The following is a 57,671-nucleotide window of genomic DNA, read 5'->3' on the forward strand; positions in this document are numbered from 1 at the left end:
ATGGTGGCGCCGAGCTTGATAGCAGCTTCTTCGCTGGCGAGCACCACAGCGACGCCGCAACCGCCCATGCCGGAGGCATTGGCAGCCGTGACGAGACCGCCCGTGTCAGGCAGCGCCCGCAAGCCGGCCACCTTTTCGAGAGTGGTGGCGCGCGGACCCTCGTCTTCGGTGACAAGACCGACACCCGGCACGAGGAAGGGAGCGATCTCGAGCGCCATACGTTCGCGACCGGCGAGCGCCCGCTCATGCGACAGAACTGCAAGCGCATCAGCGTCGCCCCGTTTGATGCCGCAAAGATTGGACACCGTCTGAGCAGTCTTGGCCATGCCGGCACGTCGCGGATCGATAGCGTTCAGCGAAGTAGCAAGACCGCTCTCGCCGTAGGCGCCGAAGACCAGACCGGGACCGTAGTGCTTGCCGAAGCCGAACATCGTCAGCCATTTGCCCCACGGTTTTGTCGTCACATTGCGCAGCCTGCGATTGAAGCCTGAATTGCGCACTGAACTCGGCACCAGATAGGATGTGTCGGCCATGCTCTCGGCACCGGCAGCGATACCGATCTCGATGTATCCCTCGTTAATCTGTCTGAAGATTTCACGAGAAGCATCCATGCTCGACGAGCACTGGCGGTTGATGGTCAGACAGTGGGTACTGTCTTTCAGACCACCGGCTTCTGCCGCGTGCTTGGCGAAGTTGCTCGTGAACGCATCCTGAGCCACCTGCCCAGCCGCCAGAGCGCCAATTTTGCTGACATCAATGATGCCCGCTTCGGCGATGGCCGCCCGCACAGCCTCGCCCACCAGATCTTTGGCCGAAACCTGCCGCGCCATGCTCAGGCTGGGAGTGCGCTTGCAGGCGATGACGACAACGCGCCGCCTTTTGAACTGCTTCTTTGATTCTGACATTTCGGTCCTCCAAGTTCGATTAGCGATGACGACACGCCACCGCATGTGGTTCGGCAGGGGATTGACTCCCTTGCCGAACCTGAGCGAGCACCACCGCACTGCGGCGTGCATATGTACTATGCGGGGGCGAATCAACGCCTCCGCACAGCTCGTTCAACCGTCCTGACCGGGACAATGACGTCAGTCGCGAATAATGTCGACCAGCCCCTTCGGACCATAGTCTTTCGCTTGCTGAGCCGACAACCAGGTGTCCTTCTCCATATCCTTACGAACTTCGTCGTACGGCTTGCCCGAATGGAGCGAGATGATCTCAGCCAGAGTGTGGGTACCGTGCTCCAGCTCGGCGTCGAGAATCCTCGAGTCCTCGCGCGTTAAGACGTTGCCGCCACCGCCATTGATGCGCGTCTGGTGGATCATCACCCGTCCGTGACGGTTGATGCTCCGCATGCCATCAGTGCCGCAGCACAGGAGAATCGAACCCATGCTGGCCGCCATGCCATTGCAAGTGGTGGCAACCGGGAAGGACTTTTTCTCCTGTTGGATGCGGTCGTATATCGCCAGCCCATCAAGAACCACGCCGCCGGGAGTGTTGAGAAACAGGTGGCGGGGCTTCTTGAAATCGATGTGCCGTAGATATGCGAATTGCGCCGACACGGCTTTGTATGTCTCGCCGTCGATCGGACCGGTCAGATCGATCAGTCCCTCCTGTAGGAGCCAGGCGTAGGCGTCCATGGCTCGCTCACCACCGAGCGGGCCCTTGACGATGACCATGGGAGCGGAAGCCTTCTGGGGTTCGTCCCAGAAAGGATATTGGAAGCGGAGAGCAGAGTTAACAGGCATGACATTCCCTTTTCTAGACTGTCGCGTGTTGAAGCACAGTCCCGTTGGAGTTTGCAGAAGTTTGAGCGGCGGCAGGGTGATATGTCTTCGTTCGTGCAGACGTTTAGATCGTGCACGCTGAGACCAGAGCACCCCGCCACCACTCGATTCAGAGGAGTCAGTCCTTGCGGAACTTGACGGTCGATCCTTCCAGATAAGCCGTCACGTTGTCGCCACGAACGAACTCATTGTCGAACACCCTTTCGGCAAGCGGCACGGTAAGATTATTCATTACCATGCGCTTGAGCTGACGGGCACCCAACTCTGAGCTGTAACCGCCCTTGGCCAGGAAGTCGATGACCGGTTTCTCAATCGTGAGATTGATGCCCCGCCCCTCGGCATCCGAGAGTTCCTTGACCAGAGGCGCCAGCTGCTTCTCGGTGATTCCGACAATATCAGTCGGAGTGAGCGGATGGAAGACGAGAATATCGTCAAGCCGATTGAGGAATTCCGGCGAGAAAGTCCGCCGGGCCGCAGAACGCACGCGTTCTTCAGCTGCTTCCCTGGTCTCGGATTCCGACTTCTCCGCCGTCACCGAATCGAACAACATCGCCTTTTCACTGACTTCAAGTGCGCCGACGTTCGAAGTCATGATCAGGAGAACGTTGCGGTAGTCGATCGGACGACCGTGTCCGTCTTTCAGCCTGCCATAATCCATGACCTGGAGAAGCAAGCTATAAAGATCCTGGTGAGCCTTCTCGATTTCGTCGAGCAGGAGCACCAGATAGGGACGACGGCGCACGGGCTCGGTGAGCGTGCCTTCCTGATCGTTGCCGACGTAAATCGGCACACCACCAGTCAGCTTGCCGATCGAGCTGGAGTTCTGGTATTCAGACATATCCAGACGCTCGAGTGTGATACCCAGAGCCTCAGCGATCTTCTGGGACCACCAGGTCTTCCCGGCGCCGGTCGGACCGAGAATCAAGATGCTGACAAGCGGCTGCTCGACCTTGAAAAGATCGCGCGCTTTCAGCAACCCTGAAACGACTTTGGTGGCGTCCTGCCGGCCAACAACAGTCTCGTTGACCTTGGTGGGTAGGCTGAGCAAAATCTCTTGCGGCTGCTGGACCGGAATATCCCTTGATTCCGTCAGTTCCCGCTCGATTTCGTTCTTGTCGACGATGACCACTTCATCGTCTTGTTTCGGCGCTGCCTTTCCTTCAGTGCCGGCTGTCGCCGCAGCCTTCGCCTTCTGGATGAGTTCTTCCAGCTCAGCAACTCGCTCCTTGAATTGTGCGAGCTGAGCGACTTTCTGCGCAGAGTCCTTCTCCCGTTCCCACCAGAGAATTTCGAACTTCAGAGTGTTCAGCTCAGCTTGAGCCTCTTGCGCTTCCTCAGAACCGCCATCTTTCTTGAGCCGCTGCGTTGAAGACGCGCCGTCGATCAGTGTCAACGCCGCATCGATTACGCTGTATCCAAGCGGCTTCAGATAGCGGATGGCCAGATACACGGCTGCCGAAATCGCCGCATTGGTGATCTGCACACGATGGTGCTTCTCGAATCCAGCTCGCCGTCCGACCATGAAACGACGCAACTCCAGGTTGGTCGGCTCCGGCAGCTGAAGGTCCTGGAAGCGACGCTTCAGAGCCTTGTCAGACTCGATGTGCTTCAGGTATTCACTGTTCGTGGTGGCGCCAATCAGCGAAATCTCGCCATTTGCAAGGGCCGGCTTGAGAATGTTCGATGCATCCATCGCACCGTCTCTGGTGCCGCCGGCGCCCATGACCATGTGGAATTCGTCGATGAAGAGGATGATGCGCGGGTCTGACTTGAGCTCCTCGACCACCTTCTTCATACGCTCTTCGAATTCACCGCGGTATTTCGTGCCCGCCACCACATCGGCGATGTTGAGGTTGACGACAATTTTGTCCTTCATGTCGTCAGGAACCCTGCCATCGGCGATGGCCTGGGCGAGAGCCTCGACGAGCACCGACTTGCCCACACCGCCCTCGCCGAGCAAGCAAGCATTTCGCTTCACCTTTCGACGCAAGATGGAAATCAGCCGAGCGACTTGCTTCTCACGGCCGATCACCGGTTCGAGTTTACCCTGCGCCGCCTTGAGAGTGAGATCGACACCGGGAATTTCAGAAGTCAGAAATACCGAATTTGACCTCAAGCGAGTCTTCATTGTCTGCTCCTTTCTGGGCACGAGACTTTTACCCTCCTGGCCGCCCGGAATCGGGATGCCTTCATTGGTCACACGACCGGCATTTTTCGCGTCGATTTCATCGAGCGCGTCTTTGGCTTTCTGGATGCGCAGCAGTTGGTCCTTCACGCCCTGCGTCCAGTGGATGTTGTAATCCTCGGTGAACATCCGCGCGACGTGCGACTCTTGCACCTGCATCATGCCCATGAGCAGATGAATCGGACGCACAAGCTGATCCTTGCCCGCCTCGAAGGCCGCCAGATCCAGTGCCGTGATCACGTTTCCTTCGCACGGCACATAAGCCTCGCCGACATCAAAACCATCCGGCGGGGAAGGTGTCTCGTCGATCGTTTGCATGTCGACAGGTGTGTTGAAGATAAGCCATTCGCGCACGGCCGTATTCTGCTCTTTTGCCATGACCACGAACAGCATACCGAGCGAGATCGGCCTCTTGAAGTGAACTGCATATGCCGCAGCTTTCCTCATCAGCCGAGCCATTTCGGGATGATATTCCATCGCATACTCCATTTCAGTTGCTCCCACCGTTTCCGGCGAGAGTGGTGATATTGGTTTTGACCGATATGTTCGCTAGTTTCAGTCGTACATAGCGGCGATTCGAGCTGCCTCCATTCTTTTCGAGAGCTTTGCGCTGATCTCGGTTTTGCCGGAAAGCAGACGGTTTTCGATCGACGGAGTGATTGGCACAATCGCAAACTTGCGAATGCGCTTCCACTGCCCTTTAAGACCAATTCTCTCGTTGGCTCGATCGATTTCTGCTTGCACTTCAGACCTGATGATTGCGCTCTCAGTCAGGTCTTTCAACGAAAATTTCGCCGCATCTTCTCCTTTCTCGCAAACAAGCGCGCGCGCATTCGCTTCGTTGATGTAAACCAGCGCAGTCACGAAGGGACGCCCGATGAACGCCGGCACGATAAACTGAATCAGCCGACTTCCTTCGAACTCCTCGACGATTTCCTTGCTGGAAACTTTTTCAGCGTTGAACGTCTTGCCGTCTTCGCCAACTCGACCTTCGACGACCAGGCAGCCTTCTTCAAGGTGCCCGACGTCGCCTGTGTGGAAGGCACCATTGATGAATGACTGCGCAGTCAGAGCAGGGTCATTCCAATAGCCCGGTGACACCGTCGGACCGCCTATGACGATTTCGGTGCCATCGTCATCTTCGAGCGGCTTGAATGCGATCGTCACGCCTTCGAGCGGATCACCCGATGACCCGGGAACTTCCTTATGGACGTAGCCCACAGTGGAAGCACCCGTCGTCTCGGAAAGTCCATAGCCGGGGATGACCTTTTGCCGCAACACCTCGAGCTTGCGTGACAACTCCCGAGGGAATGCCGAACCACCCGTGATGCGCATGCGCAGACGCCCACCCAGCCCTCTATTGAGAGCCTTAGCAACAATGAAGTTGCAGACGCCATCGAGTGCGCTCCCGTCCGGTGCCAATGCTCGCCTCACAACTGCCGCCTTAACCCTGGCCAGCAGTTTGTTCGCAAGCGGTGCCTGCAACTCGTCCATGAGCATCGACCAGAGTTTGGTGACGCCCAGAAGCACCGTCGGACGCACACTGCGAATGTGCTTCTTCAGGTCGAGCGGATGGCACAGAAACATCGTCACTCCGCACCAGAGCGCCGGTCCCTGCCCATTCCAGGCGAAGATGTGATTGGCCGGCAGCAGCCCGAAGTAGATGTCGTCGGAGCTAAGCGCAAAACGCTTCGGCACCGCGGCCGACATATGCGCCAGATTGCCGTGAGTGATCATGACAATCTTCGGATTGCCGGAGCTGCCTGACGTGGCAACGAGCATGGCGACCCGATCGTGCACCAGATGTTCATAAGAACGACCCGATGTGTTGTGCAGATTGTTGAGCGCCTTAGCGACAGCTTCGCTCAACTGCACAACTCGCACACCCGATCTGCCAAACTGATCGAGCTGAACCTTTCCGGACTGCTCATGGTCTTCACAGAAAACAACCTTGAGCGTGCTGCCGGAAAGCTCGGCGGGAGCATTGTCCGCCTGGTTGAGGATGTAGGATGTGCTCTCCGCCGTCAGGCGTGGATCGACACCAATGACGATACCACCGGCCGACCATGTAGCCAGAGCCAGCCACATCCATTCAGCCCTGTTCCACGAGACAATGCCGACTCTGTCGTTTGGCTTGACGCCATAGTCTCGCTCGAGCACGTAGGTCAGAGCCGCGACGATACGCGCAGTCTGTTCCCAGGTCACCCGTTCGTACGAGAACCGCTCCCTGCCGACAATCGGATGCCGCCAGGTGCTTTTTCTTCCCTCCGAATGCGGCACGATGAAGCCGACACCGTCAGGATTCTCCGTTGCGTGCAGCCAGAGGCGATGCAGCAGCGTTTCGTTCGGACCCGGCCCCGTCAACTGGCTTGCAAAGCCAGCGGAGCCAGGACCGGTAGCGCGTTTTGTGCCCACGTACACTACTCCTTAGTTAGACGTGGAAGAAAGCGCCCGGATTCTTCAACCCGAACGCAGCTGGTTCACTTACCCCAGTTCGCACCATGGGGAATGGCATTGCCCCAGACGTCCATTTCTCCATCGACCATCTTGAGGGCCTTTTTGACCATGGACTCGCAGGCCTCGATCTTCTGCTCAGCAAAAGCGAGAACGGCAATGCGACTCGCAGACGGCATACTGGCTGCCGACGCATTGAACTCGAAGATGCCCCAGGTATAATCGAACGACGCGTCCAAATTCGTCATAGCTTCGCTCACATGAGCCGTCATCAAGCTGACCAGCTCGAAGATCTCCTGGGAGACAGCCATGTGAGAGGGAAGCTCAAGTAGCTTTGCGTCGATACGCGCAGCCGCCTCTTGTGCACATTTTGCTCGAGTCGTGAGTGTGACCAGAGCTCGGTCAATCACATCACGTTGCGCCATTGCGTTCATCCACATTTGTCCTTCAGGTTTGAGTGATCGAGGAACAGCGAATCGACGCCGGTTGAAACCGAATCGATACCGCTAGCGGTGGCTCAATCCCTTTCGAGCTCGATACCACTGATAGTGACTCGACCCGGTTGGAACCGAATCGAGTCTCTGATGCGAAAAGACTAGTTGTCGCCAGCCGAAGCCAGAGCCAACTCCGCCTGCATGCGATCCATGGCCTCGCTGAAGTAATCGAAACCGAGCTGAATAGCCTCGGGTCTCGACATATCAATACCCGCCTCACGCAAAGCGTCTAGCGGGAATTTCGACTTGCCGGAGCGCAGGAAGCCAAAGTAAGCTTCGACGGCTGCCTGTCCATTGATGATCATATTGCGAGCCAGTCCAATTGCCGCCGACATGCCGGTGGCGTACGCATAGACGTAGAATGGTGCCACCACGAAGTGAGGCACACGCAGCCATTCATATTTGATCAGCTCGTCGATGACCACAGTGGGACCGTAGTAGTCGGTGACAATCTCGAGATAGAGATCGCAGAGCAGTTCGAGCGTCAGCGGAGTCTTGTTACAGCCCTCACCTTCAGCCAACTTGAACACCCGCCGCTCGAATTCAGCAAACATCGCCTGCCTGATCACAGCACCACGGAAATTCTCCAGGTCCTGATTGAGCAGATGCATGCGCATTTGCGAACTGTCTGCTGTCTGAAGCAGATGGTTAGTGATCAACTGCTCGTTGACGATCGACGCGATTTCAGCGCAGAACGTCGGATAGTCGCGATACACGAACGGTTGCGTGCCATTCGCCTCTTCTGAATGCGAATAATGCCCGCCCTCATGACCGAGCGTGAAGACATCACGCAACAATCCCTTGAAGTTCAGCAGGAGGTAACCAGGATACCCCCATTGACTGGCACTGAAAGCTCCGTTTTCCTTCCCTTCGTTGGGCAGAACATCAACGCGCTTCGCTTCGAACAGCGCTCCAAGCCGAGCCACATAAGACGGTCCCAGAAGACTGAGCGCCTCCAAAACCGTCTGCTTTGACTGTTCGTAGGTGAAAGCCTGCTCGAAGCCCGGGATGAGGGGCACATCGAGGTCATACATGTGGAGCTTGTCGACGCCCAACAAGTTTCGACGCAGCTCGAGATAGCGCTGCAGTTCGCCGCGATTGGCTCGCGCCGTCGTGATCAACGCATCATAGACATCGACAGGCAGCCTTGGATCAGACAGCTTCATCTCGAGCACGCTTTTGAAATTGCGCGCCCGTGCGGTGAAGATCTGGCTTTCAACGCTGGCGATATAATTCGCAGCCAACGTCGGCGCGAATTTCGCATAAGTTGCTAACACACCTTCGAAAGCTTGCTTACGAGTTTGACGTTCGCGACTCTGTAATAAAACACGCAGAAAGCCCTCGTCGAGGTCTGCCCATTCCGTTTCCTTGCCATCTTCGAACTTGATGGCGACGCGCGGCATGAAGCGGGGCATAACAACCTGCGTGGTTGTCTTGAACATAATCGACGGACCCGAAAGCAGCACCGCTGACTGCGCCAACAAACGCTCGATCGGTTCTTCGCGGATGTGCTCCCGATCGAGAGCCAGATTCGCAAAGAAGTGTCGATACACACCAAGTGCAGGCTGTGCATCGATAAACGCCTCCAGCTGGGCCGAATCGATGTTCGACAATTCAGCATTGGCGAATGCACACGCGTCCGCGACCCGCGACCCAAGTTTTTCTGCGGTCGTGGCAAGAGCTGAGGCGTGAGCATTGCTCGCGTCCTGAGACCGCAGCAAATACGTATAGAGCGCAAGTTTTTCGAACTTGTGCTCTACATCTTCGCTGAATCGCAGGTAGGCGAGTAGCGACTCTGCCGAGTCTGCGATATGCCCATTGAACGGAGCAAACGCGGGCAGTTGAGCCTCGATTTCAGCAAAAGCTGCCGACACGGCCGCATCGTCCTTGAACAGCTGCGTCAAGTCCCACTTTTTAGCCGGGTCGACTTCCGACCGGGGCAATTTCCCGGATTGACCTGCATTAGAAACCATTGCACTAATCCTTCTTGGTTTGAGTCCTACAGAAGCCCCTGCGCGAACGCGCCGAAGAGCGCTGCCTGTCCCATGACGTCAGTGGTGGTGCTGAACTCGCGCAGCGAGATCCACCTGGCGCCCCTGGGAATTACGATGTCGACGTCTGTGACGTTAGCGACTCCGAAACGCAGATCGCCGCGGATGCGCGCCGAATTGCAAAGTTTGACGCCCTCCACCCAGAGCACCTGTTCCGTGACAGGAAGAGCAGGATTGCTGTTAGCGGCGCTCCATCGCGAAGCCTCGACAAGGCCTTCCGCGCTCCAGCCATCGCCGGCGCGCCGATTGCTGATCACCAGCACTTCCCATCCCAGCTCACTGTCAGGCGCCTTTCGAACGATCGGCACAACGCGCCCGGCGATTCCGGAATCGTCGGTTGCTTCCACAATCAGCGCCTGCACATAAGGACCGGAGCGATCGAGGATCACCCGGAAAAATTTACTTTCGATAACGACGGCAGCCGGATCGGCCGCATCGTAGTGCACGCCCCAGCCGGTGCCTTCAATTTGTGTCGCCATTGAACCTTCTCCTGATAGTGTTGCGGTATCAGTTTTTTCTGGCTGAGCGCGGCAAATTCTCGCCGCGCTCGTTTCGTTCAAAGAGCGAGTTCGAGCGGACCGTGGGGTCCGACGGCTAGATCCCGCTGCCGTCGTTTCGCACGTTCGATGCGATCCGCCGTGGACGGATGCGAATCGAACAGCAGCACCTTCCACCATGACCGGTGCATCTCTGCGTTGTTCAGTCTGACGAGCTTCGTAAACGTGCTGCAAAACGCAGCCGTGTTGCCCGTGCAGTGAAGCGCGAACTCATCGGCCTCGAATTCGAAGCGGCGAAAAATGAAGTTCTGCACCGGCTGAGCGATTGCCGACATAGTCGACATCGCAAGCAGGAACAGAGCCAGGGTGCTCGGGGCGCTGACGCTGGCGTGACCCAACGGCGTTGCCACCGCATTCAGCACCACATTCACGACCAGGAAGCCGAGCAGCGTGACGATCGCATTGCAAAGCAACATCTTGAGCAGATGAGCATGCTTGTAGTGTCCGAGCTCGTGCCCGAGCACGACTTCGAGTTCTTCCGGCGTAAAGCCGTCCAGAAGCGTGTCAGTGATAAACACGCGTTTGGACTTGCCCATGCCGACCATGCAGGCGTTTGCCGTGACCGTCTCATTGCTGACCACGATTCGACAGACTTCAGAGATGTCGAGTGTAGTGAAGGATGCAATGCGTTGGAAACGTTCCAGCAGCACAGTGTCTTTCACCGGCTCGACTTCATAGAACATGGGCGCCAGAACAACCGGCACGAGCATGCCGATTCCGCCGCTGATAACAGTCATCATCACCGCCGCGGCAAGCCACCACCAGGTCGGCATTGCCCAGATCAGCGCATAGACGCCGCTGAGCAGCAACGGACCGAAGATCAGCATCAGGATGCTCATCTTCGCCCACTTGAGCATAAAGTGCCCAAACGACTGCCTGCTCAGGTCGAAGCGATGCTCGACCACGTAGCTTGTCTGGTAGTGCACGGGGAATGAGACGATGGCGCTCGTGAGTTGCAGCGCCACTCCCAACCAGCCACTGACTTCCACCCGCCAGGGGCTTGATCAACTGGTCGAGTGCAAGCCCGCCCCACAAGCCCATGACGATGAGAAAACCGGCGCTGACGATCATGTTGACCAGCTTGAGCCGAAACTTCTGTTGGTTGTAAGCCGAAACCCTGCGGTTCGGAACTTCTAGAGTATCGGGCGGATACATCATCTTTTGACTCCTCTTTCAGTTGGATGATCTTTCTCAGGCGAAAGCGGTGCACTGCCAGTAGTGGCATCACACCGCTCTGCCAGAGTATTCGACGGCTAATAATTACGTCGCCCCTTGTCCGTCGCACCATCCGAATCGCCATCGCGATCGCTTTTGCCTGTCGCACGAACCGCGATGGACAGTTGTTGAACGAAGCGCAAGGAGTTGCGAGCCGCTACTCCAAGCACAGGACCGATCACTGCCCAGATTCGCGGTCCAACCATCACAATCGTAACGGTCATCAGCGCCAGGATGACACCACGAATGCCGCCAAGCGCCATTGCCGGTTGCATCGACATGATCACGTCGTTGACCGTGGACATGCCAGGATGTGCAGACCAGTTGACGAGCCCGTTGAAGGAGTTGATGCAACCTTGCAGAATGCTGTAGACAATCACTCCGACAATGATGCGAAAGAGGTTCTGCGGCGAAGTCAGCTCCCACGGTTCGTCAACCGGCTCGTGATGCTGCTTGCGTTCCTGTTCTAATTTGAGTTGGTCGTCGTCTGTCACGCTTTGCTCCTTATTAAAAGACGGCTGTCGGCGCGTGCGCCAACAGCCTGATTGCCTGAGCGATCAGGAATGACAGAGTTCCTGCAGCCGACTGGAGACCCTCTCCACGTCGGCGTGAGTCGCTCCGAAAGCGGCTTCCAGAATACTGTGTGCCTCCGTCAAAGTGATGTCAGCCTGGCGCATTTTGCCCTGGTAGATCCGGATCAAACCCAGGTCTTCCAGACAGAGAGCATAGGTCGGCGAAGCTTTGCCCACCAGTTTTTCGGCGACAGCAGCCGCCTCGAGGCAGAGTTGCTCGGCCTCGAGGTAGTTTCTCTGGCTTGCCAGCGCTCGAGCCTGAGCGATGGTGTCGCGAACATCCGTCGTGAACTGAAGGTCGGATGTTGACATGAGAACGCAATCAGAGGTAGCGTCTTCGGCGGCGAAAGCCAGAATTTTCTCGAAAGCAGTCATGGTGCGGTCCTCTTTGTTCGTATACCGGCAGGAGGTCTCTTTGTTACTCCAAACCGGTTAGCTTCGAATGGAAAACGCTTTACTTTTCGAGCAGCATTTTCAGCCGCGATTCTTGCTCATCGACAATCTTCTGCAGGTCCTTGACTTTGTCCTGATTCGATTTGAGCGCAGCCGCTCGCACCGCTTCCGTGACCAGACCGAAGAACACTGCGAAGATACTCCAGCCGCCGAGCATGATAATCATGCCAACCCAGCGGCCGTGCATCGTATGTGGTGCGCTGTCATTCAGATTAGTTTTAGTAATCGTCGTGATTGCGTACCAGCAGGCATCCTGGAAGGTTGGGAAGGTCTGCGGTTCAACATAGACGAGCAGAGCACTGCACGACGTCACCAGCACGGTCGTCGCCACACCTGTGACGATGACCGGATGAGACGAGAAGCGCTGAGCCGTGAACCTGACTATCTTCCAGGCGTGTGCAGCTGTGCCGGTGAACTGAAGCGCATCCAGCGGCACAACCTTAGTTAGACTGAGCAAAGCTGCGAAGTCATCCAGCTTACCCAGCTGCGACAGAGGCACCCAACAGACGCATACAACAAGCTCCGCCAGATGGAGCCAGATGTATCTGATTGGATGCCCGCCGAGAATCGCATAAGTCACCGTGCTGCCGACGAAGGACAGCCAGATGACAATGCGAGTCCCGACTTGGAAATTTGACCAGGAAACCGAAAGAATCGGTACCTGCCAATCTCCGGTGACGAACTGGCTCCCCACCACGAGAGCCATTGCCATAATCGACATGCAACTGAGCAAGAACTCAACTGTTGGTTCCGCCTTTCTGACAGTGTCGATTGATGGTCTGGTGAACATACTCCAGCCCATGCGTTTTCCTCGATCTCCCAACCTCAGTTGGGCTTGCCCGGTTTGACCTCGATCAGTTCGACCTCGACAAATATCGGTGTCTCAATACCAAGGCCAGGTGACGGTGAAATTGTAAACACCCGCTTTCCGCCGACTCTCATGCCATTCACGCCCGCGCTACCGATCTCGACTTCGGAGGTGCGACCCAACCTGTGTGAGCTCTCGATAATACTGCCATCGTGTTTCCGCATAGTGCAGTGCACGACGGCAATCTGACCAGAACGCGCTTTGGCGCCCAGCCCGAGTTGTTCCTCGTGATACGAGTAGCCGAACGGTGGCTTAACTTCGCGCGACGGCGTGCCCAGGAAGTAGTCGGGAACGAGTTCCTCGCCCGGCACACTGGCGAACTTCTCGAGGTCGTGAACGCCAGCAAGATGCATCACCTCTTCGTCGGTGACGAAGTTGCCAGAATACTCGACTGCCTGTGACAGAATCCACACCGCCGCCTGAGCAACGATTTCTGTCGTTCGCGACCCCTTGACCATCGGCTTATCGAGCATCTGCTCGAGCATGCGAATCGCCGCCGTATCGATGGCAGTTGCCGGCCATAGACAGTTGACGCCGACCAATCCCTTGAACGTCTTGGCCAGACCGAGCGTGATCATGGACATGTTGTATTTCGAGATCGTGTAGGGCAGATGGTCCCTGAACCAGTAGGGATCCAGGTTGAGGGGCGGCGACATGGTCAGAATCCGCCCGCCTGACTTGACGAGATGCGGCAGCGCGAACTTGCACGCCCACAGTGTGCCGAAGTAATTGACTTCGGTGATCAGCCGCACCTGCTTGGGTGTGATCTGATCAATCGGCAGCGGCGCAAGAGCGCTGGCGTTGTTGATCAAGAAGTCAATGCGACCGAAACGTTCGACCGCAGCAGCGACGGCTTGCTCCACCTGTTTCTCATCGCGGACGTCACAGCGGAAAGCCATCGCTTCGCCGCCGAGAGCCTCGATTCTGGCAACGGTTTCGTCGATCGAACCTTCGAGCTTTTTGCCGCCGCCCGTCTTGCCCCACATGGCGAAGGTGATGAGCGGATGGCGAAGCATCTTGATCGCCTTGCGATAACGGCGGCTAACGCCAGCCCAGAAGCCGGTCGACTCCTGCACCGTCTTGCCGAGCGCAACGATTTTGACGCCCTGACGCGCCAGGTCTTCGGCAATGGCAAGACCAATGCCGCGGCTGGCGCCGGTGATTACCGCCACTTTTCCTTTGAGATCTTTCGTCATGACTTTCTCACTTTTTGAGTTCGTTATCGAGAATCAACCTGACCGAGCAGGCACTCTCTGTCACCGCATATGGTGCAGATGATCCCCACACATGCGGTGATTGATTAGCACCGCACTATTTGTTTTGCGGTCTATGGTGCAGTCGTGCGCCGACGAAGTGTCAGCTATCCCAGCCGAAAAAGTTCTGGATCTTCCAGAGCCACAGCGGCTTGATGATGAATTCGGCTTCGATTTCCACGGCGATGCCGAAGGGAAGCGATGCCATGCTGACAGCGCTGCGAGTGCCGATGCCGTTTTCCGGACCGAAGACCTCGAGCATCAGCTGCGAAAAGCCATCGATGACGGCCGGCTGATCTGCGAAATCAGGCGTTGAATTTACCATGCCCAGAGCCTTGACTATGCCAATCAACCGCTCGATTCCGACTTCATGATCGATGGTTGACAGAATGCCGATTCCAACGAGCCGTGCTGCGTCCTGTCCCTGAATTATGGACAGATCTTTGCCAAGCTTCCCTTTGATTGCTGTGGCTGGATCGCTCCAGGGTCCATGCCCGGAGACTAAGAGCCGACTGGAAAACAGTCCCTCGACGATCCTGGTTCCCGCATAGAGCCCGACGGCCCTTTTCGGAGCATTCAAAAGAATGCCCTTTTGTGCCAACTGCTGCCTATTCATGACCTTATTCCTTCGCTGGAGTTCTAAATGTGCCGACCAGTGCACAAACTGAACACGACTGAAGCCTGACGAGTTACTTTGGCTTCAGCCTGACACTCAGAAGCTTGACCTACTTGCGCTTATGCTTGGCGCGCATGGTCTTGACCTCCTTGCGCTTCAATTTGTGCGAGCGGCGCACCTGGCGCAGCCCTCTGTATTCGGGGCGATGGCGCTTTTTCATATCAACCTCAGCTTTTCTCATTGCACACTGCCGGTGGTATCAGACCCGCCTTGCTCTCGCAACGATCTGATCTACCCCGGCAGTGCGATGTTTTTGGACAAGCGCACGCGTAGCCGTCGCGGCACTGTAGTTCACTCATACTCAGGACGCTGCGACTACCCCTATCCCATGCGGGAAAGCAGGAACGCAAAGTTGAACGCCGCGTCTGCGATCTTGTCGAAGCGACCGGAACTGCCGCCATGGCCGCCCGCATCGAGTTTGATCTTGAAGAGAACTGGCTTGTCATCGGTGCGTATCGCCCGTATTTTCTGCACCCACTTGGCCGGTTCCCAATATCCAACACGCGGATCCGCCAGCGACGAGGTGACCAGCATCGTCGCAGAATAATCGCGTGGCGCGAGATTGTCATAAGGCGAGTAAGCCAACATCGTTCGGAAATCTTCCTCGACGTTGGGGTTGCCCCACTCGCCATACTCGCCGGTCGTGAGCGGCAGGCTGGCATCGAGCATGGTGTTCATCATGTCGAGGAACGGCACCTCGAGAATCATCACCTTGAACAACGTCGGCGCGAGATTGTTCACCGCCCCCATGAGCAGACCGCCGGCGCTGCCACCTTGCGCCGATATACGATCGTCTGACGTGTAGCCCTCGGCGATCAGGTGTCGAGCGCAGCTGATGAAGTCGGTGAAAGTGTTCATCTTCTTCTTCAGCTTGCCGTCGAGCCACCACTGTTCGCCCAATTCGCTACCGCCCCGAATATGGGCAATAGCAAAGACCACGCCCCGGTCGAGAAGTGCAAGACGAGCGAAACTGAAGTTCGCCGTTTCGGCAAGTCCGTACGAGCCGTAGCCATAGAGATGCAGCGGTCGACTGCCGTCAAGGACGAGATCGCCCTTGTAGACCAGAGAAATCGGCACGCGAGCACCATCGGAGGCAGTGGCAAAGATGCGCCTGGTAGTGTATTTGGTGCTGTCATAGTTGAGCACCGGTTTCGTTTTCAGCACAGTGCACGACAGTGTGGTCAGATCGCACTCCACGGTCGTCGGCGGAGTAACCATCGACTCATAGCTGAAGCGATACGTGTCCGCATCGAACTCGGCATTGTCGTCCGGCTCGATTTCGAAAGCCTCGTCATGGAAGAGTTGCCCCGGGAAATCGAGCGTTCTGCTCACTCCCGTTCGATGATCCACAACGATGATTTTTGGCTGAGCCATCTCGCTGACGTGAACGACGAGATGATTGGCCAGAACAATGTGTTTGACCACTTTCAGCCCGGCGTGATAAGCCATCACAACCTGCCAGGCAGTCGGTTGATCGCACGGCGCCTTCACGATTTTGAAGTCGACCGCGCCATCCGCGTTGGTGCGAATGTAGAAAAACTCGCCGCCGTCGTCTTCGATCTCGTAATGCACGTTCGGCGCTCGCGGCAAGATTTCCTTGAACACCATAGCCGGTGCATTGGCGCGAATGTAGCTGGAAGTGACGCTCGTGTGGCTGGTGGTGTCCAGATAGATGAAGGCGCCACTGAACGAACGACGAACCGCCAACTGCACTTCTTCGTTCGGCTCCTCCTTCACGAAGACATGCTCACCGGTCAAAGTGTCATGCCTGTAGAGCCGATTGGACCGCTTGGAAGTTTCATCCTCCGTTGTGTAGAAGAGGGTGACGCTATCGTTGGCCCAGGCAGCCGATGTGACATTCTTCACTCGCGTACGCGTCAACATGCCGTTGCGCAGATCCTTGACGACGAGAGTGAACTGCTCGTAGCCCAGCCCATCGAAGGTGTATGCGAGCATGTTGCCGTCGGGACTGATGGCATGAAAACCGAGGTTAAAGAACTTCTTCCCGGCCCCCAGTTCATTCGGATTCAAAATGATCCGAGCCACACCGCCTTCCTTGTTGGGCCGACGCCAGTGCACCGGGTACTGCTTGTCTTTCTCGGTGCGCTCGAAGTAGAGCCAGGCGCCCTGGCGGAAGGGCACCGTCTCGTCCGCCTCTTGCACATGCCCGCGGATCTCATGATAGAGACGATCCTGAAGCTCCGCCGATGGTGCCATCATGGCGGCGGCATAGGCATTTTCAGCCTCGAGCAGGGGCATCAGATCGGGATCGTTACGGTCACGAATCCAGGCATACTGGTCGTCGAGCTTTGCACCAAACATCTCGACGAAATGCGGAACTTTCTTCGCCACCGGTGGCAGTATCGCGTTCAACGCGGCTGCGCTGGCACCGGGGAGATTGGAACTTCCCATAGTCACGTCCTTCCATTATCTGACTGTTGACCACAGGCGGCACTTTTTGCACCGCCTGCGATACTTATTGATACGTCGTCTCTTGCCGAAGACTGCGTGAACCTTAAGCGAATGAGTTGCGTGGACTAACGCGCTCGTCGCTCTGAACACTCAATCGACTGCCTCACTCGATCCACGAAGCGCGATCGGTTGAGTAGCCTCAATGAGCCAGTCACGGTCAGCCCCTTCGAGCAAGGGCTCGATATTGCGGCGAACCATGGCGTGGTAGCCGTTCAGCCAAACAATTTCTTGTTTGCTCAGCAGCCGCTCGTCGATGAGGGTGCAGTCGAACGGAATCATCGTCAGCACCTCGAAGCTGTGCATCTTGCGCATGCCACCTTCGATATCCGACGCCTTGCCGACCACAAGTAGATTCTCCAGACGAATGCCATGGTCCCCAAAATCATAGGAACCGGGCTCGTCCGAAAGAATCATTCCTTCATCCAGAGGACAGTCGCCGAGCTTGTAGCCGATTCGCTGCGGACCTTCATGCACCGAGAGGAACACGCCGACACCATGCCCGGTGCCATGGTCAAAATTCAGACCCGCGTTCCAGAGCGGCATGCGAGCCACGGTGTCCAGCCGCGCCCCGCTGCACCCCACCGGAAAACGTTGACTGGCGAGGGCAATGTTTCCCTTGAGCACAAGAGTATAGTTGCGACGAATCTCGCCGCTCGCAAAACCAACCACCTTGACTCGCGTCGAATCGGTGGTGCCATCGAGATACTGGGCGCCGGTGTCCATGAGAACACAGTCACCCAAACCGATAGCCCGATCACTCTCCTCGGTCGGAAAGTAGTGGATGTCACGACTGTTCGGGCCCGATGCGACGATTGTGGTGAAAGACTCCGAGTAATAGTTCTTGTCTTTCAGGCGCTCCTCAATCAAGCGTCGCACCACATCCATCTCAGTCAGCGTCCCTTTGCCGGCTTCACGATCGAACCATGCCAGCATGCGACAAATCGCCGCGCCGTCACGAATGTGAGCAGCACGCGTACACTTCAGCTCATACTCAGTTTTCCGAGCTCGGGGAAGAGCGCACGGGTCATCTCCGAGTTCAACCGTTGCGCCGCTCTTTTCGAGCACCGCGAAGACCGCGCTGTTCGATGTGCCGGGGTCCAGCAGCACATGTCTTTTGGACTCGCCCAGCGCCTCCAGATAGCGAGGAAACTGTTCCAGATCCTCGATGCGGCCGCCATCCAGATGCATATGAAGCATTATCGTGACGTTGCGAGGGTCAACAAAGAGCACTGAACGTCCGCTGTCATAGACTATTGCCCGACTGAGAGGCAGCGGCGTGCATGCAACATCGTTGCCGCGAATGTTGAAGAGCCAGGCGACCGAAGCGGGATCGGTGATTACCGCCGCTCCGAGCTTGTTCTCCTTGAGACTCTCGGCGACATCCCTGACCTTCTCGAACCAGCGATGACCAGCCACTTCATACAGTGAACCGGTAACCATAGAAATCGGTCGTGCCGGTTGATTCTCCCAGACCAGATCGACCAGATTCTCAGAGCACGCCACCAGCTCACCACCAGCAGCGGTGACAGCTGTTTGATAGATTTGGAGGCGATTGAGATTGATGAGCTGCGGGTCGTAGCCAACTCTGTCGCCGGGCTTGATGTTCGAGACCAGCCACTGCACGGCTGTATCCGTAACTCGGTCCGAAATGAGCACTTCGAACAAGCTCGGGTCGATCAGCTTCGCCGCTTTCACTTTGTAACGACCATCGCTGACGAAAAGCGCCTTCTCGGAGAGGACGACCGACATTCCAGCCGAACCGTTGAAGTTGGTGAGCCACTCCAGACGCCCGGCGTAGGCTGGCGTATATTCCAGCATGAATTCGTCGTCGTGCGGCACCAGAAACGCCGCCAGACCGCGCTGAGACAGCTCACTGCGCAGAAGTTCGAGACGAGCAGAGACAGGCAACGCTTCGGGCTTGGCCAGAAGCTCGCGCTGATGACTGACAGCCTCGAGAACTGCATCTATCTCCGCATCGGTGACTTTCGTACCGAGCAGCAACGCTACAGCAGGACGCTGCAATCTGAAGGGTGGTGCAGCGGCAAGGCCGGCTGCCAATGCGGCATGATACTCCGACAGAGCTTGTGCCATGATTCGATATCCTTCTGTTAAGACTTGACTTGGCGACTGGGCGGACTGCTCCGAATCAGTCAGGTGAACCTCACCCACGAACCTTTGCGCGACGAACCTTTGCGCGAAGAGCCCTTGCGCGCCTCGCCTTTGCGTTCGCGCTCGCTTTTGTGCAGATCTTGCCGCCAGGGTTGAGCCAGTTGACGCATATGACGCCACTGCTGCATCCAGAACCAGAGCGACGCGAACTCAGACGGCAACTGTTTCGCCGACTCGTACCACCGCGGAATGCGCACGGTGAAAAGTTCCTTCCAGAAGTCCATTGTGCGCATCGTCGGCAAATAGTGCCAGGTGTAAGCAAGCACAAGCAGATTCTCGGTGACGAAAACGACGGGCGCCGTCAGCACCATGCCGAGAGACTGCGCCGACACAAGAGCGACGACGAAGCAGATGAGCGCGATAGCCAGAGTGCAGACCAGTCGCTTGGAAAAGCCGACAGTCGGAGCGAGAAGCGAGAGCGCCTGAAGCTTGAACCAGACAGGCACTACCGCGAGAGCGCCAGCAGTGAGGGCGAACCATAGATTTGAATCGTTCATCACATTTTCTCCAGTGGCGGGTGTAGACGCGCCGAAAACTGCGACCTTATGGAAGCAGTGCCGACACGTCCTACTGCGCCGTTATCGATGAGTGCGCGTCACTCATTCGTAGATGCGTTTGGAAGTAGGCAGAGATTGTCTCTGCCCCTGGGACATTTCGGCGCGCAGCTTTTCCTCAGTCGAGAAATCGCGCTGAGTTCGCAGTCTCTCCAGATAGGTTCTGCCATCAAGATGGTCGCACTCGTGTTGGATGACGCGAGCCGCAAAGCCCTCGAAATCTTGCACGCGCTCTTCACCATCTACGGTGTCGTATCGGCACCTGATTCTCTGCGCCCGCGGAACAAGCCCCGCATAACCAGGAACACTGAAGCAGGTTTCCCAGGCGTCGCCAGTGTCATCGGACTTGCCGATGATATCGGGATTGATCATGACGATAGGACGCGTCTGTGACGAAGCACCACCAGCGATGCGATTCTGAACAACCAACACTCGCTTCGCTACGCCGATCTGATTAGCCGCCAGACCCGCACCGTTGATTTCGAGAACCAAGGCGACGAGCTTTTCGCACAGCGATCTGGTTTCCTTGAAATCGGTAACGCGCTCGGTCGGTCTGTGCAGAATCGCCATTCCGATTGTTGTCAGCTCAGGGTGCACCGCCGCCTTCATATGCGGTGGCGGTGTTTTAGTCCAGCGTTCGGCAGGCTTTTGGGAAGTCAACTGACGCTTGGAGCGATCTTTCCGACTCATGAAAGCAGTCCTTTCACTGGTCACTCGAGGGCGAGAAGGGCCAGACCGCCCGCACGAGCCAGACGCACGTGTCGCTGAACAGAATGACGATGAAGACATAGCCGAACAGAGCGATCGTCAGAGTCCACATGACGTCTTCGTTAAAGAGGAGCGTGCCAAACGCACACAAAATGCCCCAGCCAAGCGCGTTGAGAAAGGCGTGCGGAAGAGCCGACTTGAGAGGCGACTCCGCCGACAACGTCCAGACCTTCAGGCGAGTGATGTATTCGTAACCCGCCAGCCCGTAGAGGAAGAACATCAGAGGGCGCGGCAGATGATATTGAGCGCCCAACCCGATGTAAGTGAGAACGACGATAGATCCAACCGCTGCGCCGACAATCTTCGCGATCGTGGTCAGCGACGGCAGCGTGATCGAAGTCTTCGCGCCACGAGCGATGACGATCTTGTTTTCCAGCCAGGCGGCAAGTTTCACGTTGTTCATGTGTTTCATCCTCAGTTGATTGATCTGTTGCGAATACGGTGCGCACAGAGCGCGCGCACCGTTTACTCGTAGACTCAGATGAACTCGGCAAGCTGCTCCCTGCCCGATCGATTGCTCCTCTGTTTTGGCGAGTTTCCGAAGAGAGCGAAGGCTCTCTTGGATGAATGTGCTCCGCCATGCGCATTCACTCAGGAGAGCCCTCCTGCCGGTCACGAATTCGATTTGAATTTTCGGACCGGCAGTGAGATCAGCCTGACAGCGCTGCGCCAACAATTGCATATGAAGGCTTCCAACCAGTCGGCGATATCGTCGTAAAGCTCCTTCTGATAAGGAGGCAGAACGACCTGAGCCGGCTGCGACCTGAACAGTGCACTGAATCGCAAGGTCGTTGCGAAGAGCGCTCCGAACAGGAAACCGCCGATGTGTGCTGTGATAGCAACACCACGCGGACCATCGGAGAAGTAGTACGCGGTGAACTGCAGCCCGGCATAATCGAGCAGCATCACCAGCGCGTTCGATGTCATCACTTTGACACCCATAAGCGAAGTGATTCTCGCTTTAGGCCAGAAGACAAGAAACGCACCGACCACCGCCGCCATCGCACCACTCGCACCGATGAGCCCGTTGCCGAGCGACTCGATCTGAGCAAAGAAGAGCGCCGCACAGATTCCAGATGCCAGATAGAAGCAGAGGAATTTGACCTTCCCCAGACGCGCTTCGATAGCAGGACCGAGCGCAAACAAGAAAGGCATGTTCGTGAGCAGGTGAATGACATTCCCATGCAGGAACATATACACGAACACGCCTGCCACCGCGTGGAAGAGGAGATCGGGATATCCCGTTGCAAGAGCAATCTCACCCTTGCCCACGGTGAAAGTCCAGTGGGTGATCGTATAGCCGAGAATGCCGGAATCGCGTAGCGCCATCTCACCGATGAAAGCTGCGATATTCAGCATAATCAGCGTATACGTCACCCACGGGAATTGCTTGAACTGCAAGTTCGTGAAGAGCGGTAGCATCAGCTTCCTCCCTGTCGGCACCATATGCAGTGCCCGCGGCGAAGACCGCAAGCGCACAGAGGCTCTGACTGCTCCTGACGCTGCCGCGACCATGACACTCGTCCAGCCCAGATCAAGATGAGCATCATCGCGGCGAGGAAAAGCGACATGAACAGATTCGCACTCTGACGTCTGACACTGTCACTGATTTCGCGCAGCGCTGAACTGAACGTCTGCATGCGAGAGTTCGACGCAGTTGGCGCAGGCGTACCGCCGTCCAATTCCTGCGGCTCAGGTTTGAACATTTGAGCATGCGCGACACTGCTCAATTCCAGCCCGAAGTCAACCGTTCGAACCCCGGGCAGGAGTAAAGCTACTGCAACAACGGCAGCAGCTAGTCTTATGTGTCTCATAGCTTCATCCTTTCACAGACTCCGCGGTTTCGGCACAATTTTGCACAGGTGAGCAACCAGCTCTTCATGTCGTGATTGCGGGATCGTCTCACCCCTGTAGATCGCCGCGTGAAGAATCGACAATGCAGAGATTACATCCACAGCGATCGGCACCTCTTTCAAGTTGTTCTCAACAATGGAGCTCTCGAACGTCGACAGTCCATATCGAGCCTGCAGGAAAGTCTTCAACGCAGAACTGATCAGCTCGTAGTGCCTCTGCGTGAAGCCCATCTTGTTGCCGGAAACAATCGTCTCATCGAGCGCCAGCCAGGTCGACTGATCGATTGAAAGCAAGTGACGTGGACGCAGCCGATTGATGGTACGCACCAGAAACAACAGCGCCGCCAGTCCGAGGCTAAGGAACCCCAACACCAGGCTCGGCACATAAGCCCATGAGATGCGCATCTGTGCAAGCGCGTGGTCAGTCATGAACAGGTCAGACTTCGTACCCGGCGGCACAGTATCGTGATGCAGCAGAACCAGGTCGGTCGTGACCAGATCCTGCCAGATCGGAGTGCCTTCCTCAGAAACAAGAGTAGCGTAACGCAGAGTCAGGCTGACAGGAAGATATTGTTTTCCTGTTTCGAAGCTCTGGACAGTTAGTTGGAACGTCACTTTCGTGCCGACCTCGACCTGGTCAACCCGAGCTTGCGGCTCACCGACCAGCTCATAACCGCTGCTATTGTCATTCAGATCGACGCTGCGCAGATCCACAACCGCTCCTGGTGCAAGCACGACCTCGAGAGTGACCGGAATCTTTTCACCTGTGTAGTGACTGACCTGAGTCGGTGCCATGACATGAATGAGCACTTTGCCCCGACCGCACTTCATCTCGATATTGGGTGCAATCGGAAGCGGCGCCTTTTCGACGACAGCTGGCTTCGGCGCATCGGGAGCCGGCGCAGCCGCGGGCGGTTCGCCATTAGGAGACGGCGATTTCCACTCGATAGGTGCGGACGGATCACGCTGCTTAACAGGAACAGTCTCCACCTTTTCAAACGCGCAGCCATCTTCAGGTGGCAAGAGTAGTTCCGGCGCCGCAGTCTCCCTTTGTACATCTGCACGCACATCTTGAGCGCGAGCCGTTAATGTCAGAGCGAGCAAAATGCTCGCTACTAAAATCGTAGTTCGCATCGTGTTCTCCTCTAAGTTACGATGCACCAGCCAGCAACATAGCCAGCGCTTCAGCCGGATCATCACCAGTTCTGAATGTCCAAACAGTACAACCGCACGAATCGGTCAACTGCTTGAGCACCTGGTCTTTGTGGCGACGATATTCTTCCCGCCACCTTTTTCGTCCTTGCTCAGTCAAGCTGACGACGCTCGTGGCGCCAGTCCGCAAGTCACGCAACTGCCGCACACCGCTGCCGGAAGGCAGTTCTTCCTCGCGGCGGTCTTCCAACATTACGCAACACACGTCATGCATGCTGGCAGTGTGAAGGAGCGCATCCATGTCGCCCTGACTGAGATTGGCAAAGTCAGAGAGAACAAAGACAAGCGCTCTGCCGTTACTGGGAACGTTCGCCAGCGCCAGCATCAGACCCGATTCCGCCACTGGTGTCGCCGACGATGGCGGAGCCGAAGTGGAGAGATACAGCCAGAGACCTTCCTGCAGACTTTCCATGCTGGCAGGTTGTGTCAGCATTCTCCACTCCAGGCGAGCGTCGCTGTAGACCATCGAGCCGATATTGTCGCCTCTCTGTTCTGCCGCGACGAAGATCCCAGTCTGGATCTCAGCAGACAGAATCGATTTACTGGTGCGTTCTGTGCCGAATGCCAGAGTCGGCGAAGCATCGGCGATGACGATGATATCCAGCGGCGTCTGGTCCTGATAAACCGTGGTGAGTAGTTCGGTCCATCCCGTAGCCGCAGAGGCGATATCGTCGACTCTTTCACCCGGGCTCCACTGTGCCACATGCTGGATATCGAAGCCGGCGTCAACAGTGCGATTACTGTCACGCCAACCGAAGCTTTGCGCCAGATGATGCGTGCGCCAGTCTACATTGAGCATCGCCGGCACAACATGATCGAGTATCGACGCAATGATCTCATCGATACTTTCTCTTCTGCGTTCCATGCGTTTCTCCTCGCGATCAACAGCGTACCTTGCCGCGCGCTGCCGATCAGGTTTCAGAAACAGTAGCCAGGATCTGCTCGATAAAGCTTTCCGGCGTCTCTCTGTTCTTGCCGAATGACGCCTTCGGACTCATCTTGAAGTGCGGACGGGCAGCATCAGGGAAGACAAAGCGAACGTGATGCGGTTCGATACAGGGGCTGCCCGTAAACACAGCAACTGCGGCAGCAGCACGCAACAGATAATGATTGAGTCTGTCGCAGCCACCCCAGCTCACCAGATCGGCGAAATTCCCGCCATCCCTGCGCTTCACCTGATGAAATTGGTCGTAGTCAGGGTCGACCGACGCCGCCAGTCGGACAACGTAGTCGAGAATTGCTGCCGAAGGTTTGCGAAGCATCGCCCTGGTTTCGCTTCGCATCGTCGCCATGTCGGCCAGAGTCAGAGCCGGATTAATTACGTCTTCGGGATGCTCCCGTTGCAGGTTCTCATTGGCGTTCACAGCCTGGAGTTGACGGACCGTTAGAATTGGCCAGTCGATTAAGAACATGAATCGATCCGAAGTAGCGTTGTTGAGCGCGACGGTTCCCCGAGACTCAGTGCCGTTGATCACAGCCATGAGCTGAAAGATTTCTTCCAGCCGAGTTGTAACACCATCTACAGTGTATTGCGCCTCGGCCATACCTTCAAGAAATGCGCTCTGTGTTTGTACACTGGCTCGGTTGAACTCATCGACAAGGAGCAAGTTGAGCCCAAGAAGCGGGCTTGGTCTGAACACCTTGCCGTGTGCAGTCTCAACGGTGTACCCGGTGATTGATGCCGGTTTGAGGTCGGCGGTCATCTGGAGACGACCGATTTTAGCCCCGCCGATGGCTTGAGAGCTGGCCTTCATCAGCAAAGACTTAGCTTTGCCTGGCTTAGCCATAACGAGAACATGCCCGCGCGCCGCGAAAGCACACATGAGCATAAATCGGGGTCGTTCCAGCCCGACGATGACCTTGTTTGTCTCCTCCATGTATTTCAGGACAGGAGGGTAAGTGAGTTGAATACCAGGGGCGATCTGCATCGCTTCTCTCCCAGTTTCGCGTTGAGGGATAACGAAAAGCTCCGGCTCTAGCCGGACTAATTCGTCTACACACGGCGCGTTCTCAACCTACCAGTGCGTGAAACGCACTGGCGGTCTCTTGAACACATTGCGGATGATCCTTCGCAACCAAAGCACCGCCAGCAGTATCATTGCCAGCAGCAGTGGACGGTCATGAAGGGTATGATTCTGATAAACCACACGTTCACCAGTCAGTGCAGCCGGCCACGAAATGCCCAGTGACTGACCGGGCGTGACCGGAATATAAGTGCCGCCGGCACGCTTCGCGAGTTTTTTCAAGAATTCATCATCGCGTCCGATTGTAACGACCTTTCCATCAGACTTGAACTGCCCGATTGATGCGCCGTTTTCGTCATAGAGCGGAATCGGGGAACGCGCAGGATTGCCGATGCCCAGCACAATCAGTCGGCGATGCTTGTCACGCATCGCATTCAACTGCGCAGTCAATGCCGAGTCGCGTCCATCGAAACCGCCATCTGTAGCGAGAATGATGATATCTTCCACGCCCTGTCCGGCTTCTGTTTTATCGAGAATTTTCTGGGCCGCTTTCAACCCTTCCTCGATGTGCGAAGTGTATCCGAGCCCCGCATCCACGCGTATCCAGTCCAGTGTGGTGAGCATGTCACGCACCGGGCTGAAGTCGTAGTTGAGATATGACTGGATCTTTCCTCGCTGCGCGAAAGTGACAAGACCGAGCGCATTGCCGTCAATGGCAGGCATGATCTGTTGGAGCAGAATGTCCTTTGCTACGTCGATGCGAGACCCGCAAGGACCGACGACAAGAGAGCACTCCCGCCCGCCGAACATGACGTTGCTCAGGCGCAGGTCTTCTACCGCGGCACTGCGTGACGCATCGAAAACCATAACCAGTCGCACGCTGCCCGCAGGAATAGTGACCGGCGCAACTGCCTCGTAAGGTCCGGCAGCTGCGACCACCAGACAGAGCGATAGCAGATTGAGCATTGTCAGAGACAACAGCCGATCGAAACGAGTCGGCGTTTCGCTGAACGCCTCAATCAATGCCGGCTCACCATACTCTTGCACGGTCCGCGCGCTCAAGTGCACGCTGAAGAACCAGAGCAAGGTTACGGCCGCTGCAGCAGGCATGGACAACCAGAGCCAGTCCGGATGCTCGAACAGTGGCATACTCACCAGAGCCGCGATCGACTCGGTGAATGCGCCAATAGCAGAATTAAACATCGGCAGACTCCTTCAGTAGCCATCCTGTGTGGCAGCCGTGTTGCCCTTTCCGCCCGGAGCAAGCGCCGGAACGGGCTTGGGCTTGTCCAGCCTCGGTTTGCCCTTCTTGCGACCGGAGCCCTCCTTCGAAGCATCACCAAGCTGCGGGCGCTGCTTGAGAAGCTCGTAGTTGAAAACAACGGTCATAGCGGTCTCACGCATTCGCAACAAGCGGCAGACGTCGTCCGGTCCTTCCATCAGGGGTTGACCGTTTGGTCTGATCGGCGATTCCGGCATGTTTGCGCAGGCACGTGCGGCGTAGCCTTCATTCGCGATGAGCGGAGTTCCCGCCAACCATTCAGCACCGCTATTGATGGCAAGCGACTGCCTGTAGTGCTGCAGCGCCGCCTGAACTTGTTTGCCCTGGTAAGCCATATAACCCAGATGCGAATAAGCCAGGGCTGCCAGTTCAGGATCAGGGCGAGGCAGGAAGAATCGTTCCAACCACGTCAACTGCTCGGCTTCCAGATAGACAGCAGCAGACGCTTTGAAAGCTTGCGCCGCCTTTTCCGGTAAGCGTTTATTGGCATACAAGATGCCTTGATTGTAGAGCTTGACCTGACGATCTTCATGATCGCCGAGCCATAGCCCCAGTGCAAGGAACGGCACCGCGACCGCTACCAGCACTACATACGGTATCAACCGTACAATGGTCGGTTTGCGCACTTTGGCACCTACAGTCCTTCCCGCACCAGTATGGTGCTCGTTGCCCAGAGCAGAAAGAAGGCTGCCGCCGCGGCTATCCACGGCAGATACATCTCTTTATGCTCAGAGCGGTTTGCTTGATAGAGACTTGATTCAGCCAGTGCATCGATCTTCGCAACAGCAGCATCGAATCCGGCTTTGTCGGCGACAGGCACAACTGTTCCATCGACCGCCTTGACGAAATCTTTGAGTTGCTGCAAATCTTTTGCCTGGCCTTCATACCAATCTTCTCCGACACCGAAGACGAAGAGATTGATATGCAGCTTCTTGTACCAGTCGACCAGTTCGCGAAACCGCTCTGGAGCAATCGGAGCACTGCCGTCAGTCGACATAATGTGCACCCTGGTGACACCCGAGTCGAGCCGCCTGAAAACGTCGATGACGCTTTGCAGCGCACCGGGTTCACGATTGCGGGCGAAAGGACCATCGAAGTTGGTGCCGTGCCCCTCCGGCACTTCAGCTTCCATGTAATCGGCCAGCTCTGGCAAGCTGTCGATCAGCGTCTGGTAGTTGGTCGTGGGAGGATAAGCAAGGAAAGAGCCGTTGTCGAAAGCCATGAGCCCAACCGGGTTTCCATGCGTGTGCTGCAGGAACAGCCTGAGCGCTCCAAACGACACGTCGATGCGACGTGCGAAAGTCGGGTCGTCTTTGCGCCTGAACTGGTCCGTGATGTATGCCCCCGGGGGTTCAGACGCCGATCGTGCCGCGAATTCCGGACCAGCCAGCGCCAGTTCGACAGGCAGTATCGCACCGAATGCCTCCGAGTCGGAGAGATCTTGCTGCAAGAGCACGATCGCCCCGTGTCTCGTCTCGACCGTGTAGTTGACGACGAGAGGCACCGCCAGCGCCACTACAAGACAGCACCACATGGCCGCCAGACTGAAGCGCGCCACGTATCCCGGCCACGGCATCCACCAGGAAGTCTTGTGGATACCCAGCTGTGGATGCCCGAAGACGTGTGATTTGTGCCTGGTTGCCCAGAGAAAAATCACAGCCAGCAAGCAAAACCACAGGAATTGCGGGTGAACGAAGTTCATGGATTTTCCCTCCCTGCTAATCGCACGGCGGATTCGCCAGCGCCCCTTGAATCCGCTTGCCGAATGAATCTGCGGCGAAGAGATCGGCCAGGTCAAAGAGCGTGTCGATCTGAGCCTGAGTGAAGCTATGACCCTCTTGAATGACAGGCTGCCCATAGTCGGTCAACCTTATCCAACCGTCATCATCGAGGAGTTGCGGTCCGTTATCGGCACCACATATTTTTGTCGCCAGCGAATCATGCTGCCAGCTGCCGCTTTGGAAGTAGGCGCCGCCCGGAGATACCCAACCTGCCAGAACTTTCGTGCTGCGAATCATATGCGGACGCAAGTCGGACAGCGAAGTTGGTTGAATCTTGGATTGGATTCTGGACTGGATTCCGGATTGAATCATCAATCGTGCTCCGAATTATTTATGTTGCACCATATATGGTGAAGAACCGTGCCGGGAGAGTCTGAGCTGTGATGCCTCAGACCCCCAGCGGCCAGGTGGGGTCGAAATCAAACTCCTCCTTCATGGCTTGCAGACGAAAGGCAAGAAGTTCGTCTGTCTGACGCCCTTCCTCCGATTGATAGGAGGCAAAACAGAGCTTAGCGACAGACTCGCAGAATGACTCCATTGCCCATTTGTTAATAAGTCGAGCGCGTCTGGCAACGATACCAGGGTCGTCCGACTCAGGCAGGAGATTGAACGCATCGAACTGCCTTTGCGCGTAGGCTGTAACTTCGACAAACTCGTCGCCGCCTGCACGAAATTTCTCGACAAGCGCCAACATCTTTTGAATGTACGCCGCTCGCGCTGGTTCCGGTTGCACAGCCCAGAAGAGATGAGAACACTCATGGGCCAGATGCGCCAGGCAAAGCCTCGTCGAATCGAGGCTGGCCACGCTCATCTCAAGATGTGGCGAAATCTTCGAGTGAGGGCGCTCCCAGTCACCATACACAGCTGAGGCATGACCGGAACTAGTGCGTTGCTCTTTCGTCGTGCTCACAGTCAGACCGAGATAGAGCGCGACCTCACGCAGCTTGAGCGGCAAAGCGAGAAAATCTTCCCCAATCATCTGTCGATGATAACCAGGCGTCAGCTCAGCGAAAAAGAGTCCACTCGACTGATCGAGTTCGAAGCGACCGCAGAACATCTGAAATTCGCGGTTCAACCACGCTCGTTCATTCCTTGTGATAGTTCTTACGGTTGGGATTGACATGGAATCCTCCACTCCTGGCCGTAGCGCATTCCTGCGGAGAGATATTTTGCCTGAACCATTGCGTTCCATGGCACTCGGGACGAGTGCGTTCCATGGCACTCGGACGAGTGCGTTCTGTGGCACCAGGATCATCCTGTGGACACTTGAGTTTGGGGTGTTCACAGGGTGATCCTGAAGATAAACGGGGATGCGCAAGACAACTCAGATCTCGCGCATCCCTATCTTGAACCGACGCAGCCAGAGACCGCGTCGGTCATTCTTAAGAGCTCAGGCAGCTCGTCTTACTTGCGGAAGTCGAGCGCGAAGAACAGCAAGTTCCAGCGCCCACCGAAGGGAAGACGAACGAAGGCATAGCCGCCGAACAGCCCGGGTTGAATCTGACGAATCTCATCACGGATGAAAAACGCCAGCCAGGACGTTTCTTTGTAGTCGATGATGATCGACTGCTTGCCGTCGAACCAGCTCGGACCATAGTTGACCTTGGCCCGAATCAGGTGCATGCCGAGGATCTTGTTCAACAGGAAGCAGGGCAGTTCGCCCGTCTTGTTGTCGAAGACCTTGCCTCTCCAGATCAGATTCGAGATCAAAGAGAGGAACCAACCCAGCAGAGTGCCGGGCAGGACAACGGCCTTGCCGAGTGACTCGCCGTCGCGGATCACGCCGGCGGGGCTTTCAGCATAGACCTGAGCCAGGTCGTCCGCCTTCATCGACTGCAACTGGTACAGCTCTGACGGTCGACCGATCGGGCTCGGGTCACAGTCGCCCCGGCGGTGCTCGCGCAGCAGATCGGCCCAGGCAGAGCCGTCATAGACGCGAAGCATTTCGGCGTGGCTGATCGCCGGCACCAGGGAGTGAATCTCCACCACCACTCTGTCAGCGAACAGCGGCAAGAGCTGGTCGATGCGGCGCTTGAAGGCGAACCTGCCGATCAAGCGGGTGATGAAGTTGCCGCGGCCTTCTTCAGCGTCGCGGATGTGGTTGCCTTCGCCCATGCGTTCGAAGTCGTATCCCGTGAAATAGTTGCGACCAGGCGAGTAGAGATCGCCTTGATGCGCAAATTCCCCGAGATCGATTTCACCGGGCGCAAGACCCTTGTCGTTGCCAGGACGCGCGTAGACTCGGGTCGCCGAATCGTTGAGCGCCTGCGAGATGTTGGGCAGATAGATGGTCGGGTCGAAGAAGAACCCGATGCCGTTATCCCACTTCTGCCTCCACGACATGCCGCGCTGCGTCTTCTTGCCGAAGCTGAGCAGCGAGAGAATCGTGGTGCCGAGCGCCGTCCACCAGGGCAGACCGCTATCTTGCAACACCTGCATGCAGGAGCTGAAGGTGGCGACCGGATGCTTGTTGTTTCCGCGAAGCAGCCAGTAACGCTTCTCGATGTCGGTATCGCCTTCGAGTGTCGACGCGTCGGTCTTCGGCTGACCTTCGCGCATGCGATTGCGCAGGGCGATTTTGAGAAGCTGCGCATCATCAGCGAATTTCTTCGACAAAGTGCGCGTCGAGAAACCGCTCAGACCGGCAAGACCAAGAAGGATTGCCGCTCCCAGATGCTGACCGTGCACTCCCCAGGCAAGGAAGCCAAAGCCCAGCAGCACCGCCCACCCCTGCAGAGAGCCGAGGAAGGCAGCGCGGTTGATCCACCTCTCACCCTTGTAGAGGGTGCCGAAGAAGAAGCCGCGCTTGTCGGTGTAGCAGATGCGCCAGCACAGCTGCATGAACCGCATGGCGAGCATGCGCTTCACTTCCAGCCCGCCGCCCGAGAGGACGAGAGCAAGAAGAATCACACCGACGACCTGCGGAGTGACGACACCGATAACAGGCACAGACGCACCCAGCCAGGCTGTGAAGCCGAGAGCTGCAAGCGCCAGCCAGAACGTACGCAGATCCGACTTGAAGATCTTGAAGGTGTCTGCGTGCGTCTTCTCGAGCAAGCGCTCGGGAAAACGTTCGATATCTTTCCAGGGGGCGTAAGGACGAATCACGCCTTCCATATATTTCTCGAGACCCGGCAGATGGCGCGCCATCATGGCGAGCGGTCCGCCGCCGTGCTCGATCCAGTCCATACCTTCGCCGAGGAACGCATAATTCCACAGCTCGGTAAAGAACCGGTTGTTGGTGCCACGACGCGGCGCATCCTTCTCGAACTCGAAGAACTGCGTGATGCCGAGCGCCGAGCCTGGCGGTTTGGTCTCGCCGAGCATACCGACATTACCTTCCACTCTGTCGATATTGCCGCCGAAGACAATTGCCATCAGCGCACCGAGCGACTCATTGCCGCCGGCAGCCTCGACAAACGACCGCAGCCGATGTTGACCCAGACTGGCGCGCACGTCATTCCAGTCGCCCGTGCCGTCTGTGCGCTCACGGTAAACATCGCGTTCTGCCAGGTCGGTCTTAGCGCCGTCCTGGAAGTTGTTGAACTCCGTAAAGGCGATCGGGAAGTTCTGCAAGGTCGGCGCGCCGCACGGAGTCGTCACCATCGTCCAGGCGATGTTCTCGTAGCCGAGAAACTGCACCTTGTCGCGAGTCTTCTCGTGCACGATATCCAGCAAACCGAAGCGAGCCAGATGCCTGTCGCTGCCTGCCTCATGGAAGTCGATGAAGTCCGGCCACATCGTGTGCAGAACCCGATACGCGAGCCTGAACGCGCTCGGCGTCTGGTGTGGACCATCATGATGCTCCCACTTGCCACCGAACATACCCCAGAGCACGAAGCAGTGCCGCACGGGCGTAAGCAGCTTGCCCACCCAGGGATGACGGTAGATAAACCGCATCAAGAAAAGCTTCTTGCGCGGTCCGAGCAGCCCCCACCAGTCAGCATCCATAGCTGCACCGAGCACAGGATGTTGCAGCAGATCGCCTGTCCAGTAGGGCGTGTGGAACAACGCGTTTTCGCCGATGTTGATCAAGCGGGCCTGCTGGAACAGCTCTTCGTCAGTCCATTCCGGATGGAAACGCTTGAGGTAATCGGCGATGGCGTTGTGCTCTTTCACAGCCAGCCAGTGAAGCAAGCTGAGAAAGACATGGTAGTTGTTGTTGAAGCCGGTCAGATCGGCGCCCAGACGCGTCGGATCTTCAGGCAACAAGCCATCTTCGCCGAGCAGCATCTTGCCGTCAACGTATGAACGCAGACGAGCGAGTTCGGCTTCGTTGGTGCCGTAAGTCTCGGCCATGATCCAGGCAGTGACCCGCTGGTTGATCATGGTCGGGCGCCCGTCATACCCATCACGCGTCGGGTCGACAGGAGTACGGTCGATCAGAGCCACATTTCCAGGCCAACCCTCCTTCGGATCGCGCTCGATGCAAACCGGATCGTGGTCGAGCGTGTAGCGCATCGTCAAGCCGCCGAAACCATGAATCTGCTTGTTGATGTGCGCAGCTCCCCAGAGGCTCATGGTCTGGGCTTTGATTTCGATCGGCTCTCCCGTCTCCGGATCGATGCGACGCCAGAGAAGCTTCCTGCCCACGAAACGAGCCGTCGGCTGAATTTTCTCCGGGTCGGGACGCACCAACATGGGCGGTCGGTTCGACCCCATGCGTGTGAGCGCCGCCGCCATATCAGGTCGACCGTCATCGGTGACCCAGGTGCCGTCGAGTGCCACCGATCCCCGTGCCGATTCCGGCTGCCCGTCGGGATAGCTCTTCGTGTCGGTCGCCTTGTACGCATACGCGTCAGTCAGCGGACCGCAACGAATGAAGTCGAGCTTCGCGATCAGGAAGAGCAGACCGGGAACGGTTCTCCACTTCGGAACTTCACCCGGCCATTCCTGGAACTCGGCAAAGTCCTGCTCGCGCATGAACCACCAGGGCCATGACTCCTTGATGGAGGGATGCGGTGCCAACCAGGGTGCCAGTGCATGGTTGACCCACTGGGCGGCGAAGTGTGCCGAATAAGACGTCACATACTTCAGTGGACCGACGCCCTGTCGTCGGGAGATCGGTCTCCAGACCCCGCCGTCACCGGGCTGAGGACCCACCGTGCCGGCGAATGGACAGCCATAGCCGCGGTGCGCGGGCGGGCTGCCACCACCATTGGTGTCGTTCGTTTCATCAGTCATTTTTACAACCTTGGTTCTCGTTGGAGAAGGACGCATTCCTGCGCCCGTTGCTCTGCCTCTGCGGATACGCAGAGTAGTTTGTTTGTTGCTGCCAAAGAGAGCGCTGTCTTAGACGACAGACAGGCAACAATGCGTTGAACTGATGCGGCGGATCGCGGCACCTGCTCCGAGTTCTTTTCAGACACAAAGGCCAAGTCCTTTCAGCCTCATGATTTACGAATCATGATTTCCGAATCAGTACGGAAAGCATGCGTTGACGCGGCGTCTGGCGCAGACGCGATGCCGATCGTAGACCCGCTCAAGATATGTCTCCACATCTTCAAGCGAGATTCCCCAATCTTCGACCGCCACCACATAAGTGGTGCCGGCGCTGAAAGCAAGCGACGCATCAGTCGCTCGCTCTTCTTTGTGCAGACCGACGATGTGACCCAGGCGCGTGCACTGGTAGTAGCGATGCAGCACGAAAACCCAGGGATTTTTGTCGATCACCCACTCGCCACTGATGCGCCTGATCGCAAGCTCGACCAACTCTCTGTCTGATATGGTCAGACCAAGCGAATCGATGCGATTCAGCACATCGGAAGTGATCAGACTCTTGCTTCCGGACAGCAAGTCGAAGTTGCGCCTCAAGCACTCCACTATTCGAGGCGCCAACTCTCGCTCGCTTTCTTGAATCTGCCGCAGTTCGGTGACTGCGTCGTAACGAATCGCCCGATAGCGACAATACGCCACCACGAGCAGTGCCGCCGCGATAGCGACATACAGTGATTGCAGCAAAACCGACCCCTCTGTTGGTTATGTGTTCTGTTCGTTACGCGATTACTAGAAGCGATTCAGCCAGCCTCTTGTTGCATCACCGGCGCGGGGATGACGAGGCAAATGCTCTGACGCTGCCAACTTGATGATGCTCAAGATTGTCAGCGCTACTCCCGGCAGTATCATCACCGCCAGCAGTATCAAAAGGTAGTGCAGGGCAGCCGAGGCTTTCTTTCCACTGACGCGCACTTCGAGCCAGATGAGGAGCTCAAGCACCGCATCACGCCATCTGCCGATGCGCCGAAGCTCTCCATGCCTGACCGCCCAGGCATGATAGACAGCGGGGCTGCACCTCTCGAACTGCCCGTCGTAGAAGGCTCGTCGCCAGCGCAAGAGCCAGAACGCAAACGGAAGGAAGAGAAGTGCGAGGGCAAGAATTGACATTCCTGCCTGCACACTCAAATCAGCCGCTGCGCTACCGACCCCGAGCGGGTAGAACGTGTCGACGGCATTGCCGACAGCCGTGCCGACGAACAGAAAGTAGCAGTAATTCAGCTCCATGGCAGCGATGATAGCGCCAAGCCATGAACAGAATCGTCTCACTCCTTTCACTGCTTCTGTTTCGGTCCAACTTGTTCCGACCGCATAGATATTGAAGATTGCCGTCGCCATCAAGGTCGCCGAGAGCAATCTCAGTAAATCACTCATCGCCGTTCTCCCAAGTTTTCTTTGTTTAGGACTACTTCACGGTGAAGTCTTCCAGAGGCACGAAGCTGATGTCTTCGTCAACAAAGCCGACGACTCCAGCTCTCTTGCCGGTTTCTGAGAACTGCCAGACGGAAATTTTTCCGAATGGCGGCGGAGGCGGCGGCACCTCCAAACGCGAGCGAAACTTGGCGTACCACAACAAGCGACCGTTTTGAGCCAGACGAGCGTCACTGCCGAGACAATGAACGATCATCGATTCATCGGCATAGAGTATGCAAGGCACTCCAAGCCGCTTCTCCACCTCTTCCAGGCAGGCAACAACCATATCTGCGGCCTTTTTGGGCGAGATGCCCTTGAACTGATGCTCGTCTTCCACGTCAAGGGCAGGAAACAAGTCACCCGGTGCAAGAGAACCGACCACGTCGACAAAGTGAGCCGCTTGCAAGACCGGCGACACGTCGGCGCTGAAGTAGTGGTAAGGACCACTGGGAATTCCAGCGGTCCTGGCTGCCTGCCGGTTCGACGCGAACTTGTTGTCAACGAAGCTCACGCCTTCAGAAGCCTTCAGGAAAATGAAGTTACAACCGCCAGCCTTCAAGCGCTTGAAGTCGACTTCTCCCTGATGGTGCGAGATGTCCAGTCCGTCTATTGTGCTCATGTCACGAACCCTTTCAACTCTATGTCACTGGGATTCGCGTCACGCTGCGGACTTGAACTTCTCAGGACGGTAGCCGATCTCGGCCATTCCAGAGACAACTTTCTGACCATGTTGATTGGTCACAATCGTCTCCAATTCCATAACCCCGCCTTCGAGACTGGTGATGGTGGCAGTGGCTGTAATCGTATCACCGGCCCTCACAGGCAGATGAAACTGCACGAACTGCGCTCGATAAATGGCTCCCGGTCCGGGAATCTGCGTGCCGATGACGGCAGAGATAAGCCCGACAGAGAGGACGCCGTGAGCGATGCAACCCTTGAAGATCGTGCCCGCAGCATAGTCCGGATCGAGATGGACAGGGTTGTTATCGAGGGTAATCTCGGCAAAACCCGCGATGTCCTTTTCCGTTACTGTTTTGGATAACTGGGCGCTGTCGCCCACCTTCCACACGTTCATTTTCGCCTCCTCTTAAGGCATTTGAATTGAGTTCACACTCTGTGTAAGCCGAGACTGAACAGGCGAAGCCGAGCTTCGTCTGTTCAGGTCGCTACACGAACTTCGTCTGCTCAGGCGTGACCGAGCTTGCGCTGCTCATCTGCCCAGAGTTCACGAGCCTGTTTCTGCAGTTTGCGCCGAGCCTGACTTTTCGAGTCATACGAAAAGCAGGGATGACGCAAATATTGAGTGTCGGCAATCTCACGCCAAACATAGTTGTCGAGGTGCTGAAGTTCCAGGTAGCGCACAGTACGGTGCCCATTTTTGAAGCTGCGGGCACTCACAACAATGCGATATCCATTTTCTTCCCATAAGGGGCGTGGTTCTCGGGGCTGGCGCGGAAGCCGAGCCAGTCCGACCGAAGCAAGAATCTTGTCGAGGAGCATCATTCTCTCCAGGTAATCTGTTGGAATTTAGAGTAACGGTGTCACCACAAGTGGTGACACCGTCTGCTGTTGACTACTTACTGATACCGCGCACAAGCACCAGCAGTTCGTCGACTACCGTCTCCATGTCAGGCTCGCACCGGGCGCGCATGGCGATGTTGAGGTGCTGCCGATCGACTATCTGAGAAACGAGAACTTCGCTTCCTGTAAGCTTTTCGGCGTGCAGCGAGAGGAACTCCTGCACAGCCTGCGCATCCTCGGGTCGATCGAGATCGCCGAGTCCGTTCAGACCACGCAGCAACAGACTGATCGTAAGTTTGTCAGCCAACTCAGCGAAGCGCTCCCTGAACATCGCCCAGACCCGATACCGAACCCTGGAATTGGCGAACAGGAAGCCAATCACGGAGCCTGCCATCTGCTGATCAATCCTGTCGTTGAGAATTTCTGACAGGGTGTTTTCAGCCAGCGCCGGCTCGCTGAGAAGAGTCAGCGCAGTCAGAACCATCGTGATCTGCTGTGGTGTAAGCACCTTCACTGCAGGGTTCAGAAGCCCGAACAATTCCGCATAGGTGCCAGCATCGCCCTCGGTGGCAACCGAAAATATAGCGGCGTTGAGAACATCGCCGTCGACATCTTCGCCAGCCAACCACGGCAGATAGGCATTCTTGCGGGCCAACCGTTCGAAGCCCGGCAGTCTCTGCCGACTAATGATGGCGAGAATGCGCCCACGCAGCTCGGTAGTCTGGGGCGACTCGCCTTGACTGCGTTTCCATCCCAGCTCAGTGTAGAGCGGAGCGGTCAGTTCCTCGACAACGGCGCGCACCGTCTCCCTACACTTCTCGCTGCCATAGGAACCGAGCCGACCCAGGCTCATCGAGATGATGCGCCAGACATTCGGGTCGCGGTCATATTTGAACGTGAGCAGCAGCTTCATATAGATGCTGGCACTCAAGCGACCAGTCTGCAACGCAGCCCAGGCGTCATTGAGCAGAATGAATCGCTCAACGCCGGTCAGTTTCTCCTGAGCATTGGCAGCGAGTTGCTCGAACAGTTCGTCATCGTAACTGGTGTGATAGAAACCATGCCCACCAGCGTTAACAACGAGCCACTGGAAGTCGGCGCCCAGGTCGAAGACCTGCTCGCGTTCATCCAGGTGCAAGAGCGTTTCGAATGCCTTCCCGTCCTCGCCGTAGGCGCGAACGAAGAGCGGCACCTGCCAGAGCTGTTCGCTTTCCACATCGCCCGGCTCCAGCGTGAATCGCGCCTGTCTGACGGTAATGGACGACTTGCCGGCCCGCTTCACCGAGATATTCGGGAATCCGGACTGCTTGGTCCAGCCCTCCATGAAACCGCGCACGTCCAAGCCGGTGACTTCGCCGATCGAGTCCCAGAGCTGTTCGGTCGTAGCGTTGCCCCAGTCGTACCGCGGGTCGTTGTTGAACGCCTGCATGCCGCTCTGGAAGCCATCTTTAACCAGAGCGTCAAGGCAGGTCTGCATCATCCTGAGAACAGCCGAGCCTTTGTTGTAGGTGATCACGTCGAACTGCGCCTCGCACTCCTTGATGGTTCGGACGGGCGAGACCACCGAACGGGTGCTCTTGAGCGAGTCAACGTCCATCGCTGCCGCGCGACCCTGCGCGAAGTTATCCCAGACCTTGAATTCCGGGAAGAGTTTGTCGGCGATGAGATAGCTCATGAAGGTGGCGCGCAGCTCGTTGAGCGAGAGCTGAGACCAGTCTTCCATGGTGTGACGATTGCCGTCCCAGGTGTGATCGAGTTCGTGCAGGACGATGATAGCCACCTGCAGCAGTTGCGCAACCGTCGCCTTGAGGCGGTCGATGAGCACGTATTCCATGCGAAAAGTGAACATGCCGTCGTTTTCCATGGCTCCCGCGGAGAAGCCAGGAACGGCGATCAGGTCGAGCTTGCGGTTGGGATATTTCTGCCCGTGAAATTCCTCCAGCAGAGGCAGACCGCGACTGACCACCTCGAGCGCAAAATCCATCAGGTGTTTGTTGCCGGGCGGCGCCCAGACTCGCACTTCGACGCTGCCGACCCACTTCGGATCACTCGACTCGAGATCACCGACCACCTGCGCGATGACATAAGTCGGCAGACGATTCGAGGTCTCGAAATAGACGACCTTGTTGCCCGAAGGAAGATACTCCACGCGCAGATCGTCACCGTTGGAACGCACCGCCTGGTCGGCAGGCACTTCAGCCACCACCGAGAATTTGCACTTGTAGTCGACAGGCCCCGGCTGATCGAAGCTCGGCACCCAGCGCCTGAAATCGGCGGGTTCAGACTGCGTGCAACCGACCGTGTAGGTTTCGCCGTTGGCTCCTTTCACAGAGGAAAGATAGAAGCCCTTCAGCTTCTTGTTGAACGCGGCGCGATAGTTGCCGACCGAGAGCAAGCCGCGGCCGACCGGCAACTTCTCATCGAAGTGGAACCAGAATTGCTCCTTTTCGGCGTCTTCACGAATGCTGGCAGTATGCACGACACCATTGCAGTCCTCGAACGTCACGTCGGAGATTTGCATTTCGACTGCATTGATCGGGAACGCGTCGACCGGATTTCTCACATCGACGGCGATAGTCACTGAGCCGCTGAAATGCGGGTCAGCACCCTTGATGATCGAGTGAATGCGGAGCCGATACTCCGGCTCGTCGCCAGGGAGAGTGGCCGGAACCACATCCTGAGGCAGAAAGTAAGCCGGCAGCGCCGACTTCAAGTGCAGCTTCCTGCAATGAGCGCAGAACTGTTTCATGTTCGAGTCCTTTCGATTTACTTTTTCAAGAAGCTTTTTGAGTTTCGCTGAGACACCAGATCAGCAGCGCCAAGACGAGCATGACCGTCCACAGCCCGAGCAGGCTGTAAAAAGCGCCCATGCTACCGAGCTGGATGTTTGCACCCACGGTGAATGCAAAACCGAACACCGTGCCAACCTGGAAACCATGGTTGACACATTGATCGTCGGTAAACCCGAACAGCTTCGTACCGAGCTGCTGGGCGAACACACCCGTGCACACCCCGGTTACGACCACGCCTGCAACGAGGAGCAGAATCAGCCCGAGCGTGCCACCAATTGCAGTGCCGACGCCGATGCCCACTTCCTGGAAGGCGTGGAAAACGGTCATTGTATGTTGTACAGGTGCTTCGTGCATTTGACAATCCTCACTTTTTCTTGATGGTGGAATCAGCGCAGGCAGAAACGACACAGTTGGTCGATCAGCCTCGGGACGATTCCGTTTGCTGCCGGAGCTGGTCCGCCGCGCTCATACTCTTCGAGCACTTCGCAGAAGACACCGGCTCTTTTGATATTGGACAGCCAGCTCGTGATGCCGTTGAACTGCTGAACGAACATGGTCATTGAGCTGACCGATTTGCTGAAGGCGAGACTTGCCGTTGTCACAGCTCCAATCTCCATCGGCGTCGCGCCGTTGAAGAGATGCTGGAAGAAGAGCGGCGCCATCACCACCATTCCGAGTATCTCCGTCCACTTGTTGAACGGATAGGTGACAGCCGAGACGTTGCGATTAACGCTCAGCATGCGGTTGCGAACTTCCATGACGGCAGAGAGCGACACGAGAACCTTCTCACGCTCATCGTCCGCCTCGGACGGATCGACCTCGTTGGCATTGGTGATCGCTGTGCGCAGGGCACCATCGAGTTCACCTTTGTCATTACTGAGCTTGATCAGCGACTTGCCGACATAGGTGACGACAACAGTGCCGAGAATCGACCAGGCGATCGCTTCGATCATGAGATTCTTGTTGATCTCGAAGAGCTGGATACTACCCATGACCAGGTCGAACAGATAAGACACCGCCGCCATACTGAGCCCGACCAGACCGTTGAAGAAATCTTCAAAAGCCTGTGTCATGGCCGCCTCCGGACTTTTCAGACGGTGATTCAGCCTGGCTTTATCGAAAATGCCAGGCTGATACCAGCGCCTGACTATATTTTCGACGGTAACCTGGAACCCGTCGTTAGCCAGCTTGGTGCGAAGATACTCGTAAGCAACTGTCGACACCATATAAGCCAGCAGGATTGCCACCCAGAGCTGAATAGCAACTTTCCACTTGTCGTAGTCCTGGCGCTGCATCAGCGTCATCGCCTCGCCTGCGATTTTTCCGGCGAAGTACATGATCGTCGCCGAGCCGAACATCAGAGCCGTGGCAGCCAGGGTGCAAACGATAATTTCTCGCTTGCGCTGGTGCCAGTATGGCCCACAGATAAGACGCACTCGCTGCCAGGCGAGATGCGTCTCCATGTCTTCTTTTGTGCCGTTCATAGCACTCTCCATTGTTGTCGCAAAACTGCCGCACTACATTCAGTGGCGCAGCAACTTTCCGTTCATTTGAAGCTGGAGCTGTTTCAGGAGATTCCAAACCATTCCCTGAGACCCCAAGACCAATTGGCATAGTGGTGCCAGGGAATGGTCTGGAACGGGAAAGACCTGAACGCTCCAACTTACTCACCCCGGAGTGCGCCGCACCGCATTCGCGGCGCACTCACATCTCAAACATCGTTAACCGCCGGACATAATCGCGAGAATTCGCCTGGCGAAGTCCTCGGATTTGGTCGAGAGGATGTCGACGATGTTGATCGACTCATAGTCGGCAGGGCTGATGCGCGGACCAAGTTCGAGCCCCGTCGTGCTCGTCTGGAACTCCATCTGGCGCGAGTAGTAACCGTGCATCTCCAGAATGAAGACATCCGCAGCCGGCAGCAAGCCAAGCTTCATGCGGTTGAGCAGATCCACCTTCTCGTGCAGAGTGCCAAGCCGCCCCGGCAAGATGTTGAACACGCGGGAACCGAAGAAGAGTGCATCATGACGCGAGTTGAGATCGCCGAACTTGTAGGCAAGCGACTGCTCAGTCACGTACTGATTGAACTCCTCATTCAGAAAGCTCACGCCGAGCGCAACAGCCAGGTCAGGACGGTTGGCCAGATAGCAGCCGTAATGGGGCGCCTCCATGAGACCGGCATTACCACCGGTTTTCTGCGCGATGCCGCCCTCCGCAACCAGAACTCTGGAGACCTCGGCCACCCACTTGTAGACCAGTGTCTCGGCGCCGAGAGTCCTGGAGCCGAGCCATGTGCATTGCGGCCCGATAGCTGCCAGACGCTGCAAAGCATCAGACAACATATCGGCGCGCCCCTGGATGCCATCGAGATGGGATGCCAGAGCCTGCTCGGAGGTCAAGAATTTTGCTTTCATTTATTACTCCGCTGTTTCGAGCAACATTGCTCTCAGTTCATGAAAGTCGTTGAAGTCGTCGACCCGCACCTGCCTGCCTTCCAGAAACATCCGGTAGACAATCAAGACGAGATCCTGTTGAGCGCCGTAAGTGCTCAGAGATGGCGCCACGGTGCAAGCTATCTCCCTGACGTCGATGAACTCGCACTTCGTCGCTTCCCCATCCAGGGGAAACGGCTCACCGACAACATCAGCCAGGTAGATGTGATCCGGGGCACCGTAGTGTCCCATCACCGCTACATCGGCCAGCTCCGCCGCACATCTTCCGTGCGTCAGCTTGCCGAGCGTGCTATCACGCACATCCGAGTAGGGGTCGGTTTTGATCGCCCACAGTTTGACGTTTGTCAAAGTGGCGCCCTTGCCGCCGGCCTCCTGCCCGAACTCAGCGTGAATGCACTCCTCGTGACTCTGAGCGGGGAGTTCAACTCGCCCGCCAACAAGCGTCTTGCGCTTGCCGTGCTTCTTAGCGTGAGTGATCACGCAGACCAGATACGGGTCGTCGGGATGTCGCGCGATTACCGTGCTGGTCGGAACAGCGATAGAAAATGTCATTTCGCCTCCTGTTCTTTTTCACCGAACTTGAACATGCAGCCACAGCCACCCAGATCTTCGGTCACATCGACCAGGGCGCGTTGAATGCGAGGGTCGAGTATGGAATGACCCGCACCAGGCACCTTGATCAACTTGGCTTCGGGCCAGGCTTTCGCCAGTTCCATGACGTGAGCGATCGGGCTGACCTTGTCGTTCTCGCCATGCACGATCACACAGGGAATCCTGTGAGCACGTATGACATTCAGGCCCCGAGCCATTTCTTCGGGCTTCATGAAACCGCCATTGAGGAAATAGTAGCTGGCGATTTTTGCTACAACACTTGCCTGCTCGTAAGCCGGACCCTCAGCAGAGCGCCTGGCGTCACCACAAACGGTGTTCTCCCAATCGGTCCAGGCTCGCACTGCCTGCTTTTGCTCATCCTCTGTTCCCGCCGTGATCAGGTGGTGATAGATTTTGAGCAAAGTGGTGTCGCAAGCAGGGCGGTGGAACCACTGTCCTGGTGACGTGGGCTGATGCCCTCGCAAGCGCTGAACCAACCAATCAAGGTTGTTTTTCGGCACGGTTTGCCTCGCGCTGGCGAAGTTTTCCCAGGCCTCCGGAAAGTGCTCGCTTGCCCCATAGCGGAACAACCAGTCAATTTCCCTGGGGCTGAACGAAATCACACCGGACATGACGATTTCTGACACGCTCTCGGGGTATTTTTGAGCATGAGCGCGTGCCACAAAGGTGCCGGAGCCGACCGCAAACTCCATCCACTTGTCGACACCGAGTAAGATTCGAATCGATTCGAGATCTTCCACGATATCGCCTGTGGTGTTGTAGTCGATCGAACCACGCGGCGTGCTCTGACCGGCGCCGCGCTGATCGATCAAGATGATGCGGTATTTGCGTGGATTGAAGAAGCTCCAGATGCTGTGATCTATGCCTCTCCCCGGACCACCGTGCAGAAAAACCACCGGTTTTCCTGAGTTATTGCCCACTACTTTGTAGTGGATACGATGTCCTCTTGAAACGGGATGCATCCCCTCCAAAAGGACACGCGCAGGTTCCCTGTACAGGGGACCTGAGTGGAGGAAACCCAACATTTCAGCTCTCCCTTGTTGCAGCAATCAGCGATCGCACTTCGTTGATTGCTCGATTGATTGATTGCCTGGTTGATTGCTGGTCACCAGGTAAGCCACCAGACACCGAGCCCGACTAGCCGAGCTCGTACATGCCGTGACTGGCGAGCAGCTCTTTCAGCTTTTTGACTCGCCACTTTTTCAGACCGACCAGTTTCATCCACCAGGTTCTCTTTTGCAGAGCCCTGAATTCAGAAACGATTGCCTGAGCATGCCTGTACTGTTCGTCAGTGATTTGCTCGCTGTCGAACAACACTTTCGCGGTCGCTTCGTAACCTCTGACCAGAGCACAAAGCTTTTCATACTCGCCCACCCAGAAGTTGACGGCAGAGAATCCTCTGACATCGGGTGAGATGATGGCGAGTTCTTCCTTATGTCCGGGAGGGCTGGAGGGAATGTAACACTCCCGGCAGATCACCCAGTAGAGGAAGTCCTGAACATGGGTCAGCCAGCCCGAGTCTTCTTCGGTGACATTGAAGACGAGGATCTCGTCTCTGCAGCAACCAAACAAGCCCTTATGCAGGATGGCGTCGATGAGATAAGGTCCCTCCGAAGAGAACACCCCATCGAAGACCAGCATGTCACGCTTCGGAGTGAGCAGGCGCGTCGGAGTACAGAACCCCGGTATGCCCATGGTTCCGCGTGCCGCTTCGCCAATCTGGGAGCGTCCCGCAGCGATCATGTCGTCGAGACTGATCAGGAGTTCGAACCCTGAATCAGTCTGCTCGTAGATGCCCCGATCGGTGTACAGAATCAGACGCCGCTTATTGAAAAGCGACGTTACCGACGCAGTAGCCAATCCCTTTGGCCAACGGGGCACGAGCCTGGCGAAATATTCGCCGAGCATCTCAGTCCCGAAGATTCCCGATTCAGGGAAGACGCGCTCGGAAACGCGCCTGCAGGCAGTTGCCCACAACCATGCGAACACGCTGGTTTCCCAGTGAAGAAGCGAGATGAATCGCGTCTCCACGGCTCTTGTAGCCAGAACTGATGCTCTGGTGCCGTGCTGCCATGAGGCGGACGGACCAAAGCTGCCGCTCAGGGCGACGATCGTTTCGAATTCAGTTCCGAACTGTTCACAAGCAAGCAGACCACCACATATGGTGCTAATCACTCGTGCGCCTCCGCCTGACACGGAGAGAGTCTTGAATTTACCGACTTTGCCTCGTTTCCGTGGCGTCTCCAGGTCAGGATTGGAGGAGGTTGGTACAGTGTTCATTGACTTTCCTCCATTGTTTGCGATTGTGATAAGCCGAACCAAGCGAATGTGCCGCTCGACTCGACTGGCTCTTTCGCCGCCAGATCACAACGCATACGTCAGTGATCTTTGGGCGGGTCGCCTGTTTTCTTGCCGTTCACGGGCTCCACAGGCTTTCCATCGTCGATCACCAGTCGCGGTGCGCCTGGCTTCCTCCATCGGACCTTTCTGGCTCCTGGGGGACGAGGCTTCTCGTTGACGATCAGCGATAGACGAGGAACAGCACCGTCACCGTCACCACCGTCACCGTCACCACTCTCGCCACTTCCAGCCGCTCCAGTGCCAGAGCCATGCGGATGTTTTCCACGTCCGCCGACGCCGAGCCAGATCTGCAAGAAGCCGTCGACTGCGAACTCGAACGTTTCCGCATCACTGCCTGCGGTGTCGCGATGCGCCGCGTCCAGCTCGATCAAAGTGGTACGATCGGGCGCTGCCGACTGCAATAACCGAGCATGATCGAATGAGATTAGCTCGTCGCGCACGCCATGCAGCAGCAGAGTCGCTCCTTTGAACTGCCGCAGATTTTCGAGATTGTTGAGGCGAGTGTGGGCTGGGAACATCCACTCGGGATAGATGCGCATGATTGGCATCTGCTCCTTAGCCATGCGCACCATCGACTCGAACGCAGCCGAGATGATGAGAGCTCTTGACTTGGCCCAGACAGCTTCAGCAGTTGCGGCAGCGGCACCGAGACTGTCACCGCAAGGGATGATCTGGTCATTCGCGTAACCCAGAGTGTCCACCAGGTATCGATGAGTCAGTATCCCGCAATTCCCGAACGAAAGGAAATCGGCTTCACCGCCGCTTTTTCCGAACCCGGGTGGCTCGCACACAAAGACCGAGCCGAACTTGCTGTACATGCGCACAAACGAAGTGCAGCTCGCCAGGGTGTTGTTGCGCCCCATGTGGAAGTTGAAAACCAGTTTTGAACGCGGATGCTTGAATAAGCACGCATTCAACTGCCTTCCATTGCTCCAGATAGGACAGTCACAAAGCTCGAAGCCTTGTTTTTGGACGAGGAACCTGCAGAGTCTGGTGAACTCTGCTTGCGATCCCCGAGATTTTTCATCGAAGACGAAGACCCGCTTCTGCAGGACCTTCCAGAGCACCCTGGGTGAGAGAATCACCCAGAGTGCAAGACCAACAAGCACAGCGTTCACCATGTCTGTTCATCCGCTGTTTGAGTGAAGGAATCAGCGATTGATCAAAGGCGAATCGCGATGTGCGGCTGCCAGTTGACGAACTCGATGATGAGATTGTCGCCGTGACCTTTCTGGACGCAGTTGAGCGCGACCATGCGAGCGGTGCCGGTGACAAAAGGATTGGCTTCATCCGCCACCGCCTGCGCCACAGTCCTGGTATTCCCGAGTTCATCGACGAACTTCTGGACGGTGCCGAAGGCGGCTTCAGGCTCGATATTGATCTCGCCAACAGGACACTCGTAGACGAGCGCGTTTTTCTTGAACTTGCGAGCCACCTCGAGCTTGGCGGCAAGGGCATTGCACGCTTTCTCGACGAGAAGCGACTGCGCCATGTCCAGATTCCATTCTTGCTTCGACATTATCGACTCCATTTGTTTGCGACTTGGGATACACCGCTTGCGGTGGCGAGCGGCAAGTAGGCAACACAGTTCAGCCGTGATACCAGAGCAGTCAGGGAGATCCCAATGCACCAATCATCACGGCTGAATTAAACGCGTTGGATCACGTCCGCGTTCTCAGCTCCTGCAACATGTCGCGGACGCCGAACGGCGAAAACACACGCGCATCGATGCCGAGAGAACGAGCACATCCCACGCTTTCGATCGATGAGTCGATCATAACCATGTCAGAAAACGCCAGATCCTCGCACAACTCCTTGCTCAGGTCGTGTCGCAAAACCTCATAGTAAGCAGTGCGCGACTTGATTCGACCAGGACCGCTCATGAACATTCCACGGCAGCCGCTCCATTTGTGAAGTCGGTGAGCACGCAGCCAGGCGAAATCGACTTCATTGCCGTCGCTGCTCCAGACATAAGGCGGCATGCCGAATGCACAGAGCTCGCCCTGAAAGTCATGCCGCACTTCATATGTGGAAGTCCACAGACTAATCATTTCCAACATAGTGATGGGCGTGCGAAGCCGCTCATTGAGCGCATCCAGAAACTGGTCACGCGTAATCAACCCTTTGGCGAAATCAGCCCGACCAGCCTGCTCGAAGATGATGCGCATGCGCTCAAGCCCGGTTCTCGTCTCGCGAGAGAAGTTCTCCTCGCCTTCGGCGATGTTGTAGTCGACGCCGATTCCGAAGACATCGACGATCAGAATTTTCGGTTTGGACATGTTCTTCTCCTTGTCCGGAAGATGTTCAGATTCCGCGCCGCCAGATAAATCACTCTAACGGCGGCGCGAAGTCTTGCTTGTCATTGAGCAGCCGGTGGTTACGATTTAGCCACGTCTGGTATCACTGCGTGATCAGCGCGCCGTGATCGGTGAGGGCTCGACCGAGAGCCGGGTCTTCATACCAGTTGAGCTGCGCGAGTATGAGCAGCTCATGACCGAGTGCACGAGCCCACATACCATCGAGTCGCGAGCCCATCGTCTGGGTGCCGCGATGGTCGTCGGGACCGACAAGAAGCAGACCCGACTCGACGAGCGGCGCCGTTTCCCAATCGCCCTGCTTCGTCGCCAACTTGGAGTTGCTGTCCATGCCGAGCGCGCCCGGGCCCTTGTTTTTCAGACCATCGGCAGCGAGCTGGTTCTGCAGGCGCCGAACCTTGCCGCTCGCCTCTTCGCCGCCCCGCATCGACTTCTGATGACCCGCGGCCGCCCAGAATTCCTCGACGAGAGCATCGGGAGACTTGTCCTCGAAATGGACCCCGACCACCGGACGAAGATCGGCCACACCACTCACTTCACCGACTTCATCGAGCGAAAACGTATCGAGCGCGTCCAGCCGATTCGGGTCCCACATCACGGCGACAGCCTGGCCGCGATTGTTCTCCACCGACACGAAATACTTGTACCCGGTGCGTTCGGCGATCTTCTTCAGTCCCTCCTCGGTGACCTCGGCCAGACTCCAGACATGCGCAAGCGGAATGATTTCCGCGATTGCGTCGATGAACCAGGCAGCCTTTTCGCCCGTGAGAAATTCGAAGTTGTGCACGGCGCGCACGAGCGGACCGTCCATGCCGACCGGCTTGAGACCGGAAGCGGCGATCGCCTTTTTGATGAGGCTGTGGACGATCTGGGGGTTCATCAGGGTGCGATTGAACCCGCCGCCGCCGCCCTTCTTCTTGCCCTTGCGTTTGTCGTGACGGCGCCCGCGATACTGCTTGATGCCGATGCCGATGCCCAAATCGCTCAGATCGAAGCCCTCGGGCAGATCGCCGATGAGAGCGTGCTTCTCCCAGCCGAGATTGCCAAGCATGCTCCGTTTGGCCACAAAACCGTTGGCGCCGTGACCGACCAGAGCCTGAGGCATGCCGAACAGCGTCTCGAAATCGACATCCGGATAGCGGGGCATCGCCGCCACTTCGAGGTTGTACGCATCGTTGGCGCGATTGAGGGCGGCGATCTCACGACGAGTGAGAGTGAGTTTCCGTGACATTTGAATCTTCTTTCGCTAGAGGAAATCAGCCGCATGTTTGCGGGCTGACTGTGACTGCGCGCGTCAGCAGTGCATTGCATCTACAAAATGCGTATGCATGATTGCCGACGCGCACGATTTCATACTCAGATGGACCAGACGCCCTGGTTAGAGAGGCTGATCCTCGCCCGTTTCGAAGATCTTCTTCGAACCCGAGCTCATAATGACCGTGCTCATCCTCTGGAGGGCTTCCTCGCCGGTGAACGTGGTGGCGCCGATTTTGATCTCCAGCGACTTGCTCGGGAAGCCGAAGAGCTTCACGAAGAACGGGTGGAAGAGACCGCCCGTGGTGCGCCAGGTGTTGTATTTCTTAATTTCGAGGGCGAGATGAGTCTGATTGGTGGCGAACTTCTTGCGCATTTCCACCACATAGTCGGCAATTTTGTCATAGATGCCGAGCTGCGCCAGATCGGGATAAGCTTCTTTGACCGCCGAAATGAAGGCATTACGGTCCAGAGCACCGCCGGCGCCCGCGAACTTGCGTTCCTCGATGCCGGCGCGCAGCAGAGCCTCAAGCCCTTTGCGCTTGTCGTCGCCGATCTTGAGCCCGTCAAGAACGGTCGAACGGCCCTGGTCGTATTCAGACATGGACTCCTTGTTGTAAGCGGTCAGTCCGAGTTCGAATTCGCGACCCTCATTGCGAGTCTGTTTGTATTCGCCTGCGACCCAGACGGAAGTGACAAAGACAAGAACAGTGAGAGCGAGAGCGACGACACGGGTCATGACATTTTCCTTCGATGCTAGATTGACGATTTGAACCGAGCGCAGCAATGAGTTGCAAGCCGCGCTCAGGTATTTGTCATAACTCTCAGTTAGCGCCACTTGTGATAAGTGGGCGGGCCTATGTAAGCAGCAATTCCCCACGCCAGAAGCGACGTGAAGAAAATGATCACGTAGAGCCAACGAAGCTGCTCTTGTGTCGGCTTGATCTCATGATGCAGATACTGATAGTCACGCATGTGGATACGCGTGAAACCATCGGCACCGAAGAGCACCTGCTCGAGGACACCCTTCGTGTGTTCAACGCGCACCGACAATTTGTCCGCATCACTCGCATCACTCGAAACCTCAGCATTCGGGTTGCCGAAGACCGCCGAGGGTGTCAGAGGTTGACCCTGCAAACGATCGCGCAGAGTCAGGGTGAACAACTCGTTACCCGTCGGCATGCCCGTCGCCGCGCGCGCCCAGGAGATGCTCTTCTTGTCTACTGTTGCCAGCACAACAACAATCGCATTCTTAGACAATGCGTTCTTCGCAAACGCATCACTTTGCCAGTAGGCTGTCAGAGCGCCGATATAGTCATCGGCATCGGCAACAGGCACCGCCCCACCGTCGACGATGACGAGATGCAAGTCTCCCTGGCGTTCAAGACCGAGAGCGCCGTTGAACTGATTCGAGGCGGTGAGCCACTCGTCTGCGGGCAATGATTTGACGCCAGCGAAGTAGACGCGTTCACCAGTGTAGTCGTCACGCACCTCCGTGTGAAAGTCAGGCAACAGGTTCGCCGCCTTGTAGAACTCTATCTTGTCGGAGTATTTGTGCAATATCGACAGATTGGCGGCAAGCACGTAATTCGGATATTCGTGCCTGAACGTCACACCACCGGGGCGATGACTCGCCAATCTTTCGTTAGCTGCACTCCAGTTCGTCGGCACGCCAGACTGCACCGATCCGGGCAGCGCGGGCACCCACCGGTCACCCCAGCCCCGCCAGCGGTGCTGCTCGGGATCAGTGGGGAACCAGCGATCACCCATCGTCACACTGTCACCAGTGCTGGTGTCCACAGAGAATGTCCACTCCTCGGTGGTGTAGGGGCAAGAGTGATAACGCCTGACCATGCGCGTGCATGTTCTGGAAACTCGCTGTCCCCTCGAATTCGTGTATGAACAGTCGTAGAATTCGGGAACGTAATACGGATGACAGTCATAAGTGTGGGTGCACCGACCATCTTCCGAGCATGTCACTCTCTGCCAGTTGGCGCGCACTTCAAAGCCACTCCAGTTTTCGCTGTAAGTGACCAGATTTTGCACGGCGAAGTAGTCGAAGATCTTGATGATGCCGAACAATCCGATGACGAGGAAGAACGCCATGCCAAAGCCGAACTCCTTCCACGTCACTTCACACTCAGACTTCATCACCTTGAGAAGGTAGTGCATCGATACGCCCGTCAGGGCGACAATCAACGCTCCCCAGATCCATTCGATCATGTTGTGTCTTCCCTTTGTAGATTGGAAGGCTAGTTGATTACTCTGTTAACGGTTCAACTTCACAGCGCCTATAGCAGCGAGCGAAGCTTCTTTCCATAGGGTCCGCTCGCCAATTTTTCAAGCGCGCGAACTTCGATCTGGCGAACCCGTTCTTTGGTGATGGAAAAGCGAGTCGCCAGCACTTCCAGCGTCACATTCTCGTCATCACCCAGACCGAAGCGCATAGATACAATGATACGCTCGCGCTCAGTAAGGTTGGCCAATGCCTGGTCTAGAACAATCTTGATGTCTTCTGAATGCAGCGAATGGTCCGGACCAGGTTCATCTTCGACGACCAAAAGTTCACCACGAGTGGTGCCGTCGTCGCCGATCACATCGTCGAGCGAAACAGTAGGCGGAATCGGATTTGCCGACCGTTCAAGAAGACGTCGTACAGTGACGACAGAAAGCTTCGCCTTAGCTGCGATCGCTTCTTCCGAAGCATCCTCGCCACTTTCAATCAGCGACTTTTCCACCTTTCTGATTTTGGCCAGCTTCTTGCGGGCACCAGCCTTCAGATCGACTGGGTCTTCAGCACCGTAAGCGAAATCTTGAACCGCCGCTCTGATCCACCAGACCGCCAGGGTCGAGAAATTGTTGCCACGCTCAGGCTCGTACCTATTCGCGGCTTGAACCAGACCGATTTTTCCTTCCGAAATCAGCGCCGCAAACGACTTACCACTCTTCAAGTATCTTTTGGCAATCGAAACGACGAGTCGCTCGTGAGACGCTATCAAACGCACACGAGCGCGTTCGCCCTCGACACCACCCGCTTGCATCAAGCGACCAAGCTTACGGTCTTCTCCCTTCTTGAGAAAAGGCGCGTTGAAAGCTTGCGCGATAAGGCGCCTGCTTTCTTCGTCATGAATAGGATTGACACCCATGGTCAATTCCTCCTTCTTTCGGTGATAACTCCAAAAATGCGACTGAGAAACGCATCTTCGGTGCTAGCTTGCTGTTCTAGCGCGTGATAGGGCGGTCTTTTCCGCTCTCGAAGATCTCCTGCACGCTCGTGGAGATAATCGCTCGAGAAAGCTTGTCGAGCGCCTCAGGTCCGGTGAGGACCTTTTGACCGATGCGAATTTCCAGCCGCTTGGAAGGAAATCCGATCCACTCCACAAGCAGAGGCTGGAACAAACCGCCGGTGGTGCGCCACAAGTCATAGGCGCGCACCATATCGTGAAGCTTCCCCTGATCGGCGGCGAAAACTGTGCGCATTGCCTGTACTTCGACGAACAGCCGATCGTAGATGTTCAACCCACCGAGTTGAGGATACGCCTCGTGCACAACCGAAATGAATTTATTCCGGTCGAGCCGATCGTTCGCATCGGTAAAAGCGCTCCGCTGACCGACGCCGGTCTTGAGGAGCTGAACCAGAGCATCCTTCTCGTTATCTGCGATTTTCAGCCCGTCGACAACGGACAGACGCCCCTGCGAGTAGCGCGCCTGCATAGTGTTCCACTGGAAGACCATGCCCAGCTCCTGCTCATTGCCATCGTTGCGAATGTCAACATATGTCGACATCGCAGAGACTACAACAACCAGGACAGTCAACGCGGCAGCCCAATATGCAGCCTGCCTGGCTGTCAGATTGGAGAGGTGGTTCGCGAACTTCTCGAGTAAGTTGTTCATGTTGTATTCCCGTAGAGCGAGAAACGTTGAACGATTCGGGCGACGACGCGCCGAACCTATTGTCAATGTTGGATGGTTCAAGCGACTGCGCGCCTGACCAATTGGCGGTGTTCCTTGCGAAGACGAGCCAGTTCCTTTCTGGATGTGCTGGCTTTGCTGTGATTCCAGGTCGCCATCAGCATCTTTCGATAACTGATTTTGCCCTTGTATTTCTTACCGAGAAGCAGCAATGCCAGATTACGGATTGCTGTGAGAGCCTCGGCGACGTTAGGGCTTTTATCCGGCAGGATAGTTTCGATCTCCATATAGCGACCGGAGTAACGACCCAGTCCGACAGCGTGATCGAACGAAATCGTCATTTCGAAACCGGCATACGCATATGTGTATTCGGCGCGCGACTTGCTGTAGCGAGGAATTGCAGCCTCTTGCTGGTCGACTGCCCTGGTCACAAACGCCAGTGCGGCATCGAGCGAGATTTCATTTTCTTTCTCGTGCCTGATGTGGCGCCCGTTCTTGCCGGCGACCGGGTGGCTTTTCGCGCACCGAATCAACTTGACACCGCGGACAGTGCCATCCAAACCGATGGTTCGCTCGATGCGCAGGCGCCTTGTCGACTTGCCGGTGCTCGGGATAACCAGATCGGTAATTTCAAGCTTGCGGCTGAACTTGAGTCCGATGCGCGCCGCTTTTCTCTTGAGTTTACGCCATTGCTGGCGACCAAGAGAAAAGCCTCGCTCGATCTCATAGTGGAGCCCTGGTGCATCGTCGCCCATGGCAGTTCCTTTCACTCAGTTGATGAGCTGATCAAAAGAACTTGAGCAGCTCGTCGAATCGATGCGCCTCATGCATGACGGGCACCGACAGGTTGTGACGTTGACGAGCGCTCTCGATCGGAGCACCGGCAAACATGACGTCGATGTCGCGCGTCAGGAAAATTCCGCCCGGTGCCATCCAGACATACTGCATGCCGAGGGCAGCTGCGGCGACACCGTCAAGTTCGAGCGCATCTCCAGTAAAGATGCAGTCGTTCACGTCGACGGCAGCCAGTTCCAGAATCGTCGCCAGACCAGCGCCGCTTGGCTTGGAAGCGCATTCCTGCAGAATCGTCAAGTTGACATCGGAGTTCGCGGAAAGAATACGAGCCCGTCGCTCATCGTAGACGGTCGTATCGAAACCGCCTTTGTTTCGCACCTGAACCGCTGCAACGCCCTCAATATACTGGAGAAGACCAGCCGCACGCAGGCGCTGAATCACGCAGAAGTCGCGCCCGTTGCTGAGCGCAAAGGTGCGCTTGCCCAGGTCATTGATCGTTTCGAGAGTCTTGATGACGCCGGGATAGGCCTGACCAGACATCTCAGCCGCCTCGTCCCAGGCAAGCCAGAAGGGACGCACGACCATATCGATGAACTGGGCGTCGGTGCCCACGAACTTCTTTCGCAAGGGCGACAGTTCGATCAGCCAGGGGTTGTCGTGCCCATGCTGCTTCATGGTCGGAGCGAGACAGCGCACCATTTCTTCCGGATTCATGTGAAAGAGCCGGGCGATGCTCGCAACACCAGCTGTGATGGCTGGATACAGGAACCCGGTTATATAGGGGAGCATCGTGTTGTCGACGTCCGAGATGAGAACATCGACAGGAATGCGTGGGTTGGCGTTCATTGGTTCCTCCACAGTGACATGGATGAATCGGATGCACGGCAGAGCAGGAGAGCTTGACGGACTCCTGCTTTGCTCCTCAGGACCTCTAACTTCGATCGCACAGCATCGGTCGTGTAATTTCAGTCATGCGACCTCAGTCACAGAACTTCGGTCACACGACCGCAGTCACGCAACATCAGTCGCCCGACTTCTGATGCAAGGCCAGCACCTCGGCGTAGACCTGTGCCGTGCGTTCCGCGATCACAGGCCAGGTGAAGCGATCGAGCACAGTCTGACGAGCCCCGACCCGGAGCCTGTCAGCCAGTTCAGGATTGCCGAGCACTTCGAGAATGCCCGCACCGAGTTTGGTGGCGTTGCCGGCCTTGAAGACAATGCCATTTTTCCGATGCTGGAAAATGTCCTTCAGACCACCAGCATCGGAAGTGACGACCGGCACGCGAGTAGCCATCGCTTCCAACGCGACGATGCCGAATGGTTCGTAGGTGCTAGGCACCACGGCCACATCCGCTATCGCATACAGCTGCGACAGCTTGGCGTCGTCGGCAAGACCAAGGAACCTGACGCTATCCTCCAGCTTCTGCTTGCGAACGATGGACTCCAGACTTTCTCTGAAGTAGCCCTCGCCAGCAACCATAAAAGTGGCTTTCGGATAAGCAGCCAGAATCTTCGGCGCCGCTTTGAGAAGCAACTGAACGCCCTTCTCCTGAACCAGACGCCCCACAAAGAGAATCACTGGTCCAGCAGCAACGCCGTAAGCCTTGCGCAGCGTCGAACGCTCGATGCTGCAAGCCAGACGGTCAGGCAAGATGCCGTTGGGAACAATCTTGACCTTGTCCGCCTTGACGGGGAAGTAAGCGGTCACCTCATCCAGCATGTGGCGGCTGTTGACGATGATCTGCCCGGACTCCACCGCCAGCCGCGCCTCCACCTCGCCAACATAGATGCTGTCGGGGCGGTCGAGCACACCATCGTTGCGCCCTGCTTCGGTCGCATGGATGGTCGAGACGATGGGCAGTCCGAGCGCCTTGAGCACCCAGGCCGAGTCCCACACCAGCCAGTCGTGAGCGTGCACGATGTCGAACGGTTCCTCCTTGTGGAGCTTCAGCGCATGCTGAAGCATGCCGACGTTGAGTCGCGTGATGAAGGTGCGGAAGTCCGGAGACTGCTCCGTCACCCACACGCCAGCAGCGACGGTGACCTGGTTCTTGACGCGGTGAATATGCACACCGAACTCATCGACCTCATGTTCGAGAGTGTTGGGGTGATCGGCCGTGACCACGTGCACTTCCATGCCCTGCTGAGCAAGCTCACGGGAGAGGAAGTAGACGACGCGAGCCAGACCGCCGATGATGCGCGGCGGATATTCCCAGGCGAGCATGAGCACGCGGGTCTTCGGTTTGAAGCTGTTCATGTAACGTCCTTCTCTTTTTCTGCTCGTTATTGACGAAGTTTCTATGAACTGGCTGTGCCACCGTTCGCGGTGGCACTACCAGATACGCGGCAAACCAATCACTTCGCTGAGGAAGCGATCAGTTGCATGGTCTTGTGTAGTTCGGCAGCGGCCACCTTGTTTTTGACCACGTCCGACATGCGCAAGATAGTCAGCCCCTCGTAGTGGCCCTGACCGTCGCCCAGCCCAAGCGCTGCGCGCAGTCGCAACCATGTATCGGCGTCATAGAGCAGGTGACTGAGAGCGTTCTCTCCCTTCACCGGCACTCTCAACCGTTTGGCCGTCTGACCAACCCAGCGCACCAGTTCGAGAGCAAGAGACTCTCGATTGCCGTCTTGACCGTTTTCCATTTCCAGGCAAGTAAAGTGCAGCCAGACACGAGTGCTCGGCTTCACCTTCTGCAAGTCGTGGAAAAATCGAACGATTTCCTCATAGCCATGAGCATCATCGTTCGCAATCAGACCCCGAGCCGAAATCAACCCGGCACTCAGTTCAGCCAGGCGATCGCCATAGACGATTTTGTTCCGCCTGAACCTTCCGATTCGCCAGTGAATGCCAGGCACTTTCGCACCCAGGTCAATACCAACGAAAGCCGCTCCTTTTCCGGAGAAGACCTCAAGAGCAGCGAGCATAATTTTTCGACCGTGCTCGAGCAAAGACTCCGAAGACCAGTCGAACAGATCTAGACCGTATTCGGTGTCGGTGTGCAATTTGCGGTCGAAGAAGGCGCGCACATTACGCGGTGGAGCGAGCAGTTTCCGGCTGCCCCAGGCGTTATGAACCGCTTTCACCGAGCCATACTTACGCAACATGGCGTCGGCAAACGACTGCTGTGCCAGTTCTGAGTAGCACTGCAGCGCTCCCCGAGTGGGGAAGCCGGCGTTTTTGTCGTGCAAATTGTAGCTCGGATAACGCAGCTCACCGGCCGGGCCAAGGCTGATGTTGATCTCAGAGATGTATTCAGCCTTGTGAGCGAAGTGCGCCATGAACGCGGCGAAGAACGCCTTCATATCGCCGAGCACGAAGTCTGTAGCCCAGCAACTGATGCTTTCACGGCAAACATGGCCCTGTTCGCTGACGAAGCAAGCCGCGTCAACGTTTTTGCTGCGCATCTTTCCCGCCATCTTTTTCCAGATATAGGGCGGCAGCATGATGTACACGTCATCGCCAACATTGCCGCCGCACTGATGCGTCGACATAATAGGCACCCACTTGAGCCCGGCTGCGATGATGCAGTCGGAGAGCCGATCGTAATACTCCCAGTGGTAGCGTCGCTCGGACTTCTCCACCAGGCCCCACCAGACGTCAGTGCTGACCGCAGCAACGCCTTCGGCTTTCACAACCGCCAACTGCGTGGCGAACTCGAGCCAGGCACGGCGCGTCTCTTCAGTGTCACGACCACGCGGATCTCCGACGAGAAGAGGCGCCATGACATTGATAGTCGTCATGAGCAGTTCCTTTTTTGCCGCCACTTTCGGTGCGCGTGGCAGCTCGGCGCATGTTCAGAATCACTCGCACTGTGGATGGAAGTCAGCTGAGTTCGACTTCTCGGTCAGCTTCTTCCACCTGGGCTGATCGCTCGGCAGAACGTCTCTCATCAGCGTCCTGATCTGCGACCCGGCATGAACAGCCACAGCACAACATGTCATGCCGTTCCTCCAGATGCGCATTGGCAGTGCGAGCGCCAGAGCGAATCTGAGCAGAGATCGTGGCGCACTCCTCATCTGTTCTTTCGACGATGAGAAGCAAGTCCAGATCTCTTTTCGGCAGGTCAAGCCTTGCACCATATTTGGTGTCAAACGGACCAGCCAGCGAAAGAATAGACCAAAGGGCGGTAACTCGCGCCGCCTCCGAACGCTCAACGCAATATAGGCTCACAGGGGGAAGAACTACCGTGAGCAACTCGGTGCCGGCGCCTGTAGTGTGGACGGTTTCGAACAGTTTCTGAACCGCCGACTGATAGTCGCCCGAACCGATACTGTCGGAGAGGGCGGAACTTTCGCCCAACCCGACAACGTATACCCTTGCCTCGCCCGAATGTTCGGGCTCACTGACG

53 protein-coding genes (2 of these 53 only partly in view) are annotated in these 57,671 nt (G+C 56.6%); all 53 read right to left on the minus strand.

Annotated elements, in window-relative coordinates:
- A protein-coding gene (locus EKK48_26215) for a thiolase family protein (protein ID RTL36727.1) crosses the window boundary here: on the minus strand, positions 1-1,016 show its 5' portion. The gene continues 388 nt to the left of window position 1, outside the view; only the first 1,016 of its 1,404 coding nucleotides appear in the window; it begins with the start codon at positions 1,014-1,016; the stop codon falls past the left edge of the window.
- 69 nt (positions 1,017-1,085) lie between these two features.
- Positions 1,086-1,745 (minus strand): ATP-dependent Clp protease proteolytic subunit, encoded by a 660-nt coding sequence (locus EKK48_26220; protein RTL36728.1) that lies wholly within the window; start codon positions 1,743-1,745, stop codon positions 1,086-1,088.
- Positions 1,746-1,902: 157 nt separating this feature from the next.
- Positions 1,903-4,458: an ATP-dependent Clp protease ATP-binding subunit gene (locus tag EKK48_26225; GenBank protein ID RTL36729.1), complete on the minus strand. Its 2,556-nt coding sequence runs from the start codon at positions 4,456-4,458 to the stop codon at positions 1,903-1,905.
- Between the two features lie 66 nt (positions 4,459-4,524).
- Positions 4,525-6,390, minus strand: a complete 1,866-nt coding sequence (locus EKK48_26230; GenBank protein RTL36730.1) for a hypothetical protein — start codon at positions 6,388-6,390, stop codon at positions 4,525-4,527.
- 59 nt (positions 6,391-6,449) lie between these two features.
- A complete protein-coding gene (locus EKK48_26235) occupies positions 6,450-6,857 on the minus strand; it encodes a hypothetical protein (protein ID RTL36731.1) in 408 nt (135 codons plus the stop codon).
- A gap of 161 nt (positions 6,858-7,018) precedes the next feature.
- On the minus strand, positions 7,019-8,890 hold the full coding sequence (locus tag EKK48_26240) for an oligoendopeptidase F family protein (GenBank protein ID RTL36732.1): 1,872 nt from the start codon (positions 8,888-8,890) through the stop codon (positions 7,019-7,021).
- A 26-nt stretch (positions 8,891-8,916) separates the two neighbouring features.
- On the minus strand, positions 8,917-9,528 hold the full coding sequence (locus EKK48_26245) for a hypothetical protein (GenBank protein RTL36733.1): 612 nt from the start codon (positions 9,526-9,528) through the stop codon (positions 8,917-8,919).
- Entirely contained in the window at positions 9,525-10,514 is a 990-nt protein-coding gene (locus EKK48_26250; GenBank protein ID RTL36734.1) for a hypothetical protein, read from the minus strand. The genes EKK48_26245 and EKK48_26250 overlap by 4 nt, the downstream gene beginning before the upstream one ends.
- Before the next feature lie 264 nt (positions 10,515-10,778).
- The gene (locus EKK48_26255; GenBank protein RTL36735.1) at positions 10,779-11,234 is read right to left on the minus strand and encodes a hypothetical protein; all 456 of its coding nucleotides are present in this window, start codon (positions 11,232-11,234) and stop codon (positions 10,779-10,781) included.
- A 63-nt stretch (positions 11,235-11,297) separates the two neighbouring features.
- On the minus strand, positions 11,298-11,687 hold the full coding sequence (locus EKK48_26260) for a tetratricopeptide repeat protein (GenBank protein RTL36736.1): 390 nt from the start codon (positions 11,685-11,687) through the stop codon (positions 11,298-11,300).
- 79 nt (positions 11,688-11,766) lie between these two features.
- Positions 11,767-12,567, minus strand: coding sequence for a two pore domain potassium channel family protein (locus EKK48_26265; GenBank protein ID RTL36737.1), 801 nt, complete (start codon positions 12,565-12,567; stop codon positions 11,767-11,769).
- A gap of 23 nt (positions 12,568-12,590) precedes the next feature.
- Complete coding sequence (locus EKK48_26270) at positions 12,591-13,829, minus strand: SDR family NAD(P)-dependent oxidoreductase (GenBank protein RTL36738.1); 1,239 nt, start codon at positions 13,827-13,829, stop codon at positions 12,591-12,593.
- A gap of 160 nt (positions 13,830-13,989) precedes the next feature.
- Positions 13,990-14,502, minus strand: a complete 513-nt coding sequence (locus EKK48_26275; protein RTL36739.1) for a RidA family protein — start codon at positions 14,500-14,502, stop codon at positions 13,990-13,992.
- 381 nt (positions 14,503-14,883) lie between these two features.
- Entirely contained in the window at positions 14,884-16,974 is a 2,091-nt protein-coding gene (locus EKK48_26280; protein ID RTL36740.1) for a S9 family peptidase, read from the minus strand.
- A 150-nt stretch (positions 16,975-17,124) separates the two neighbouring features.
- Positions 17,125-19,125, minus strand: coding sequence for an aminopeptidase P family protein (locus tag EKK48_26285; GenBank protein RTL36741.1), 2,001 nt, complete (start codon positions 19,123-19,125; stop codon positions 17,125-17,127).
- Between the two features lie 59 nt (positions 19,126-19,184).
- Complete coding sequence (locus EKK48_26290; GenBank protein RTL36742.1) at positions 19,185-19,700, minus strand: hypothetical protein; 516 nt, start codon at positions 19,698-19,700, stop codon at positions 19,185-19,187.
- Between the two features lie 102 nt (positions 19,701-19,802).
- The gene (gene def, locus EKK48_26295) at positions 19,803-20,546 is read right to left on the minus strand and encodes a peptide deformylase (protein ID RTL36743.1); all 744 of its coding nucleotides are present in this window, start codon (positions 20,544-20,546) and stop codon (positions 19,803-19,805) included.
- Positions 20,461-21,207: a hypothetical protein gene (locus EKK48_26300; GenBank protein ID RTL36744.1), complete on the minus strand. Its 747-nt coding sequence runs from the start codon at positions 21,205-21,207 to the stop codon at positions 20,461-20,463. Before EKK48_26300 ends, def begins: the two co-directional genes overlap by 86 nt.
- Positions 21,138-22,040: a rhomboid family intramembrane serine protease gene (locus EKK48_26305; protein RTL36745.1), complete on the minus strand. Its 903-nt coding sequence runs from the start codon at positions 22,038-22,040 to the stop codon at positions 21,138-21,140. Before EKK48_26305 ends, EKK48_26300 begins: the two co-directional genes overlap by 70 nt.
- Before the next feature lie 311 nt (positions 22,041-22,351).
- Positions 22,352-23,512, minus strand: a complete 1,161-nt coding sequence (locus EKK48_26310) for a hypothetical protein (GenBank protein ID RTL36746.1) — start codon at positions 23,510-23,512, stop codon at positions 22,352-22,354.
- Between the two features lie 16 nt (positions 23,513-23,528).
- Entirely contained in the window at positions 23,529-24,455 is a 927-nt protein-coding gene (locus tag EKK48_26315; protein RTL36747.1) for a hypothetical protein, read from the minus strand.
- Positions 24,456-24,501: 46 nt separating this feature from the next.
- Positions 24,502-25,518 (minus strand): hypothetical protein, encoded by a 1,017-nt coding sequence (locus EKK48_26320; GenBank protein ID RTL36748.1) that lies wholly within the window; start codon positions 25,516-25,518, stop codon positions 24,502-24,504.
- An 87-nt stretch (positions 25,519-25,605) separates the two neighbouring features.
- Entirely contained in the window at positions 25,606-26,757 is a 1,152-nt protein-coding gene (locus EKK48_26325) for a VWA domain-containing protein (GenBank protein RTL36749.1), read from the minus strand.
- Between the two features lie 12 nt (positions 26,758-26,769).
- Positions 26,770-27,462 (minus strand): hypothetical protein, encoded by a 693-nt coding sequence (locus EKK48_26330; GenBank protein ID RTL36750.1) that lies wholly within the window; start codon positions 27,460-27,462, stop codon positions 26,770-26,772.
- Positions 27,463-27,470: 8 nt separating this feature from the next.
- Positions 27,471-28,538 carry a VWA domain-containing protein gene (locus tag EKK48_26335; protein ID RTL36751.1) on the minus strand — a complete coding sequence of 356 codons (1,068 nt, stop codon included), beginning with the start codon at positions 28,536-28,538 and terminating at the stop codon, positions 27,471-27,473.
- 16 nt (positions 28,539-28,554) lie between these two features.
- Positions 28,555-28,929, minus strand: coding sequence for a hypothetical protein (locus EKK48_26340; protein RTL36752.1), 375 nt, complete (start codon positions 28,927-28,929; stop codon positions 28,555-28,557).
- A gap of 76 nt (positions 28,930-29,005) precedes the next feature.
- Positions 29,006-29,740 carry a hypothetical protein gene (locus EKK48_26345; protein RTL36753.1) on the minus strand — a complete coding sequence of 245 codons (735 nt, stop codon included), beginning with the start codon at positions 29,738-29,740 and terminating at the stop codon, positions 29,006-29,008.
- A 281-nt stretch (positions 29,741-30,021) separates the two neighbouring features.
- Entirely contained in the window at positions 30,022-33,837 is a 3,816-nt protein-coding gene (locus EKK48_26350) for a hypothetical protein (GenBank protein ID RTL36754.1), read from the minus strand.
- 198 nt (positions 33,838-34,035) lie between these two features.
- Positions 34,036-34,578: a hypothetical protein gene (locus EKK48_26355; GenBank protein RTL36755.1), complete on the minus strand. Its 543-nt coding sequence runs from the start codon at positions 34,576-34,578 to the stop codon at positions 34,036-34,038.
- Positions 34,579-34,623: 45 nt separating this feature from the next.
- Positions 34,624-35,265, minus strand: coding sequence for a hypothetical protein (locus EKK48_26360; protein ID RTL36756.1), 642 nt, complete (start codon positions 35,263-35,265; stop codon positions 34,624-34,626).
- Positions 35,266-35,296: 31 nt separating this feature from the next.
- Positions 35,297-35,923: a hypothetical protein gene (locus EKK48_26365; GenBank protein RTL36757.1), complete on the minus strand. Its 627-nt coding sequence runs from the start codon at positions 35,921-35,923 to the stop codon at positions 35,297-35,299.
- Between the two features lie 39 nt (positions 35,924-35,962).
- Positions 35,963-36,379 (minus strand): MaoC family dehydratase, encoded by a 417-nt coding sequence (locus tag EKK48_26370; GenBank protein RTL36758.1) that lies wholly within the window; start codon positions 36,377-36,379, stop codon positions 35,963-35,965.
- 110 nt (positions 36,380-36,489) lie between these two features.
- Positions 36,490-36,807: a hypothetical protein gene (locus EKK48_26375; protein RTL36759.1), complete on the minus strand. Its 318-nt coding sequence runs from the start codon at positions 36,805-36,807 to the stop codon at positions 36,490-36,492.
- 70 nt (positions 36,808-36,877) lie between these two features.
- The gene (locus EKK48_26380) at positions 36,878-39,574 is read right to left on the minus strand and encodes a M1 family peptidase (protein ID RTL36760.1); all 2,697 of its coding nucleotides are present in this window, start codon (positions 39,572-39,574) and stop codon (positions 36,878-36,880) included.
- Positions 39,575-39,599: 25 nt separating this feature from the next.
- Positions 39,600-39,971 carry a hypothetical protein gene (locus tag EKK48_26385; GenBank protein ID RTL36761.1) on the minus strand — a complete coding sequence of 124 codons (372 nt, stop codon included), beginning with the start codon at positions 39,969-39,971 and terminating at the stop codon, positions 39,600-39,602.
- A gap of 32 nt (positions 39,972-40,003) precedes the next feature.
- Positions 40,004-41,113: a hypothetical protein gene (locus EKK48_26390; GenBank protein RTL36762.1), complete on the minus strand. Its 1,110-nt coding sequence runs from the start codon at positions 41,111-41,113 to the stop codon at positions 40,004-40,006.
- 225 nt (positions 41,114-41,338) lie between these two features.
- Complete coding sequence (locus EKK48_26395) at positions 41,339-42,031, minus strand: hypothetical protein (GenBank protein ID RTL36763.1); 693 nt, start codon at positions 42,029-42,031, stop codon at positions 41,339-41,341.
- A gap of 3 nt (positions 42,032-42,034) precedes the next feature.
- Positions 42,035-42,622: a hypothetical protein gene (locus tag EKK48_26400; GenBank protein ID RTL36764.1), complete on the minus strand. Its 588-nt coding sequence runs from the start codon at positions 42,620-42,622 to the stop codon at positions 42,035-42,037.
- Positions 42,619-43,707: an alpha/beta fold hydrolase gene (locus EKK48_26405; protein ID RTL36765.1), complete on the minus strand. Its 1,089-nt coding sequence runs from the start codon at positions 43,705-43,707 to the stop codon at positions 42,619-42,621. Before EKK48_26405 ends, EKK48_26400 begins: the two co-directional genes overlap by 4 nt.
- A 112-nt stretch (positions 43,708-43,819) precedes the next feature.
- Positions 43,820-44,962: a hypothetical protein gene (locus EKK48_26410; protein ID RTL36766.1), complete on the minus strand. Its 1,143-nt coding sequence runs from the start codon at positions 44,960-44,962 to the stop codon at positions 43,820-43,822.
- Between the two features lie 98 nt (positions 44,963-45,060).
- Entirely contained in the window at positions 45,061-46,164 is a 1,104-nt protein-coding gene (locus EKK48_26415) for a hypothetical protein (protein RTL36767.1), read from the minus strand.
- A 41-nt stretch (positions 46,165-46,205) separates the two neighbouring features.
- Complete coding sequence (locus tag EKK48_26420) at positions 46,206-46,562, minus strand: hypothetical protein (GenBank protein RTL36768.1); 357 nt, start codon at positions 46,560-46,562, stop codon at positions 46,206-46,208.
- 142 nt (positions 46,563-46,704) lie between these two features.
- Entirely contained in the window at positions 46,705-47,322 is a 618-nt protein-coding gene (locus tag EKK48_26425) for a hypothetical protein (GenBank protein ID RTL36769.1), read from the minus strand.
- 121 nt (positions 47,323-47,443) lie between these two features.
- On the minus strand, positions 47,444-48,589 hold the full coding sequence (locus tag EKK48_26430) for a hypothetical protein (GenBank protein RTL36770.1): 1,146 nt from the start codon (positions 48,587-48,589) through the stop codon (positions 47,444-47,446).
- Between the two features lie 147 nt (positions 48,590-48,736).
- A complete protein-coding gene (locus EKK48_26435; protein ID RTL36771.1) occupies positions 48,737-49,351 on the minus strand; it encodes a hypothetical protein in 615 nt (204 codons plus the stop codon).
- An 89-nt stretch (positions 49,352-49,440) separates the two neighbouring features.
- Positions 49,441-50,835 (minus strand): hypothetical protein, encoded by a 1,395-nt coding sequence (locus EKK48_26440; GenBank protein RTL36772.1) that lies wholly within the window; start codon positions 50,833-50,835, stop codon positions 49,441-49,443.
- A gap of 68 nt (positions 50,836-50,903) precedes the next feature.
- Positions 50,904-51,758 carry an RNA polymerase sigma factor RpoD/SigA gene (locus EKK48_26445; GenBank protein RTL36773.1) on the minus strand — a complete coding sequence of 285 codons (855 nt, stop codon included), beginning with the start codon at positions 51,756-51,758 and terminating at the stop codon, positions 50,904-50,906.
- Between the two features lie 76 nt (positions 51,759-51,834).
- Positions 51,835-52,506 carry a hypothetical protein gene (locus EKK48_26450; protein ID RTL36774.1) on the minus strand — a complete coding sequence of 224 codons (672 nt, stop codon included), beginning with the start codon at positions 52,504-52,506 and terminating at the stop codon, positions 51,835-51,837.
- Positions 52,507-52,583: 77 nt separating this feature from the next.
- Positions 52,584-53,279 (minus strand): hypothetical protein, encoded by a 696-nt coding sequence (locus EKK48_26455; protein RTL36775.1) that lies wholly within the window; start codon positions 53,277-53,279, stop codon positions 52,584-52,586.
- A 31-nt stretch (positions 53,280-53,310) separates the two neighbouring features.
- Positions 53,311-54,165, minus strand: coding sequence for an HAD family hydrolase (locus EKK48_26460; GenBank protein ID RTL36776.1), 855 nt, complete (start codon positions 54,163-54,165; stop codon positions 53,311-53,313).
- Between the two features lie 175 nt (positions 54,166-54,340).
- Entirely contained in the window at positions 54,341-55,576 is a 1,236-nt protein-coding gene (locus EKK48_26465; GenBank protein RTL36777.1) for a glycosyltransferase family 1 protein, read from the minus strand.
- A 98-nt stretch (positions 55,577-55,674) separates the two neighbouring features.
- The gene (locus tag EKK48_26470) at positions 55,675-57,063 is read right to left on the minus strand and encodes a glycosyl hydrolase family protein (GenBank protein ID RTL36778.1); all 1,389 of its coding nucleotides are present in this window, start codon (positions 57,061-57,063) and stop codon (positions 55,675-55,677) included.
- An 82-nt stretch (positions 57,064-57,145) separates the two neighbouring features.
- Positions 57,146-57,671: the 3' portion of a hypothetical protein gene (locus EKK48_26475; GenBank protein ID RTL36779.1), read on the minus strand. 224 nt of this gene lie beyond the right edge of the window; only the last 526 of its 750 coding nucleotides appear in the window; the start codon falls outside the window, past its right edge — the gene reads right to left on this strand; it ends in the stop codon at positions 57,146-57,148.

This window comes from Candidatus Melainabacteria bacterium (assembly GCA_003963305.1).
In the GTDB taxonomy this organism is placed as follows: Bacteria; Cyanobacteriota; Vampirovibrionia; order Obscuribacterales; family Obscuribacteraceae; genus PALSA-1081.

What these genes read in the sequence shown, in the direction of transcription:
- EKK48_26220 (RTL36728.1), bottom strand. Translation starts at nt 1,745, where the DNA reads ATGCCTGTTAACTCTGCTCTCCGCTTCCAATATCCTTTCTGGGACGAA.
- EKK48_26225 (RTL36729.1), bottom strand. Translation starts at nt 4,458, where the DNA reads ATGGAGTATGCGATGGAATATCATCCCGAAATGGCTCGGCTGATGAGG.
- EKK48_26235 (RTL36731.1), bottom strand. Translation starts at nt 6,857, where the DNA reads ATGAACGCAATGGCGCAACGTGATGTGATTGACCGAGCTCTGGTCACA.
- EKK48_26240 (RTL36732.1), bottom strand. Translation starts at nt 8,890, where the DNA reads ATGGTTTCTAATGCAGGTCAATCCGGGAAATTGCCCCGGTCGGAAGTC.
- EKK48_26260 (RTL36736.1), bottom strand. Translation starts at nt 11,687, where the DNA reads ATGACTGCTTTCGAGAAAATTCTGGCTTTCGCCGCCGAAGACGCTACC.
- EKK48_26265 (RTL36737.1), bottom strand. Translation starts at nt 12,567, where the DNA reads ATGGGCTGGAGTATGTTCACCAGACCATCAATCGACACTGTCAGAAAG.
- EKK48_26270 (RTL36738.1), bottom strand. Translation starts at nt 13,829, where the DNA reads ATGACGAAAGATCTCAAAGGAAAAGTGGCGGTAATCACCGGCGCCAGC.
- EKK48_26275 (RTL36739.1), bottom strand. Translation starts at nt 14,502, where the DNA reads ATGAATAGGCAGCAGTTGGCACAAAAGGGCATTCTTTTGAATGCTCCG.
- EKK48_26280 (RTL36740.1), bottom strand. Translation starts at nt 16,974, where the DNA reads ATGGGAAGTTCCAATCTCCCCGGTGCCAGCGCAGCCGCGTTGAACGCG.
- EKK48_26285 (RTL36741.1), bottom strand. Translation starts at nt 19,125, where the DNA reads ATGGCACAAGCTCTGTCGGAGTATCATGCCGCATTGGCAGCCGGCCTT.
- EKK48_26290 (RTL36742.1), bottom strand. Translation starts at nt 19,700, where the DNA reads ATGAACGATTCAAATCTATGGTTCGCCCTCACTGCTGGCGCTCTCGCG.
- def (RTL36743.1), bottom strand. Translation starts at nt 20,546, where the DNA reads ATGTCTTCATCGTCATTCTGTTCAGCGACACGTGCGTCTGGCTCGTGC.
- EKK48_26300 (RTL36744.1), bottom strand. Translation starts at nt 21,207, where the DNA reads ATGCAATTGTTGGCGCAGCGCTGTCAGGCTGATCTCACTGCCGGTCCG.
- EKK48_26305 (RTL36745.1), bottom strand. Translation starts at nt 22,040, where the DNA reads ATGGTCGCGGCAGCGTCAGGAGCAGTCAGAGCCTCTGTGCGCTTGCGG.
- EKK48_26310 (RTL36746.1), bottom strand. Translation starts at nt 23,512, where the DNA reads ATGCGAACTACGATTTTAGTAGCGAGCATTTTGCTCGCTCTGACATTA.
- EKK48_26315 (RTL36747.1), bottom strand. Translation starts at nt 24,455, where the DNA reads ATGGAACGCAGAAGAGAAAGTATCGATGAGATCATTGCGTCGATACTC.
- EKK48_26320 (RTL36748.1), bottom strand. Translation starts at nt 25,518, where the DNA reads ATGCAGATCGCCCCTGGTATTCAACTCACTTACCCTCCTGTCCTGAAA.
- EKK48_26325 (RTL36749.1), bottom strand. Translation starts at nt 26,757, where the DNA reads ATGTTTAATTCTGCTATTGGCGCATTCACCGAGTCGATCGCGGCTCTG.
- EKK48_26335 (RTL36751.1), bottom strand. Translation starts at nt 28,538, where the DNA reads ATGAACTTCGTTCACCCGCAATTCCTGTGGTTTTGCTTGCTGGCTGTG.
- EKK48_26340 (RTL36752.1), bottom strand. Translation starts at nt 28,929, where the DNA reads ATGATTCAATCCGGAATCCAGTCCAGAATCCAATCCAAGATTCAACCA.
- EKK48_26345 (RTL36753.1), bottom strand. Translation starts at nt 29,740, where the DNA reads ATGTCAATCCCAACCGTAAGAACTATCACAAGGAATGAACGAGCGTGG.
- EKK48_26350 (RTL36754.1), bottom strand. Translation starts at nt 33,837, where the DNA reads ATGCGTCCTTCTCCAACGAGAACCAAGGTTGTAAAAATGACTGATGAA.
- EKK48_26360 (RTL36756.1), bottom strand. Translation starts at nt 35,265, where the DNA reads ATGAGTGATTTACTGAGATTGCTCTCGGCGACCTTGATGGCGACGGCA.
- EKK48_26365 (RTL36757.1), bottom strand. Translation starts at nt 35,923, where the DNA reads ATGAGCACAATAGACGGACTGGACATCTCGCACCATCAGGGAGAAGTC.
- EKK48_26370 (RTL36758.1), bottom strand. Translation starts at nt 36,379, where the DNA reads ATGAACGTGTGGAAGGTGGGCGACAGCGCCCAGTTATCCAAAACAGTA.
- EKK48_26375 (RTL36759.1), bottom strand. Translation starts at nt 36,807, where the DNA reads ATGATGCTCCTCGACAAGATTCTTGCTTCGGTCGGACTGGCTCGGCTT.
- EKK48_26380 (RTL36760.1), bottom strand. Translation starts at nt 39,574, where the DNA reads ATGAAACAGTTCTGCGCTCATTGCAGGAAGCTGCACTTGAAGTCGGCG.
- EKK48_26385 (RTL36761.1), bottom strand. Translation starts at nt 39,971, where the DNA reads ATGCACGAAGCACCTGTACAACATACAATGACCGTTTTCCACGCCTTC.
- EKK48_26390 (RTL36762.1), bottom strand. Translation starts at nt 41,113, where the DNA reads ATGGAGAGTGCTATGAACGGCACAAAAGAAGACATGGAGACGCATCTC.
- EKK48_26395 (RTL36763.1), bottom strand. Translation starts at nt 42,031, where the DNA reads ATGAAAGCAAAATTCTTGACCTCCGAGCAGGCTCTGGCATCCCATCTC.
- EKK48_26400 (RTL36764.1), bottom strand. Translation starts at nt 42,622, where the DNA reads ATGACATTTTCTATCGCTGTTCCGACCAGCACGGTAATCGCGCGACAT.
- EKK48_26405 (RTL36765.1), bottom strand. Translation starts at nt 43,707, where the DNA reads ATGTTGGGTTTCCTCCACTCAGGTCCCCTGTACAGGGAACCTGCGCGT.
- EKK48_26410 (RTL36766.1), bottom strand. Translation starts at nt 44,962, where the DNA reads ATGAACACTGTACCAACCTCCTCCAATCCTGACCTGGAGACGCCACGG.
- EKK48_26415 (RTL36767.1), bottom strand. Translation starts at nt 46,164, where the DNA reads ATGGTGAACGCTGTGCTTGTTGGTCTTGCACTCTGGGTGATTCTCTCA.
- EKK48_26420 (RTL36768.1), bottom strand. Translation starts at nt 46,562, where the DNA reads ATGTCGAAGCAAGAATGGAATCTGGACATGGCGCAGTCGCTTCTCGTC.
- EKK48_26425 (RTL36769.1), bottom strand. Translation starts at nt 47,322, where the DNA reads ATGTCCAAACCGAAAATTCTGATCGTCGATGTCTTCGGAATCGGCGTC.
- EKK48_26430 (RTL36770.1), bottom strand. Translation starts at nt 48,589, where the DNA reads ATGTCACGGAAACTCACTCTCACTCGTCGTGAGATCGCCGCCCTCAAT.
- EKK48_26435 (RTL36771.1), bottom strand. Translation starts at nt 49,351, where the DNA reads ATGACCCGTGTCGTCGCTCTCGCTCTCACTGTTCTTGTCTTTGTCACT.
- EKK48_26440 (RTL36772.1), bottom strand. Translation starts at nt 50,835, where the DNA reads ATGATCGAATGGATCTGGGGAGCGTTGATTGTCGCCCTGACGGGCGTA.
- EKK48_26445 (RTL36773.1), bottom strand. Translation starts at nt 51,758, where the DNA reads ATGGGTGTCAATCCTATTCATGACGAAGAAAGCAGGCGCCTTATCGCG.
- EKK48_26450 (RTL36774.1), bottom strand. Translation starts at nt 52,506, where the DNA reads ATGAACAACTTACTCGAGAAGTTCGCGAACCACCTCTCCAATCTGACA.
- EKK48_26455 (RTL36775.1), bottom strand. Translation starts at nt 53,279, where the DNA reads ATGGGCGACGATGCACCAGGGCTCCACTATGAGATCGAGCGAGGCTTT.
- EKK48_26460 (RTL36776.1), bottom strand. Translation starts at nt 54,165, where the DNA reads ATGAACGCCAACCCACGCATTCCTGTCGATGTTCTCATCTCGGACGTC.
- EKK48_26465 (RTL36777.1), bottom strand. Translation starts at nt 55,576, where the DNA reads ATGAACAGCTTCAAACCGAAGACCCGCGTGCTCATGCTCGCCTGGGAA.
- EKK48_26470 (RTL36778.1), bottom strand. Translation starts at nt 57,063, where the DNA reads ATGACGACTATCAATGTCATGGCGCCTCTTCTCGTCGGAGATCCGCGT.